This is a genomic window from Paenibacillus typhae (assembly GCF_900099765.1).
Taxonomy (GTDB): Bacteria; Bacillota; Bacilli; order Paenibacillales; family Paenibacillaceae; genus Paenibacillus_AQ; species Paenibacillus_AQ typhae.
On sequence record NZ_FNDX01000003.1, the window covers coordinates 288,357 to 330,740 of the forward strand.

Annotated in this window: 26 protein-coding genes, 6 tRNA genes and 2 rRNA genes (1 of these 34 cut by a window edge); 6 read left to right on the forward strand and 28 right to left on the reverse strand. The window is 53.1% G+C overall.

The features are described from left to right. The 6 genes from BLR64_RS04545 to BLR64_RS04570 form a co-directional block, all read right to left on the reverse strand. Nucleotides 1–3,052: the 5' portion of an Ig-like domain-containing protein gene (locus tag BLR64_RS04545; RefSeq protein ID WP_090712597.1), read on the reverse strand. The gene continues 728 nt to the left of window position 1, outside the view; 3,052 of the gene's 3,780 nt are visible here — the first part of the coding sequence; its start codon is at nucleotides 3,050–3,052; its stop codon lies beyond the left edge, outside the window. A 212-nt stretch (nucleotides 3,053–3,264) separates the two neighbouring features. Beyond that, complete coding sequence (locus BLR64_RS04550; RefSeq protein WP_090712599.1) at nucleotides 3,265–4,812, reverse strand: ABC transporter substrate-binding protein; 1,548 nt, start codon at nucleotides 4,810–4,812, stop codon at nucleotides 3,265–3,267. A 36-nt stretch (nucleotides 4,813–4,848) separates the two neighbouring features. Next, complete coding sequence (locus BLR64_RS04555; protein WP_090712601.1) at nucleotides 4,849–5,733, reverse strand: carbohydrate ABC transporter permease; 885 nt, start codon at nucleotides 5,731–5,733, stop codon at nucleotides 4,849–4,851. A gap of 14 nt (nucleotides 5,734–5,747) precedes the next feature. Next, nucleotides 5,748–6,734 (reverse strand): ABC transporter permease, encoded by a 987-nt coding sequence (locus BLR64_RS04560; protein WP_090712603.1) that lies wholly within the window; start codon nucleotides 6,732–6,734, stop codon nucleotides 5,748–5,750. A 238-nt stretch (nucleotides 6,735–6,972) separates the two neighbouring features. Then, nucleotides 6,973–9,309: an AraC family transcriptional regulator gene (locus BLR64_RS04565; protein WP_090712606.1), complete on the reverse strand. Its 2,337-nt coding sequence runs from the start codon at nucleotides 9,307–9,309 to the stop codon at nucleotides 6,973–6,975. Between the two features lie 108 nt (nucleotides 9,310–9,417). After that, nucleotides 9,418–10,137: a GDSL-type esterase/lipase family protein gene (locus BLR64_RS04570; protein ID WP_090712608.1), complete on the reverse strand. Its 720-nt coding sequence runs from the start codon at nucleotides 10,135–10,137 to the stop codon at nucleotides 9,418–9,420. Between the two features lie 130 nt (nucleotides 10,138–10,267). On the opposite strand from BLR64_RS04570, the gene BLR64_RS04575 reads away from it, so the two are divergent. Beyond that, nucleotides 10,268–11,146 (forward strand): helix-turn-helix domain-containing protein, encoded by an 879-nt coding sequence (locus tag BLR64_RS04575; protein WP_090712610.1) that lies wholly within the window; start codon nucleotides 10,268–10,270, stop codon nucleotides 11,144–11,146. Here BLR64_RS04575 and BLR64_RS04580 read toward each other — a convergent pair whose 3' ends face one another. Next, the gene (locus BLR64_RS04580) at nucleotides 11,147–12,052 is read right to left on the reverse strand and encodes a helix-turn-helix transcriptional regulator (protein ID WP_090712612.1); all 906 of its coding nucleotides are present in this window, start codon (nucleotides 12,050–12,052) and stop codon (nucleotides 11,147–11,149) included. 133 nt (nucleotides 12,053–12,185) lie between these two features. On the opposite strand from BLR64_RS04580, the gene BLR64_RS04585 reads away from it, so the two are divergent. Further along, the gene (locus BLR64_RS04585; RefSeq protein ID WP_090712615.1) at nucleotides 12,186–14,171 is read left to right on the forward strand and encodes an alpha-amylase family protein; all 1,986 of its coding nucleotides are present in this window, start codon (nucleotides 12,186–12,188) and stop codon (nucleotides 14,169–14,171) included. 489 nt (nucleotides 14,172–14,660) lie between these two features. Here the strand turns inward: BLR64_RS04585 and BLR64_RS04590 are convergent, their stop codons facing one another. The 6 genes from BLR64_RS04590 to BLR64_RS04615 form a co-directional block, all read right to left on the reverse strand. Then, nucleotides 14,661–15,455, reverse strand: coding sequence for an SDR family NAD(P)-dependent oxidoreductase (locus tag BLR64_RS04590; RefSeq protein ID WP_090712617.1), 795 nt, complete (start codon nucleotides 15,453–15,455; stop codon nucleotides 14,661–14,663). A 111-nt stretch (nucleotides 15,456–15,566) separates the two neighbouring features. Continuing rightward, nucleotides 15,567–16,598, reverse strand: coding sequence for a helix-turn-helix transcriptional regulator (locus BLR64_RS04595; RefSeq protein WP_415840958.1), 1,032 nt, complete (start codon nucleotides 16,596–16,598; stop codon nucleotides 15,567–15,569). Between the two features lie 224 nt (nucleotides 16,599–16,822). Continuing rightward, nucleotides 16,823–17,260, reverse strand: a complete 438-nt coding sequence (locus tag BLR64_RS04600; protein ID WP_090712619.1) for an RbsD/FucU family protein — start codon at nucleotides 17,258–17,260, stop codon at nucleotides 16,823–16,825. Nucleotides 17,261–17,281: 21 nt separating this feature from the next. Beyond that, nucleotides 17,282–17,932, reverse strand: coding sequence for a class II aldolase/adducin family protein (locus BLR64_RS04605; protein WP_090712621.1), 651 nt, complete (start codon nucleotides 17,930–17,932; stop codon nucleotides 17,282–17,284). A 12-nt stretch (nucleotides 17,933–17,944) separates the two neighbouring features. Beyond that, nucleotides 17,945–19,384 (reverse strand): rhamnulokinase, encoded by a 1,440-nt coding sequence (locus BLR64_RS04610; protein WP_090712623.1) that lies wholly within the window; start codon nucleotides 19,382–19,384, stop codon nucleotides 17,945–17,947. Between the two features lie 25 nt (nucleotides 19,385–19,409). Continuing rightward, a complete protein-coding gene (locus tag BLR64_RS04615) occupies nucleotides 19,410–21,176 on the reverse strand; it encodes an L-fucose isomerase (RefSeq protein WP_090712625.1) in 1,767 nt (588 codons plus the stop codon). A 336-nt stretch (nucleotides 21,177–21,512) separates the two neighbouring features. Between BLR64_RS04615 and BLR64_RS04620 the strand changes: the two genes are divergently transcribed. Next, a complete protein-coding gene (locus BLR64_RS04620) occupies nucleotides 21,513–22,283 on the forward strand; it encodes a DeoR/GlpR family DNA-binding transcription regulator (RefSeq protein WP_090712628.1) in 771 nt (256 codons plus the stop codon). 20 nt (nucleotides 22,284–22,303) lie between these two features. Here the strand turns inward: BLR64_RS04620 and BLR64_RS04625 are convergent, their stop codons facing one another. Next, nucleotides 22,304–22,720, reverse strand: coding sequence for a hypothetical protein (locus BLR64_RS04625; protein WP_090712630.1), 417 nt, complete (start codon nucleotides 22,718–22,720; stop codon nucleotides 22,304–22,306). Between the two features lie 534 nt (nucleotides 22,721–23,254). On the opposite strand from BLR64_RS04625, the gene BLR64_RS04630 reads away from it, so the two are divergent. Then, nucleotides 23,255–28,636 (forward strand): CBM35 domain-containing protein, encoded by a 5,382-nt coding sequence (locus BLR64_RS04630; RefSeq protein WP_090712632.1) that lies wholly within the window; start codon nucleotides 23,255–23,257, stop codon nucleotides 28,634–28,636. Nucleotides 28,637–29,026: 390 nt separating this feature from the next. On the opposite strand, the gene BLR64_RS04635 is transcribed toward BLR64_RS04630, so the two are convergent. Genes BLR64_RS04635 through BLR64_RS04660 form a run of 6 tightly spaced genes read right to left on the reverse strand, consistent with a single transcriptional unit; the run spans nucleotide 29,027 to nucleotide 36,243 of the window. Continuing rightward, nucleotides 29,027–30,151 (reverse strand): DUF4432 family protein, encoded by a 1,125-nt coding sequence (locus BLR64_RS04635; RefSeq protein ID WP_090712634.1) that lies wholly within the window; start codon nucleotides 30,149–30,151, stop codon nucleotides 29,027–29,029. Then, nucleotides 30,141–30,848 carry a beta-phosphoglucomutase gene (pgmB, locus tag BLR64_RS04640; RefSeq protein ID WP_244157612.1) on the reverse strand — a complete coding sequence of 236 codons (708 nt, stop codon included), beginning with the start codon at nucleotides 30,846–30,848 and terminating at the stop codon, nucleotides 30,141–30,143. The genes BLR64_RS04635 and pgmB overlap by 11 nt, the downstream gene beginning before the upstream one ends. Next, nucleotides 30,829–33,147 (reverse strand): glycoside hydrolase family 65 protein, encoded by a 2,319-nt coding sequence (locus BLR64_RS04645; protein ID WP_208607130.1) that lies wholly within the window; start codon nucleotides 33,145–33,147, stop codon nucleotides 30,829–30,831. Before BLR64_RS04645 ends, pgmB begins: the two co-directional genes overlap by 20 nt. Further along, nucleotides 33,144–33,968, reverse strand: a complete 825-nt coding sequence (locus tag BLR64_RS04650; protein ID WP_082707840.1) for a carbohydrate ABC transporter permease — start codon at nucleotides 33,966–33,968, stop codon at nucleotides 33,144–33,146. The genes BLR64_RS04645 and BLR64_RS04650 overlap by 4 nt, the downstream gene beginning before the upstream one ends. Before the next feature lie 20 nt (nucleotides 33,969–33,988). Then, nucleotides 33,989–34,864, reverse strand: coding sequence for a carbohydrate ABC transporter permease (locus tag BLR64_RS04655; protein ID WP_090712639.1), 876 nt, complete (start codon nucleotides 34,862–34,864; stop codon nucleotides 33,989–33,991). Between the two features lie 32 nt (nucleotides 34,865–34,896). Continuing rightward, complete coding sequence (locus BLR64_RS04660; RefSeq protein WP_090712641.1) at nucleotides 34,897–36,243, reverse strand: ABC transporter substrate-binding protein; 1,347 nt, start codon at nucleotides 36,241–36,243, stop codon at nucleotides 34,897–34,899. A gap of 318 nt (nucleotides 36,244–36,561) precedes the next feature. On the opposite strand from BLR64_RS04660, the gene BLR64_RS04665 reads away from it, so the two are divergent. Both BLR64_RS04665 and BLR64_RS04670 read left to right on the forward strand, forming a co-directional pair. Then, nucleotides 36,562–38,394 carry a sensor histidine kinase gene (locus BLR64_RS04665; protein WP_208607131.1) on the forward strand — a complete coding sequence of 611 codons (1,833 nt, stop codon included), beginning with the start codon at nucleotides 36,562–36,564 and terminating at the stop codon, nucleotides 38,392–38,394. Beyond that, the gene (locus tag BLR64_RS04670; RefSeq protein WP_090712646.1) at nucleotides 38,387–40,009 is read left to right on the forward strand and encodes a response regulator; all 1,623 of its coding nucleotides are present in this window, start codon (nucleotides 38,387–38,389) and stop codon (nucleotides 40,007–40,009) included. Before BLR64_RS04665 ends, BLR64_RS04670 begins: the two co-directional genes overlap by 8 nt. Before the next feature lie 529 nt (nucleotides 40,010–40,538). Here BLR64_RS04670 and BLR64_RS04680 read toward each other — a convergent pair. The 8 genes from BLR64_RS04680 to BLR64_RS04715 form a co-directional block, all read right to left on the reverse strand. Further along, a tRNA-Arg gene (locus BLR64_RS04680) sits at nucleotides 40,539–40,615 on the reverse strand. A 6-nt stretch (nucleotides 40,616–40,621) separates the two neighbouring features. Continuing rightward, nucleotides 40,622–40,696, reverse strand: a tRNA-Gly gene (locus BLR64_RS04685). A gap of 59 nt (nucleotides 40,697–40,755) precedes the next feature. Beyond that, nucleotides 40,756–40,833, reverse strand: a tRNA-Asp gene (locus tag BLR64_RS04690). Nucleotides 40,834–40,843: 10 nt separating this feature from the next. After that, a tRNA-Met gene (locus BLR64_RS04695) sits at nucleotides 40,844–40,917 on the reverse strand. Between the two features lie 17 nt (nucleotides 40,918–40,934). Further along, nucleotides 40,935–41,010, reverse strand: a tRNA-Val gene (locus tag BLR64_RS04700). Between the two features lie 66 nt (nucleotides 41,011–41,076). Next, a tRNA-Glu gene (locus tag BLR64_RS04705) sits at nucleotides 41,077–41,151 on the reverse strand. Between the two features lie 718 nt (nucleotides 41,152–41,869). Further along, nucleotides 41,870–41,986: ribosomal RNA gene (gene rrf, locus BLR64_RS04710) — 5S ribosomal RNA — on the reverse strand. Between the two features lie 146 nt (nucleotides 41,987–42,132). After that, nucleotides 42,133–42,384, reverse strand: a 23S ribosomal RNA gene (locus BLR64_RS04715); the annotation flags it as partial.

Genomic DNA, 42,384 nt, shown 5'->3' on the forward strand with positions numbered 1-42,384 from the left:
CTGCGGCAAGCCGTACCTGGCTTGATGCCGGAATGATTCCGGCCAGCTCCGTGGTCGGTGCCTTGAACTGGATGTCATCGAACAGCATGTGGCTGACATTATTGACATAGAAGCCGACCTTCCCCGCCGCATTATGTCCGGGGTCATTGCCTTTCAGGCGGAAGGCGCCGTCCAGATAGAGGCTGATGTCTCCGCCTTTTACGAGCATTTTGACGTTGTATTCCGTATTGGGCTGCAGGTCATGCTCCGGCAGCTTCACTTCCTTCAGCACCGTCCAGGCGGAATTGTACAGCAGCCAGGCGGAGCTTCCATCGGCCCGTGTTTTATAACCGATCCGACTGGAGCCGCTGCCGGCCTGCCGGTCAAACACATACAGGGTCACATTATCCCCCATCACCGCCGGCGTTTTGAGCCGGAAGCTCAGCTCATATTCGGAGAAGCTTTTGGCACTGAGTGAGGAAGCCCCGTTCAGCACCTTGTACCAGCGGTTCCCGTCCATTTTCTCGATGCTGCGGTAGGCATCCTGGCTCCAGCCGTTCGCCCCCGATTCGAAATTGGTGAAGTCCATTACACCGTCGCCCGCCTCAACGGTCACGTTAACCTGGGCTGTAAGCAGCGGATTCTCCGCTGAAGCCACCGTAATCACCGTGCTGCCTACAACCGTCCCTCCGCTAACAACACCGGCACTGTCCACAGATGCGACAGCAGGATCTGCCGAGGTGAAGGTCAGCGCAGGCTGATCCGCATTCCACGGCAGGACAGCCGTGCGCAGCTTGACTGTTTTCCAGCGGTCTACCGTAATGGCCTGGTCATAAACCACTACCTCCTGTACCGGATAGCTGTCCGGTCCTGCCGTTGTCCCTGCTTTGCCGTTGATGCCGATGTCGGCGAACGGAATGTCCGGGAAACCCGGAATCGCACTGAATACCTCTGCATCCGGAAGCAGGGACAGATCTCCGCCGGCCAGATCGGTGAAGCCCGGGTCTGCTGTGGTCACCCAGTTATCCGCATATTGCACCAGCCCGAATTTGTCATACGCCCCGTACACATTGGTTGTTACACTGCGCGCTACCACCGGATTGTAAATGACATTACCCTGGAACGTGTTGGTGTCGGGATAATAACGGTTTTCCGTGAAAAAGTCCGCCAGCTCGGGATACTTCGTCATATAAGGCGTACCCGTAAAATTGTTATTCGCAGCGAACAGCGCCTGCCACTTCGGCATGTAATTTAAAGGCACCTGGTCATCCGGCTCATCGCCGAGGTACAGATCGGCATAATCGTACGGAATTTTGCTGTCTATAAAAATATTGTTACGGGTCTGGATGTGCGCGCCGCCGTTGTTTTTAATGGCCGAATTGCCCATTTTATAAAAAATATTCTCGTCAATGGTCAGCCCCATCGTGAAGTTGTCGGGATAGACGCCCTCTACCCCCGCCTTGCTCTCCCCGATGTTATGGAAATAGTTCCGCTTAATGACGGTGCCCCGCTCATGGGGCTGCTCGCCCGCATTCATGTAAATCGCGCCGAGGTCGGAAAAGGTAGTACATACATCATAGATCTCGTTGTAGTCCACGATATGGTCATTGCCGAAGATCAGCACGCCGGGATGGGGCGCGTCATGCAGCTCATTATGCGACATCCGGTTGCCGACGCCGGACAGCAGAACCCCCGGATTATAGGCTTTGTGATAATAGGCAAAATCATGGATATGCGAGTTCTCCACGGCGTTGTTTCCCGGCTGCAGCGTTGTTTTGTTGCCGCCTGTCAATGTAACGGCCGTGCCGCCGATATGATGGATATGGGTGCTGATAATGTCGTGATCCGTCCCGGGTGCGCCTTCAAAGTTGTTATAGTAGAACCGGCTTTGCGTATTGATCAGCACGCCGCTGTTGGTGAAATTGCGGATTTCGCTGTTCAGGATACGCATGTGGCTGCCGCCCATAATTACCGCAGCCGAATCGCGGCCGTTCTCCAGCACCAGCTCCGAGAAGTCGATGTAAGAGGCGTTAAGCGCGTTGATCATCGGTGTTTTGAGCATCGTAACTTCTATATCCGGGTCTGCTGAAGCCGCGAAGCCGGCATTGGGCAGGAAATACAGCTTGCCTGCGCTGCGGTCGATATAATACTCGCCGGGCATATCGATCTCTTCAAGCAGATTTTGCGCAAAATGAAAATCCGGATACCAGTTCTTGAACAGCCCGCTCATCTCCCCGTAACGGAGGGTGATCGTTTTGGCGGCCGTGTCGATTGAGGCGATTTTGTTGTACGACCATTCCCAGCTGTAGCCGAAAATCCCGTCCAGCCAAATATCATCCGCCTGTGTCCAGTACTGGGGCCTGTCATACGTGTAGGTAAAGGTGCCGCCGCGCGTGTGGACCTCCCCGTTCGGATCTCGCCGCGTCGGGCCCGGATCAACAATTTCATCCATCTGGACGGTGGATTCGTTCGGCCAGCGGGCCAGCGTCATCCCTTCCCCGGCCACATACAGCTCCATCGGCGGCACTTCGCTCAGATCATTCGCCAGATAATAGCCGTGGCGGCTGAGCTGGCCGTAATCGGTAATGCCCAGTGCTGCCAGATCGGCAGCCAGCACCTTGGTTCTTGCCTCCGGACTGATAATGCGGCTGAGTATAGAGGAATCAGTAACTGGAACGAACGCCGACTTTGCCAGCTGTTTAGAGCCGGATAACGTTACGGACTCTCCCGGATAAGCCGTGTAAATGATGGGCTTGTCTGCTTCACCTGAATCCTGCTGGCGCAGCTCAAAGCTTGCGGTCCGCTCATACCGGCCTTCACGCAGCATGACCGTAATACCGCCCTCCGGCAGCCCGTCCTCCGCTTTCAGGGCACGGATGGCATCGCGCGCTTTTTCCAGCGTCAGAAACGGGGCATTCAGCGTCCCACTATTGGAATCGCTTCCATTTGTAGCTACATAAAATATCTTTCCAGGGTTTGTTCCTTCCGCCAGCACAGTAGAAGTAAAAGCCGGAACGGGAGTCGTCATGAACAGCAGACCAGCCATAAGCGCTGCAAGCAACCTTTTTTTCACCAAAGCTCCTCTTCCTTTCGTATCAAGTGGAAACGGCTACGCCGTCCTTATGAGGACGGTATCCGTTTCAGCGAGAAAGATAAGTAACATTTATTGCGCGAAGCATATCAATTCTTATCTTTTGAAATGAGACGGCCTTGCCGGCATATTTGAATGGGCAAAGCCGTCATTGAGCAGCAGGTTTCTCCGGTATTGCAGTGTCTCTCTAGAGTTTACTTCTTAAGGCCCTTATCCTTCAGGAACTGTTCGAATTGCTTCGTTACTTCCGCTACATATTTCTCTTCGCCGGCTTCCTTCAGCTTGCCGTACAGCACAGGCCAGGTTTCTTCAAAATCCAGTGTGCCGGTAACCAGCCCGCGTTTGTATTCGCCCCATACGGCGTTCAGGTTGGCGATCTCGGTATTGACCGGCTCGGAGTTGAACTTGAAGGCGCCGACAGGGTTAACCTCGGAATCAGAGTTGATCTTCTTGGTCTCTTCCCAGACATTCTCCGGCTGGCCTTCCTTCAGATAGGAGTTGAAGACGCTGCCAAAAACCCAGTCCATATTCGGCACATAACGCGAATCCGGCAATGCTTTGATGTAGTCGCCCGTTGTCTTCTCATAGTGGACACCTTCTACGCCGTTGCAGAGCAGATTGTACAGCTCCTTGTCGGTATTCACCAGATTCAGCAGCATCATGGCCCGTTCCGGATTAGCAGATGTACGGCTGATCGACTGGTTAGTCGTTGCCGAATAGCCGTTGGAGAACCAGTCGCTCAGCGGAACGGTAATGACCTCGTTGCCGCCGTTTTTGGCTTTTACCTCCGCTTCAACACCCGGCTTGAGCGTCACGTTGAAGTCAACGGCAATCTGGCCTTTGGTGAGATAATCGTTCATTTTCTCGGTAGCGGCATCTTTGTAGATATACCCTTCCTTATACCATTTGCTGGCCAGCCGGAAATTGTCGAGCTCCTCTTCCGGATAACGGTGCAGCGTATAAGTTGGATCGTCGGTTTTGATATAGAAATGGTCATCCAGGCCCGGAACTACCCAGTACTGGTCGTCATGCGACTGCGGATTAATAAAGGAGGTGCCGAATACGCCGAATGGAATAATGTCCGGCTCGTTCTGCTTGATCTGGGCCAGGAACGGCTCAATATCGGCGATTTTTTTGATGGAAGCGGTGTCAAGATTGTACTTGTCGGCAAAACGCTTCTGGATAATGAACCCGTAACGCGAGCCGTTGATCTGCTGATTCGGAATCCCGTAGATTTCCCCGTCCACCGAGAGACCGTCCCACATCACCTGCGGCACATCGGCCTTCAGCTCAGGGGCATATTGCTCCAGCAGCGCATCCATCGGCTGAATGGCGCCTTTGCGGACCAGCTCCTCCGGCTTCAGCATGTAACCGGTCCAGAGAATGTCGAACTTCTCGCCTGCAGCCAGCACCGTGTTCATCTTCTGCACATAGTCACCGACAGCGACCGGCATCAGCTTGACTGTGGCATTGATTTTTTCCTTCACAATCTTGTTGACTTCCTCCTGCACCTTGGCCTGGTCGGCCTGCAGCTGTGACAGCGGATAATACCAGGTCAGCTCGACCGGCTTCAGCTCCTCTGTGCCCGAATCCGTAGCCGGAGCCGCCGTCTGTGCGCCTTCCGTGGCAGTGCCCCCTGCACTGTTCCCGTTGTTTCCGTTGTTGCCGTTGCCGCCGCAGGCACTAAGCACCGATGCTGCCAGCAATACGAGCGCCAGAACTCCAAACAGCCTTTTTTTCATGTGTGTGACCTCCTGTACTTTGTACATGATTGTATGTTAACCCTTTAGGGAGCCAACCGTAAGCCCTTTGACAAAAAACCGCTGGAAAAACGGGAAGATCACCAGCATCGGTCCGCCGGCCAGCACCGCAATCGCCATCCGCGCCGAGCTGTTCGGGAAGCTGGACAAATCAATGCCGAGCTGTCCGGTAAACTCCGAATTGGTTGTGAGAAACTCGATACTGTTGAGCGTCCGCACCAGCAGCAGCTGCAGCGGCACCTTATTCGGATCATCGATGTAGAGCATCGCGTTAAACCATTCGTTCCAGTAGGTGAAGGAAATCAGCAGCCCGAGTGTCGCCAGCGCCGGAGTGGAGAGCGGCAGGATGATCCGGAAAAAGATGCGGAACTCCCGCGCCCCGTCGATTTTGGCCGATTCAATGATCTCGAGCGGAATCTTGGACATGAACCCTTTCATAACCATAATGTTGAACGGTGAGAGGAGAATCGGCAGAATCAGCGCCCACAGACTGTCCTTCAGATGCAGGTATTGCGTAATGAGGATGTAGGAGGGAACGAGCCCGCCGCTGAACAGCATCGTAAAGAACACATAAAAGGTAGTCACCCGGTTATACCGGTAATCCTGCCGGGAAATCACGTACGCGGTCATCGCGGTCAGCAGCAGGCCTAACAGCGCTCCGACTACAGTTATGGTGATGGTCACCCCGTAAGCACGGAACAGGATATCCGGGGCGTCCAGCAGATAACGGTAGGCGTCCAGACTAAATTTTTCCGGGATGAACTGGTATCCGTTGGCGGTCAACGACTTTTCGTCCGTCAGCGACACGGCAACGACCAGCAGAAACGGCAGAATGACTACAAGGGAAAGCACCGTAAACAGCAGATTAATGAACAGCTTGGAGAATTCAAATTTTCGGGCCACTGTCTGGCACCTCCTTACCATAGAGAGTTATCAGGATCGACTTTGCGCACAATTCCGTTGGCCGTCAGCACCAGCACCAGACCGACAACCGACTGGTAAAAGCCTGTAGCCGCAGACATGCTCACATTGCCGACTTCACGCAGCGCACGGTACACATAAGTATCAATAATATCTGTAGAGCCGTAGAGAAAGCCTGAATTGTTCGGGATAAAATAGTGCAGGCCGAAGTCCCCGCGGAACATATTGCCGATAGACAGGATCAACATGATGATGATGATTGGAGCCATAAGCGGGATGGTGATTTTGAACGCCATCTGCCGTTTGGTCGCCCCGTCGATCCGCGCCGCCTCGTAATATTCACTGTTGATTCCAATAATGCCGGCAAAATAAATCAGCGTGTTGAAGCCCACTACCTTCCATAATTGCACCAGGATGAGGATAACCGGCCATGGCGCGGCATCCTGGTACCAGCTGACCGGATTAAGGCCGAACGATTCCAGCGTGCGGTTGATGAAGCCGTCGGAATGGTTCAGAAAGGCGTATGCGACATACCCTACAAGTACCCATGACAGGAAATGGGGCAAAAACAGCGCAGTCTGGTAGAACTTGCTTACCTTGGCCTTGATTTCGTTCATCAGGATCGCCAGCAGCAGCGCCGCCGAGGTCCCCACCAGAATATAAGCGGTATTATAAAGAACGGTGTTGCGGGTAATCCGCCATGCTGTATCGGTGGTGAACAAATAACGGAAATTATCCAGCCCCACCCACTCGCTGCCGAAGATGCCCAGATCATAACGGTAGTTTTTGAAGGCGATAATCAGGCCGATCATTGGAATATAGGCAAAAATCAATTTGTACAAAATCCCCGGCAGGGAGAGCAGAAACAGCTCGCGGTTGTTCTTAAAATGATGCAGCTCTCTTCCCGCCCATGACTTCCTGCGTTTTCCCGGCGGTGCACCCGCATGTGCCCTCTGCCCGGTAAGTGTGACGTTCTTCTGCATAACCAAAGCCCCTTCCTTTCTTCGTTAACGGCTGCCTGTGTGTCAGGCTTTGCATGGCCTAAGAATAGCGCAGCAGCAAGCATTTACGGTACTGTACAATCGCAAGAATGCTGTAAATCCGGACTGTACAGTTCCCTGATTTCTGCTTCCGGACAGAGGCGTGCTGCGGCTGTGCGGCAAAAGGCCAAAAAGGCCCGCTGAATGAAAAAATCTCACTCGCGGGCCCGGCATTCCGTTATTATTTGCTGCGGTCAATCGCTGATTTCAGGCGGTATTCCTTCGGGGTCGTCCCGTAGCGGCGTTTGAACAGCCGGTAAAAATAGCTTTCGTTGCCGAAGCCGACCTTTTCCATTATCTCTGTCACGGTCAAATCCTTCTGCTCGAGGTATTCCCTGGCATAGGCCAGGCGCGCCGCATTGATCTGGTCAACAACCGTTATGCCCTCCTGCGCCTTGAACACCTGGCCCAGATAAACGGAGCTCATCTTCAGCATGTCGGCGATCCGCTGCACATTCAGGTCAGGGTCGGCATAATGCCGGTCGATAATCTCCTTCACGGTCTCCGCCAGCAGGCGGCTCTTGTCCTCGCGGCCGCTCCGGCGCTGCTCGGCAACCTCGCGCACGACCTCCAGCAGCACGGCTTCGATTTCATCAAGCGTCTCTTTCTCCAGAATCCGCCGGTTAATGGCCTGCAGGTTGACGGATACGGGATTGACGTTATGGCTGTTCATCTCACCGAGTGTATTGCTCAGGGTAACTGCCAGATGCAGCACCGCCGAGAACATATTCTCGTAGCTGAAGCTGCCGAGCAGCTCCCGCCAGCTGCGGATCGCCTGCTCCGTCTCCTGCAGATCGCCGCCCTTCAGCCCTTCCATCAGCTGCCGCTCCAGCTCCTGCGGGATGCGCAGTGTCTCATTCTGCTCATTTTCAAGCAGATTCTCCGGCTCAAGCACCGCCCCTTTGCCGTAGATCATCCGGTAATGGGAATGGCGGACGGCCAGATTATAATGCCGGGTAATGCTGCGGTAGTCCGTGAACATCTCGCTGAGCGTAACCGTAAATGTAATCCGGTAATACGCCTGAACGGTTTGCTGAAGCTCTCTGAACCGTCCGCCCAGCTGCTCCAGCCCAACGGCTGCGGCTGTTTGGTCTGCTGCTCCTGCTCCGCTGCCGCATATAAAGACGAGGTGCCCGCTTTTCATATCTACAGCTTCGCACGAGCCGTCCTGGCTGAGCAGCTCCTGGCCGATGTTAGCAATGGCAAAGTACAGCAGGGACTCCATCGCAGCGCCCTGGCCGGCGGCAAGCCCCTGAAGATCGTCAATCTGCACCAGGGCGAGCCGCAGCGGCGCCGGATAAGCAATATCTATGCCATATTGCTCCCTGATCTGCAGGAACGCATTCTCGTCTACACTTCCGCTTGCCCCGACCAGGCTGCGCAGCTGATACACCTTGGCAATATTCGACTGCGAGGCCCGTTCCTGCTCCAGCCCCTTCAGCTTGCCGATCATCTCCGTTACATTGGCTGCAATTAGCGACAGTTCATCCTGGCCCTGCGGGGTGCCGCGTTCAATCTGCGGCACCAGCGTCAGCAGCTGGCCGACCGGCTTATACAGCCGCAGCGAAAAGAACACGGACAGCATGACCGCAAGCAGAACCACGGACAGCGTTACCGCCACCTCTGTCCATTTCATCTGCCGCACGCTGCCCAGCACCACATCATAATCCTGCAGGCTGACAATCTGCCAGTTATTCAGCGCCTTGCTTAAATAAGTGACCTTGTATTTCCGGTCTTCATGATTGTAGATAAAGGAATCCACCGGCTTCTCCGATGGCGTAAGCCGCGGCAGCAGGTCCTGCTTAATATTAAGTCCTGCAGGCAGCAGCCCGTCGGTCGAGATCAGCACCTCGCCTTCGCTGTCAGTAATGAAAAGCACATCGTTTTGCCGCTCCGCCACCAGATTAAGCGCTTTCACATTATCAAGCATCCAGTCCGGCTTCACCGTCAGAATCAGCACATTGTCATTAATGGAGCCCAGCGCATCCCCGTCATAAAGAAAGAAGGCAAACACGTCGATCCCGTCGTTGTTGCCGTCCAGATCCAGGGGAATCAGCTGCAGCTTCGGCAGACCGGACCTTGAAGCCATATAGCTCTCTAATGCCCCATACAGGACACTGTTGTTGATGTCATGGTTAAGTGACGAAAAGAACCGCTGCTGCGCACCGTTATAGAATACTGCGGCGTGCAGATACGGCGATGAGGCGACGGTATGATTCAGGCGTTCTATTTTGAGAATGCTCTGCTTGTAATCTGCCCCTGACTTCAGCGCGAGCAGCTCTTCGTCGTTATACAGTGATACGGCCAGATCCCTCACGATGCCATTCATATTCTCAACGTTATAGTTGATCTGGGTCAGCAGCTTCCGGTCAGCTTCATTCTGCAGGCTGAGCACCCGGCTGCGGGCACTGGCATTCAAAAAAAGCGAGGCAACAGCAAGTGTGGCAACCACCAGCATAAAGCTGAGCAAAATCCGCTGCAGATATTTGCGTGAACGGATCGTCTGGAGTACATTCATGGGTTCACTCCCCCTGCGCTTAGGTGACCTAACTATAATCCCGGCTGATTTTGCCTGTCAATCCGCCCTTTGGGGCACCTTTTGTTATTCCCGGCGCACATCCGGCCATCATTCCGGCTCTGCACCAAAAAGCTCCTGTAAAAGCGTATGCGCCATCACCCGGTGGCCGGAGGCATCCGGATGAATCCCGTCACCGTAACGGTAAGCGGAATTTAGCGACCGTTCCTGCCTGATGTGCTTCACCAGCGGCGTGCGCAGATCGATGATCTGATCAGCCGGACAGCCGCCGGCTAACAGCCAGTCCGCGTAAAGCTCCAGCACCCGGTCGTAATCCCTGTAGGGGGTCAGATAACTGAAATCATCCGCATCCGCCGGCAGCAGCGGGCCGTTCATGGACCCGGCATCGAACGGCGGCGGAGTCAGCAGGACCAGCTTGGCCCCGGCTTCATGAATCTGTGCACTCAGCCGCCGCATTCCGTCCTGATAGGCCGCAAACCTTTCAGCGGAGAAGGGATGGTAGATTCCGTCATTCATCCCGTAGCAGGCTACGGCTACATCCGGGCAGGCTTCGGCGAGCTCCCTTGTGAGCCGTCCATGGATACACGGACGCGGAAACGGATGTGCCGCTTCGCTGAGTCCCGAGGCCGTCTCGCTTGGCACTCCCCGTGCCGTCAGCCGGACTCCCGGGTGCGGCCGGTGCTCCTTCAGCCATTCTCCGGCCAGCCGGATATATTGACCGTCAGCCGTGATGCTGTCTCCAAGAAACAGGACGTGCGGCTGTACGGAATTCTGGTTTTCCGTTTCTTTATCAGTAAATAAATGCAGCATGCTTTTCCCTCCTGACAATTACGCGAAGGCGTGTGGCTTCCTTTAACGGCGGTATGCCCGCAACCTAATGGTAGCGCCGCCTGCCCTTTTCCGCCTTGACGATATCGCCCTTCCTTAGCATAATATTGCCATGACAACCAAATTATTAGCGCGGGACATCGGACTTGAGCCCGGATTTACCTTCCGGATCCAGAAATGTCCGCTGACGCATGATTACTATGTACACAGCCATGATTTCTCTGAGCTTGTCGTCATTCTGTCGGGAAGCGCCGTGCATATCATCGAGGGGAGAGAGTATCCGGTTACGGCCGGCCAGGTTTTTCTGATCCACAGCGGTGTTTCCCATGGTTACAAGAATGTCGAGGATATTGAGTATGTGAATGTGATGTTCCAGCCCGAGGAGCTGCTGCAGCAGCCTGAGCTCAGGCTACTTCCGGGTTTCCAGGCGCTGTTCTACATCGAGCCCTTTTACCGCCAGGAGATGTATTTCAAGGGCATGCTTTCGCTGGATGCCGGACAGCTGCTGGAGGCTACACGGCTGCTTGATCTGATTCTCAGTGAGCATGAGCGCCGGGAGAACGGCTACCGCCTGATGGTCCGCACCTATTTTACCGCCCTGGTGGGCATGCTCTCCCGTTATTATCAGAACAGCAGCGGAGGCGAGGACAACAAGGCGCTGCGCATCGGTGAGGCGGTCACCTATATCGAGGAGCATTTCCTCCAGCCGGTCACCCTGCAGTCCATGGCGGATATGGCGTATATGTCGACCCGCCAGTTTCTGAGGGTCTTCACCCGGAATTATAAAACTACTCCCATGGACTATGTCATCCGCAAACGGCTGGACTATTCCTGTACACTGCTCCAAAATCCCGAGCTTCCGGTTCTGCAGGTTGCTATGGACAGCGGCTTCCACGACCAGAACTATTACGCCCGCCAGTTCCGCAAACATTTCAACTGCACGCCTACCGAATACCGCGGGCGGATCAACGGCTCCGGGGAGCGCGGGTAATCACTCCCTGCCCTCTCCTGCTGCCGCGGCTTCATCCCGCTGGCGCAGCCGTCTCCGGTAAGCTACCGGGGTCATGCCGAATCTTGCGCTGAACAGCCGGGTCAGGTAGTTGGCATCCCGGATGCCGATCCGTTCGGCAATATCGGAGACGCTGAGCACCGTGCCGCCGAGCAGCTTCTTGGCTTCCTCCAGCCGCCGCTGCAGCACATACTGCAGCGGCGTTGTCCCGATATGCTGCTTCATGCATCTCGTAATATAATCCGCCTGGAAATGCAGCTCCTCCTGCAGCCCTGTCACCTGAAACGGCTCCTTCCAATGCCTGTCGAGATAAGCCGCCGCTGCCCGGGCCAGCCGGACCGCCGGCTCCGGCAGCGCCGTGCGGGCGCATTCCGCCTGAAGGGCTGCCATCAGCTCGGCCAGCAGAACATGCAGCCGCAGGGCATTCTCGGCGTTCAGCCGGCTGTGAATCTCGTTCATCTCATCCAGAATCGGCTCCAGCGCCTCTACGTCTACGGCAGCAAACTTCGGCATGTACAGCCGCTGCTGTGCAGAGGGCTCCTCATCCTCTACCGTTCCTTTGGCCAGCAGTGCAGACCAGGGAATCTCCTCCTGCAGGATATAAGCCGGCTTCCCCTCATGGATGAAATGCACCCAGTAAATCTCCGTATCCTCTTCACAGACCTTGTAGCCCTCGTGCGGCAGCCCTGCCTCAAGCACCAGCAGCCTGCCCGGGCCGATCGCGTATTCCTTCCCCTGTTCAGCCATGTAGAGCGTTCCCCGCTTGACCAGCAGCAGATCATATACCCCGAAGGTACGGGCAAAATGCCGGTCACCCGGCGACCAGACGGCCAGTCCCACCGTGACAAACTTCGGCAGCGGCGGAATCGTAAATTCCAGACAGTGCACCGTATCCCCTCCTTATCCCAAAGTCGGTTTTGTGCTATTTCAAGTCTATATTATCACTGGTAGCGCTTGCAGAAAAGAGGTACATTGACTGGGAATCGCTTTACATCCAATTTCTATAAGGGGCTGTTCATCCATGCGTTTCCGTCAGGTTCATCTCGACTTCCATACCTCCGAGGCCATTCCCGGCATCGGAAAAGATTTCAGCAAAGCCCAGTTTCAGTCCATGCTGCGCGCGGGTCATGTCGATTCCATCACTGTGTTCTCCAAATGCCATCACGGCTGGGCCTACCATCCCAGCGAAGCCAATGAGACCCATCCGCATCTCGGCTTCGATCTGCTGGGGGAAATGATAGAAGCTGCCCATGAAATCGGGGTCCGCACACCGGTCTATTTATCTGCCGGCCTGGATGAAAAGCTGGCCCGCCGCCATCCCGAATGGCTGATCCGCGACGCGGAGGACCGTACGCGCTGGGTGAAGGATTTCATGACACCGGGCTACCACGAGTTCTGCCTGGGCACGCCTTATCTGGATATTCTCCTGGCCCAGATTCATGAGGTAGTCACCCGTTACGATGCAGACGGCATCTTCCTCGATATCGTCGGCGCGCGCAAGTGCCGCTGCCAGTACTGCGTAGCCGCCCTGCGGGCTGACGGCAAAGACCCGCGCGACGAAGAGGCAGTCGTCCGCCTGGGCGAGCAAACCTACCTCAACTATGCGCGCCGCGTCCGCGAGACCATCGACGCCGTGAAGCCCGGCCTGCCTGTCTATCACAACAACGGCCATCAGCAGCGGGGCCGGCGTGACCTCGTCCATGTCAACACCCATCTTGAGCTGGAATCGCTCCCGACGGGTGGCTGGGGGTACGACCATTTCCCGCTGTCCGCCCGATACGCCCAGCCGCTCGGCCTGGAATTTCTCGGCATGACCGGCAAATTCCATACCTCCTGGGGCGAATTCGGCGGCTACAAGCATCCGAACGCGCTGCGCTATGAAGCCGCGCTCAGCCTCGCCCACGGTGCCAAATGCTCCATTGGCGACCAGCTTCACCCCTCCGGCCTGATGGATGAAGCCACCTATGCCCTGATCGGCGCCGCCTATGCCGAGGTCGAGTCGAAGGAGCCATGGTGCAGCGGCGTTACCTCCGTTGCCGACATCGCCGTCCTGTCCCTGGAGGCGGCGCGCGAAGCCTGCCCGGGCGGCCAGGCGCTGAAGGGAGCGCGCAATCTGGCCGATGCCGGAGCGGTACGCATCCTTACCGAAGGCCACTATCTGTATGACATCGTAGATACAGATAGTGACTGGTCGGCCTACAAGGTGCTGGTGCTGCCGGATGAGGTACCGGTCTGGCCGGAGCTGGCGGCAGCCATCACCGCCTTTACCGCCGCAGGCGGCAAGGTGCTGGCTACCGGACGGTCCGGCCTGAACCCGGCCGGGGATGCCTTTGCGCTGGACCTGGGAGTGAACTGGCTGGGAACGAATACGTTCCGCCCGTCCTATTTCCGTCCGCACTTTACACCCGCTGCGCTGCAGCAAGCTTCCTTTGTCATGTACGGCGAGGGCCAGTTGGTGGAGCTGAGCGGCGGGAACGCCCTGGGCCATCTGGAGAACCCGTATTTCAACCGCGATGTCTTCACCTTCTGCTCACACCAGCACACGCCGGGTGCCCGGGAGGACAACGGGCCGGCCATGGTCGAAAGCGGCAGCGGAATCTACATCGCCTGGGATGTATTCAGCGAATATGCGGACGGCGGCCATCTCATCCTCAAGGAGATGGTGCTCCATGCGCTGTCCCGCCTGGTGCCGCAGCCTGTCCTCCGCACCAGCCTCCCGGCGCGGGGCATCACCACCCTGCAGTATCAGCAGGCTGAGCGCCGCTACGTGAACCATCTGCTCTATGCGGCTCCGGCGCTGAAGGGCCGCATCGAGGTGATCGAGGACATCGTGCCGCTGCAGGGTGTCTCCGTCAGTCTGCGGCTCCCGTCCCCTGCAGCCGTCAAGCGGGTCTACCTGGCTCCGGCGATGACCGGTCTGCCGTTTACGGCAGAGCAAAACGGCGGGATCACTTACACTGTCCCGCATCTTGAGAATCACCAGATGGCTGTGATCGAGCTGGCTTAGGGGCCGCACAGAGGACGCGCCACTGGCTATCCTTAATACAAATAGCAGCAGCCTCAGGCTAACAAATAGTCCGGGGCTGCTGCTGTCACTTACTATGTTTTGCAAAATTCCATCCGGAGGATGGGGAATGGACGCTCATCCACATTTAGTTGGATTTTTGCTACTTAAATCCGGCTTTCTCCTGAACTCTCGAACATTAGGTGGAAAAACGCCACCTAATTTAGCCTTTTTCTCGCTTCAGTTGCATTCTCGGCGATATTAAGTGGTGTTTATCCATCTAGTTTTCCGATAGCGGCGCTCACTGTAAAATTAGATGGCAAATTTCCACTTAGCTTGATGAGCAGTCCCTGCAGTGCTATACCTGCAGCGCAATACATGCAGTGCAATACATGCAGTGCCATACTTGCAGATTTATTGCCGGGAAACCGGCAGTTGATCTGCCTATTTTACCGCACATTCACTCTACAAGAACTGTCTATCCTGATCGCCTCAATAAATCGTCGGCACCATTCCCCCGTCCATCCGGACAGCCGAGCCTCTGAACGCCGCTCCATAAGGGCTGCAGATAAAAGCCGCCAGCTTCCCGATCTCAGCCGGTCTGATAAAGCGCTGGAGCTCCGATTGCGGCAGGTTCCCCGCCATGAATTTCTTTTCTTTTTCCGCAAAGGGGATGTTGTCAGCGGCGTAGATTCCCTCAATGATCTGCTGCACCTTTTCAGACAGTGTCGGTCCGGGCATGATCGTATTGACTGTCACTTCGGTCCCGGCGGTCAATCTGGACAAGCTTCTGGAAAGGGAGAGCAGCGCTGATTTGGTCACTGCATACTGCGGCATCTGGCCTGAAGGCATGACCGCCTCCTCGCTCGCAATAAAAATTACGCGGCCCTTGTTATTTTCCAGCATTCTTGGCAGATAGAATCTGCATAATGCGTTGGCGGCGAGCACATTCGTACGGAAATACTTTTCCCAGATCTCATCGGTTGCGTCGGCATAGCCCATGATTTCATAGATGCCCATATTATTCACCAGAATATCCACCTGCGGGTATTTCTCAAATAAAGCTTCCCTCTGTGTAATATCGGTAAGGTCTGCTGCAGCAGCCTGCGGAGAAGTCTCCGGAAATGCCTTGCGGATCTCGTCCACAGTCCGTTCTGCTTCCTCCCGGCTTCTGCCGTTAATCAGTACATTCACGCCTTCTCCAGCCAGCTCCATGGCCACCGCTTTGCCGATTCCCTTGGTTGATCCTGTTACTAAGGCCGTTTTTCCCAGCAAATTCATATCCATAGCGCATGTCTCCCCAATGCTGTAATTCAGAACCTCAAACATAACCTTGCGTTCCGTCAGGGATTATCATACTTTACCGGGAATGCCGGGTAACTAGCCTGCCCTGCCAATCTACTTGCCGTACACGCCATCTTCCTGCTGAACCGTATGCTCCAGACGCCAGCGGGCCGGTGTAGCCCCTTCCCATACCCTGAATGCGCGGTAAAAGGAGTTCTGATCCTCATACCCGACCAGACAAGCGACTTCTTTAATTTCGAGCGAAGGGTCTGCCAGATATTCCCTGGCCTGCTCATGCCTGGCCTGCGTCAGCAGCGCCTTGAAGCTTGTCCCTTCCTCCCTCAGCCGCCGCTGCAGCGTCCGGTCACTCAGATTAAGCTCCCTGGCCACAGCCTGGATATCATACTGTCCGCCCATGAGGCTCCGCCTGATAATCCACTTAACGGTCTCGGCAACAGTGGGGCTGGCCTGCTGCTCATTCAATGTCCGGTCCAGAGCGGGTGTCAGTATAGCCAGCAGCTCTTCATTATAGGTGGTAAAAGGAAGGTCCAGGTCGCTGCGCCGCAGAATGAGCCGGTTCCTCCCCGTTCCGGTCTGGACAGGACACCCGAAATACGCCTCCAGCGCTGTTACATCAGCAGCCGGATGTGAGAACTCCACTGCTCGGGCTTTTATAGCCTGTCCCGTTCCCCTCCGGCCCAGCTCCAAAAGGTACGCCAGCGTAACTCCGATCAGAATCTGCGGGATAGATGACTCTGAATGCTGCCATTGCAGCTCAACCCTGCATTCCTCATCCGCCTCCGTAATAACCAGCTGCTCGGGCGGGCACATTTGTTTATATCTGGCCATGCGGTGAAGCGCATCGCGGTAATCACGGGCATGATACGTAGCCAGCACATCCGGCGGATAGTGTACCGTTTCAAAAGACGTTACAAGTCCGGTGATGCCCTCCGCAATATCCGGAGACAGCTCTCCAAAAGCCTGCCAGACCGCAAAATACTCTGCAGCACTAACCTTGGGCTCTTTAGTGACTGCAAGCGGAAGCCGGGCCTGCCGGGCTATCTCTGCGGGGGCAATTCCTAATTGCTGTACCCCGGACCAGAAGCCAAACGGAAATTTGATATATTTTTCAGAATGCAGCATCATACAGGATTCTCCTTATACAGCATGGCAATGCGTGTTTTATATAAAAGCATACGCTCTAACCTATTCAAAAGTCTAACTTTTGCCGGGAGTGTGCATACATTTGACTTCTTTTCTGCTGCCGGCTCTGCACAATCAAAAAAGGCCACAGCACATGGACATGGTGGCTGTGGCCTCACTATTTTCATCAAAAGTTCAGTTTTCATAGCCGCATTTCGGATGAGCTCTCAGCGGTCCTCTGCTGTTACGACACCTTTTTTAATAATGATATTTCCGTAAAGGGCCTCTTCCCCCGTAACCACAACGGCATAGCTCTGCCTGGAGCGGTTGTAAAAGTCAAAGCGTTCCTCATACTCAACCGTCGCCCTGCTGTCATGCTTCCCAAGAATAGCTTCATACACGGACCAGATTTCCGGCACAGACGGATCGCCCTCCACTACAGTCATAAAAGCCGCCTGATGCGGCACATAATGATCCAGCGGCAGCAGCTCAAGGATCGCATCAAGCAGTGCAGGGATTCCTGTCCCGTCATATCTCAGCACTCTGTTATGCAGGGCATGACCAGGAAAATGGGCATCCGCCAGCACCAGCTCATCCCCGTGGCCCATCTCCATCAGCACGCGGACCAGTTCGGGGGACAGCAGCTTGGGAATTTTCTTCAGCATGCTGTACCTCCTTGGACAGCCTTACATCCCATAAAAAGACCTCAGGGCAACCAGCTCATCAATCCGGTGCTGCGGCAGCTCACGTTCCCCGCCGATCATCCGGGTAATATACGTCAGCTTCGCTGTGTATTCCAGCCGCTCCATGTTCATGTAGGCGCTCATAACATCCTTGCCCCAGGTCAGGGCGCCGTGGCTTTCCAGCAGGACGGCCGTTTTCTTGCCCAGGAACGGGATCAGCGAATCCGGGATTTCTTCCGTTGAAGGTGTCCCGTAAGCCGCCAGTGGAATATCTCCCATTGCTATGACCGACTCCGGCATCATCATTTTATCCAGCGGCTCGCCCTTGATCGCAAAAGCTGTCGCATAAGGCGGATGGGCGTGCACCACCCCGTTCATTTCGGGCAGCTCATTATAGATCCGCAGGTGCATCTTCACTTCAGTGGAAGGACGGTACCCTTCTGCCGCTTCAAGGATTTCCCCCTGCAGATTAACCTTAACGAGCATATGCGGCTGCAAATAACCCTTGCTGACCCCGGTCGGTGAAGCAAGAATCTCGGTTTCGGACAGACGGGCCGAAATATTCCCGTCATTGGCGGCAATAAAATCCTTGTTAAACAGATTTCTGCCGATGTCACAGATCAGCAGGCGCAGCTCTTGTTCTTTCTGATTCATGGTAACTCTCCTTTATCTCGATGGATAATAACGGACAAGCGTATAAGATTGTGCTACAAGCTCTCTTAGCGCAGAAGCCTTGACTGCTCCCAGAGCGGCTAACTGGACAGCTATATTACCGGTTGCGCTGGCCTCGGCAGGCCCCGCGATAATCTCTTTTCCGGTGGCATCAGCCGTAAGCTGGCACAGCAGCTCATTGCGGATGCCTCCGCCCACCATGTGGATTGCGCGGATGCCCTGTCCGGTCAGCGTCTCCAGCTCACTTATTGTTTGGGCATAAGCCGAGGCAAGGCTCTGCAGAATGGTCAGAATCACCTCGCCCTTACTTACCGGCGGCTGCTGCCCGGTCCGGCCACAATAGGCTGCAATCCGGCCTGGCATATCCCCGGGTGTGCTGAACAGGACATCATCCGGGTCAATGACAGCTGCAGCATAACCTTCGCTTCGGGCTTCTGCGGCAAGCCGGACCGCCTCCTGATGAGACACCGGCTCACCCGCCTGCGCCCAGCCTCTTTGCGTCTCCTGCAAAATCCACAGTCCCGTAATATTCTTCAGTAGCCGGTTTCCGCCGCCGAAGCAGCCCTCATTCGTAAAGCCGTAGTCACGGGCCTGATCCGTCAGCACCGGCTGCTCAGTCTCCATGCCTGCCAGGGACCAGGTTCCGCAGCTGATAAAAGCGGCCGTCTCTGCTCCCGGTCCATATGGAATGGAAGCCACCGCAGATGCCGTGTCATGGGCGGCCCCGGCAATGACCTGCAGCGGGCCTGTGCCAAGCTCTTCCTGCAGCGCTGGCAGCAGCTGGCCGGTCACGCTTCCGGCCGGCACCAGCTCCGGAATCAGGCTAAGCGGAAGCCGCAGCCTGTTCATCACCTTGGCGGATGGAGCGGCTGATCCGGCGGCCAGCAGACCGCTGGTGCTCCAGATCGTCTGCTCCCCGGCGGCGGTGCCGGAGAGCAGATAATGGAACAGGTCCGGCATCAGCAGCATCCGGTCTGCGGTCTCCCTGAGCCAGGGACTCTCCTCCAGATCCGCGTACAGCTGATACACCGTATTAATTCTCGCTGATTGATTGCCCGTCAATCTAAACTGCTCATCCGGCGGCAGCAGCTCCTCAAGAATAGGAGCGCATGCAGCTGTCCGCTGGTCCCGGTAATGATGCGGGGCGTACAGCAGCTGCCCCTTCCGGTCAATGAAGCCGTAGTCGACGCCCCAGGTATCCACGCTCACGGACGTCAAAGTCCCGTGCTCCCTGGCCGCTTTGCGTATTCCCTGCTTCATTTCATGAAACAGCTGCAGTACATCCCAGTACAAATGCCCATGCAGTTCAACCGGCTGATTGGCGAACCGGTGAACCTCCTCCATCTCTATACGTTTGCCGTCATACAGGCCCAGCATGACTCTGCCGGAGCTGGCCCCCAGGTCCACTGCCAGCAGCTTGATCACTTCATCCATATCCCGCACCTGCTTCGCTTGAGTTTTAGTACAGCGGCCCGAAGTTGCGGCAGGCTCTGTAATCTGCGCTCTCCAGATCCTCTGTACCGAACAGGGACCACACCCGCGGTCTAAAAATCCGGGATTCCTCCACATTGTGCATGCTGACCGGAATGCGCAGGATGGAGGCCAGCGTAATCAGATCCGCACCGATATGCCCGTAGCTGATTGCGCCGTGATTGGCTCCCCAGTTATTCATGACATCATAGACGGTTTTGAACGAGCCCTGATTCGTCAGCTTGGGAGCAAACCAGGTTGTCGGCCAGGTCGGGTCGGTCCGCTCATCCAGCGTCTTGTGCACTTCTTCAGGGAGCTCAACAGTATAACCCTCCACAAGCTGAAGCACGGGACCAAGCCCCTTAACCAGATTGAGCCGGGCCATCGTTACAGGCATTCCGCCCTTAGTTAAATAATCAGTGGAGAAGCCGCCCCCGCGGAAATATTCCTGTGAAGCCGGACGGAACTGGGTCTCAGCTATACAGCACTCCGCCTCCTCATCCGTAATCTCCCAGAACGGCTTAATCGCAGGCTTCCCGTCCACACTCTGCTCTCCCGTTCCATCCAGTGCTGCAGAGCCTGAGTTGATCAGATGCAGCAGCCCGTGCGCCGCCTCGCCTTCCAGTTCATATCCGGTCACCCGTTTAACCGCGGCAGGACTCCAGAAGGTCCGGACATCGGCAAAAATCTGTGCCGTATTCGTAAGCAGATAATTGAACAGCATCGTTACACCATTCAGGCTGTCATTCTCGGTAGCCACGATATACGGCGCCCGCCGGCCGTTCCAGTCAAAGGAAGAGTTCAGGATCGTCTCCATGAAATCCCCGTTTGGAAAATGATCCGTCCACTGCCGCTGGCCCTGGAAGCCGCCGACTATCGCGTTATGCCCGTTAGCCTCCTCCTCAAAACCGAGCTCAGCCAGCCGCGGGTTACCAACCATGAGGTCACGCGCGATGAGCGTCATTTTGACACAGGTCTCCCACTGCTGCTCCTTCAATTCATCACTGATCTGCAGGTGCTGCGGATTATTGTCCGCTCCGATGCGGCATTTTTCCTTAACCCAGGCCAGGGCCTGTGTAAATTCCTCTTTATCATAAATTTCTTCCTCGAACCGGCGCACGTATTCGGACATATCGATGTATTCATTCCGCATGCCCAGATAGTCCTGAAAGAACTGTTCGTTCACAATCGAGCCGGCAATCCCCATCGAGACAGAGCCCATCGACAGATATGATTTACCTTTCATAAGTGCTACTGCCATAGCGGATTTGGCGAACTGCAGCAGCTTTGTCTGCACATCAGCCGGGATCTCTTCACTGCTGGATTCCTGCACATCCTCACCGTATATTCCGAACGCCGGAATTCCCTTTTGCGCATAAGCAGACAGAACAGCCGCCAGATAAACCGCCCCCGGGCGCTCCGTTCCGTTAAAACCCCACACTGCATGCGGAATCGTTGCATCCATATCCATCGTTTCCGAGCCATAACACCAGCATGGGGTTACGGTAATCGATACGCCGACATTCTGTCCGGCAAATTTCTGTGCGGCAGCCGCTGCTTCCTTCACACCGCCGATCGTTGAATCAGCGATAACGCACTCTACAGGAGTCCCGTCCGGGTAATAAAGGCTTTCCGTAAGAAACTTAGCCACCCGCTCCGCCATCCCCATGGTCTGGGCCTCCAGCGATTCACGGACACCGCGTCTTCTTCCATCAATCGTAGGCCGGATTCCAATCTTCGGATAATTTGTTGCCACTGCTGTTCCTCCTCAAATGAATTGGTTGGATATTGCGGCAGATCCTTTCAGACGTGAACCCAGTCCCCTTTTAAAGCGCTATCATGAAGGTGTTGTGAGACTGCCCCATCCATTGCCGCCTGATCCCGTACTCGATATTATAGTTGAGTTCATGTTTATCATAGAGTCGGAGTGGTTCAAAGTCAACAATATTCCACAACTTTTTATTATATTTATGTGGTTTTATGTGATATTGTAATAAAGTGATGTGGTTTTACGTGTGGGTTCTGACTATCTTGCAGTCAAATGTAGTACACTATGAATAATATTTGATTTTGTAGACAAGGGTGGGTAAGCATGAAGGCATTTGAACGGAGAGATCTGATCATTAACGAGCTGTACCGGCATAAAAAAGTGCATGTCGCTGACCTTGCGCAGAAATTCCAGGTGTCCGAGGAGACCATCCGCCGCGATCTGGACAAGCTGGACAAGGAAGGCCTGGCCAAAAAAAACTACGGAGGCGCCATACTAAACGCCCATACCAACGAAGACCCTTCATACGCGAGCAGACATCAGGTCAACCTTGAGGCTAAAGGCATTATTGCTTCCAATGTGCTGGATCTGATTAATGACGGGGACAGCCTGATGACGGATACGAGCACAACGGCTTTTGAAGCCCTGCGCAAAATCACCGAATCCAAGCACAACCTGACCATCATCACCAATTCACTCGCGGTTTTATCCGAATTCCAGCATTCCGGCCATAAGCTGATTTCCACCGGCGGCACACTCGGACCCGAGACCAGCTCCTTCGTCGGCCCCACCGCCTCGCAGACCATCCAGAAGTACAATGTGGACGTCGCCCTGTTCAGCTGTAAAGCACTGTCGATGACCGGCGGGCTTAGTGATTCCAATGAGGAAGAGAGCGAGCTGAAGATTCTGATGCAAAAGCAGGCCAGCAAAGTTGTGCTGCTCGTCGACCATTCCAAGTTTGACCGGATTGCCTTCATCAAGCTGTTCAGCTTCGATAAAGTGGATTACATTGTCACTGACGAGAAGCCTTCGGAGGAATGGATCAGCTTTCTGAACAGCTATCAGGTGTCGGTACTGTATAATTCCGGGGAGTAGACAGCCAGTATCACTTGTGCCTATCGATGAAACACAACCATCAAAACAATAAAGACGATGCTCAGCAGGCCGAACAGCTCCAGTACATCTTCCCTTGGCCATCTCCTCCGGACGAAGACGATCGAGGGATGAGCAAGACCAGCTATCAGATACAGCAGGGACAGCAGCAAGCCAAAGCTCATCAGGGAAAATAAAGGATTGTCTGCGCGGGGTACGCCGAGGAAGATTACAAGTAATATTAAGACAGTCACAAGTCGCAGTGCCCAACGGAAAAACAGGATCACCGGTCCGGGTTGGGAAGGCAGAACGTTTTCGTTCACTTCCTCAACTCTGGATTGCTCCTCCTTTAATGCCCGCTCCCATGCCTCCGGGTTTTCTTTGCGTATTTTATGCATTTGATTAGCATTATCGATACGCTGTCTGATGAACTTAAACATGTGTTGGCCTCCTTAGGGTACCGTCAAGAACATTGTATATCCAGGTAAAATAATTCTTTCTAGTGAAACGGGATAGGGTTCTTCATACATTCCATTACGGCTGTTATGGTTTCCTGTCTCTTCACTGGTCATGAATTGCTGGATTTCAGCTTTCATGATGATTCTAAGTGTCTTTCACAAACGGAGTGGCGGATCCAGCGGAATTTCACCTCACATTTCTCTTATTTACCCCAATCCACTCCGGGCTAGCCTCTGACCCAAAGTAAAAATAATATAAGAAAGCTAGATAAATAGTAAGAACAGCCGAATCTCCCTCCAACTTGCTGCTCAGGCAAAGTTAATTCCTCAAAATATCGCAAAACATCATGCCGAAAAACAGTTCCCCTTCTATTTTATAATCAATGTGCAGCGCTGCAGGTTTTTTTGCAAACGGTTCCAAATCAATATTACCTATTATGGAGGAGGTGTACCGTAGCGTCTGATCTACAGCAACACAGAATTCCCCGATTATAATTTTTATTGAAGGAGATTATTATGAGGAAAAAAAGCTTAATCATGTTACCCTTTGCGATCCTGCTTTCATTATTGCTGGCAGGTATCTCCAGTGCTGATGTTACCTCAAGCTATGTGAACCCGCTTATGGGAGGCGCTGACCCTACCATTGCCAGAGCGGCAGACGGCTATTACTATTCAGCTGCTTCAGGCGATAACAATATCACCCTGAAACGGCATGAGACCCTTCTCGGAGTATCCACTGCCAAGAGCAAAATTGTCTGGAAGAAGCCGGATAACTTCGGGTACGTATGGGGTCCGTATATATATAGGCTGGACAGCAAATGGTATCTGTATTTCTCATCTGGTCCCGAGACCAGCTTCGGTTATGGACATCCAAGCTCCTACGTTCTGGAGAATGCTTCTCCCGATCCGTTTGAAGGAACCTGGGTTCTCAAGGGTCAGTCCGCCAATAAGGACGAGAACGGCCAGGCTACGGTTAAGCAGGGGCTGCTGAACACAGAGGGCTTTGGTTTAGCCTGCGGGATTGTAACTATTAAAGGGGAACCCTATTTCACCTATACTAAATATTACTATTTCCCGGACCCGCAGAATCCGCAAAATGAGAAGTTCGATGAGAGTCCGACCATTGTCAAAATGAAGAACCCTTGGACACTCGAAGGTCCCGAAGGTACGGTAGCCATGCCGACATACGACTGGGAAAAACATGGCGACAATATCAATGAAGGTGCTGCACTGGTCGAGCGGAACGGTAAAATCTATTTTGCCTATTCTGCCAGCAGCTTCATGAATGATAATTATTCAGTGGGCTTATCGGTAGCGGATGCGTCCTCTGATGTGATGAAGGCCGAATCATGGGTCAAGCAGCCTGAGCCTGCCATGAAGCGCTCGGATGAGAACAGCTCCTACGGGCCGGGATCGCCCCTGTTCCTGAAGTCGGAAGATAATACCGAAGACTGGATTCTGTATCACGGTATACCGACCCACGGGCAAGGCGGCAGCAACAGAGGAATCAGAGCGCAGCGTATCCACTGGGATGATAATGATTTCATCAATCTGGGCATTCCTTCTAACCCGGGTACTGTCCTGAACAGACCTTCTGGAGAGGAAAAAAGCGAAATTTACGAAGCCGAGGAGGCAAAGCTGTCCGGTGTTGCCAGAGTCGTCGGAACAAGTGCTTTTGCTTCAGGCGGCGTATATGAAAAATTCAGTAACAGCAGCGAAAATGACTATATAGAGTTTACTGTAAACACAAAGACCGCAGGAACCTACGCTATGGACTTCAGATATAACAACAACACGGCGGATGCTGTATCCATGAACCTCAGCGTGAACGGGCAGACAGCCGGAAAGGTTTCTTTTGCCTCTAACGCAGGCTTTGCTGCCAACTTTGATCTTCAATCCGTCTATAATGTTAATCTGCACGCCGGAGTGAACACAATCCGCCTCTCCGGAATGAGCAACTTGGCCTTGGATGCCATGATCATCAAAAGAAGTACCTTATATGAAGCAGAAAATGCGGAGCTGTCCGGCAACGCCAGGGTAGACGCAGACCATCCGGGTCATAGCGGAACCGGGTTTGTCGGCGGGCTCTGGATGTCAAATTCCGCAGTCAACTTCAAGGTCAGCGCCGCTGCCGCCGGCAACTATTCCATAAATCTGGGCTACAGCTTAGGATTTCCGGATGACAGAACCTTGACTATGTATGTGAACGGGCAAAAAATCAAGAAAGTGGATTTCTTTAGTCAGGCCAACTGGGACAGCTGGGCCGACCGGTATGACAATGTTTTCCTCAAAGAAGGGGAGAATACCATCACCTATAAATATGACGAAGGCGACACCGGCAACGTCAATCTGGACTATATCACCGTTACCGAAGCCACCACCTGGCACTATGGTGCGGAAGATGCAGTCCTTGCAGGCTCAGCTGACGCTACGGTCGTTTACGCCAAAGACACTAATATGGGAACCGGGTATGTAACCGGACTATCCAAAGCCGGTTCCTCCGTAGAGTTTGCTGTAAACATTGAGGATGCGGCATCTTACGATGTGAAGCTGAGATATGCCCGGGAAGCTGAAGGCAAGACCTTAGGCTTATATTTGAACGGCACATATGTTAAAAGCATTACCCTCCCTGCCACCGGCGGACTTACCATCTGGAAAGAGCAGCTTGAGACGTTAAGTCTTAAAGAGGGAAAGAACTTAATCACTTACAAAAATGAAACCGGTAACTCTGGCATCATCAATCTGGATAGCATTCATCTGAACAAACGGACACCTTGGAGATATCAGGCAGAGGATGCAGCCCGGACAGGAAGCCTGCAGATCGGCAAGGATCATTTGTGGTATGAAGGCAATGGTTTTGTCGGCGGATTCGAGCAAGTAGAAGATTCGCTCAAGTTCGAAGTGAACGTGCCTAATACAGCTGCTTATACGTCTACGTTGCGCTATTCCGGCTACCATCAGACTGATATAACGATGACGCTGGTTGTTAACGGACAGAAGGTCAAACAACTCTCCTTGCTTCCGACAACAAGCTGGGATGCCTGGACCAACAGTACGGAAACCCTAAATCTCAAAGCCGGTAAAAATATTATTGAATTCGTCCGTGAACCGAGCGATTCCGGAAGATTCAATATCGACAGCCTTACCATTGATAAGGCCAGCGGCGGTTCAATGCCTTCGATTGCCGGAAAGATCATTCCTGAGAAAATGGTCAAAATTCAGCCTAAACACAGCGGAAAATCCTTGGACGTGGATAGAGTATCCAGCAGTCCGCTAGCGGTCATTAACCAGTGGTCCAATGGTGACGGAAACAATCAGCTGTGGAGATTTCTGGATCTCGGCACAGGATATTACCAGATCATGTCGGTGCACAGCGGTCATGTGCTCGATGTTCTTCCCGGTTCTGGCATGGAGCAGCTATGTCAGAACACCAAAGCCACTGGCTCTATCCCGGATACACAGCAGTGGAAGCTGGAAAAGGACGGCGATTACTATAAAATTGTGAACAAAAGCAACAACAAGGTCATTACTGTGGAAGGAAGCTCCAAAAATGACGGTGCAAGAGTGCAGTTAGCTGAGGATCAGGGGCTGGATAGTCAGCGCATGCAAATTGAAATCCGCAATCTCAGCCATAGTGAAATCAACGCATTCACGGAGCGGAATGAGCACTATAATATCAGCTTTAATGCAGATGGCGGAAGTCCGGCACAGACGGTTGTTCAGGCTGTCTACGGTCAGCTGTTGACTGCTCCGGAAGTAACGAAGCAGGGCTATATACTGGAAGGCTGGTACAACGGTGCAGTGAAATGGGATTTCGGCGCCCAGACCGTGCCTGGTATATTGACGCTGAATGCCAAATGGACTCCCAAGAAGCTTGAGGTGCAGATTGTCAGCGAAGGCTCGCTGCGCGCAGGAACAGACGGAGTGCTGCATGCTGCGGGTAAAGGAACAGGAACCCTCTCTTACCTTTGGTATGTTGACCAGGGAGAAGGCTACGGCGAACCGGTCGGTTCGGGCCATACCCTAACGCTTACAGCATTAACAGCAGAAATGAGCGGCTACCGTTATAAGGCAGTCGTGACCGATGAAAGCGGCGTAACCGGAGAGCAGGAATATATCCTGCAGGTGCTGCCGGCTGAGGTAGAATGGATTACTCCTGCCTTTGTATTGGATCTTCCGCTGACACTAGAAGCTGTGGCGGGTGAACCCTTAACACTTCTGGTAGATACGACAGGAGATATTGCCTCTATTGAATGGGAAGTGAAGCAGGCGGGAGGAGATGACTGGCAGCCGGTTACAACCGTTACCAGTGCGGTCTACCGCTTCACACCGGAGCTTGCAGCAGACGGGACACAGTTCCGTGTGGTCCTGACCGGCAAAGCAGAAGAGAATCCGGAACGCATCACCGGAACGGAACTGACTCTCAAGGTCTATCCGGCACATGAACTCCCGTCGGTAGATTCCTTTACGGCGACCGTTAACCCGGTAATCGAAGGGAATTCAGTGACCTTCACTGTTGTCGCCCATTCGGTATATGGGGATTTGAGCTACCGCTGGTTTAAGGATGACCTCATCGTGAATGGCGCCACCGGCAACAGCCTGACTCTTGATAAGGCTGCGGTATCGGACGCCGGTGCTTATAAAGTTGAAGTAACCAATACCCGTGTCATTGGTAGCCGCCCATATACGGATGCGGTCCATACAGAGAGTATTAATCTGAAGGTGAACCGTCAACAGGTAGTGCCAACCGATCCTCCGGTGACGCCGGCAACACCTCAGCCAACCTTAACACCGGCTCCAACCGCTACGCCGAAACCTTTGACTGCAGTGGTATCAGCCGCCCAGCTAAGCAGTCCTGCGATGAACGGTGTGGTTACCGTGCAGGTAGGGCAAGCAGCCGCAATTGAGCTTCCGATCAATGCCGGCGAACTGTTGGGAACAAGCTCCCTGCATCTACAAGGAGATGGAGTTGAGCTTACGCTGGCTCCGGAGCTGCTGAAGCAGTTGGCTGAAGCTGTGCCTGCTGCCCAGCGCAGCGGTGCGAAGATCGTCCTGACCGCGGAGCTCAAGGCGCTGGCACAAGCTGCGCTGAAGGCAGAAACAGGTGTAACCCTGCAGGGGCAACTGCTGAACTATGATCTGAGTCTGTCTTTAGCCGATGGCACCATCAAGCGCACCGGAAAATATGCTGCGCCTGTAAGCCTAAGCTGGCCAGCCGGTAATGGCCTCGATCCGAAGCTGCTGGGCCTGTATCTGGTCGGAAGTGATGGTACACTCACTTACCTTGGCGGTGCAGCTGAAGGCAACAAGCTAATTGCAAAGCTTGACGGCAACGGAACGTACGCACTCCTTGAGTACTCCAAGCAATTCAGTGATGTTCCGGTCACGCACTGGGCCTTTGATGCCTTGCGTGAGCTGTCTGCGAAACATCTGATCAAGGGCATCTCGGAGCAGGCTTATCAGCCTGGCCGGAATATTACCCGAGCTGAATTCGTACAGCTGCTGGCCAATGCATTACAGCTCAGCGGCAGCGGCACCACCTCCTTCGCCGATGTTCCGGCAGGCGCCTGGTACGGGGACGCGCTTTCGGGCATGGTGCAGGCCGGTCTGATTACCGGCCGGACGGCGGATTCCTTCCAGCCGAATGCTGAAATCAGCCGTGAAGAGATGACCGTCATCCTGATGCGGGCGTACCGCTTTCAGCAGGGTGCCATCCCGACTGGTACGGACAGCCTGTCTATGACAGATGCTGCCAGTATCTCTGACTGGGCAGCAAAAGCAGTGGCTGAAGCAGCTGCCCTTGGCTTTGTGAAAGGACGCGCGGATGGTACCTTCGCTCCGAAGGCCTCCGCCACCCGTGCCGAAGCTGCGCAGATCCTGATGAACTATTTACGGTAAGATATTAAGAAGATGCCCCCCATGCAATACTGCTGGGGGGCGTCTCTTTTGTATATCCTATGAGTATTTAGAACGGTGGTCAATCCGGCCTGTTTCTCTAACTTCATTTAAGAAAATGAACGCTTTGTCGTGAGTGATCTGACCTATGTAAAGGTTCAGAACAAATGGCACTATATTATTTACACAACACAGGGCCACACAAGGAACCTTTGACAATAGGACGCTCCCTCGCAAGAAATGGAATTTCATAGTCTTCGCCACTTGCAAATCGGGAAGCCCCCGCCTGCGCCCGAATACCAAAAAACCAGCCGCTGGCAATCCGCCATTGACTGGTCAATTAAATGTCAGTTTTTAAACCTTAAAGATTTCTACACTGCTGCCGTCAATCAATCATTCCGCCGCACTCCGGATCATCTGCGTAAGGGTGGCAATTTCCTGCGGGTCATGGGTTGCCCCCAGGATGATCCACCCTTTGCACTCACCATGCGGTCCGACATAGACAATTTCGCCGTCGATCGTTTTTTGCTTCAGGGAATTGGGTCTCGTCTTGCATGGCTCCAGCGCATACATCCAGTCCCTGGTGGCCCGTTTGGCAATCAGGGAGCGGGGATAGCATCGCAGAGAACGGATGACATAAGCCGCGGTATCCTGGCCTGCATTCACCAGCATTTCTGCCGTGAGCGCTGAATCACCTTCTATGTCATTCCAATAATCACGGACCAGCGGCAGAGCAGCGAGCCCTTCTACAGGCTCCGGAACATATTGATAACAGCGGATCGGGTCCAGACGGGTCATGGTGTCGTAGACAGCACAAGGATTCTCTTCCGGCGGAGCAGCATCGCGGAGCAGCATTTTGCCGGGCGGGACCGGCAGGATATAGCTTCCGCCTTCTGACATGTAAGGCCCAGCCAGCTGGATATGGTATCCGTCATCCACGGGCCGGGCAATATCTGTCAGATTCCGCACCGTATCCTCCCGGAGCAGCGTTGCTGCCCCGTAACAGGTTATGATCCGGATAACTTTGTCATACACAGGTACGGCTTCATACCCTCGTAAGGGAACCTTCCCCTCCAGGGTGATCTGCCGCTCATCCCAGCTCAGCAGGACCGATTCCGGCAACGCCGGAGAGTAGGACCCCGTCCCGTGGACGGTTCTTACCTCATCCGGCGTGCCGAATATTTCCGGCCCTATGGCAGCAACCGCTGCATAGAAGCCTGAATCCCAGCCTGAATGCTCATTGTCTGTCAAATCCACATGCACCGGATGCAGCAGGTACCGCATATCGCGCTCCCAGCTGATCTTCCCTGCATCCAGCCTGAGCTCTCCGATATCCATTCCCCGCTCCAGGATCACAGTATAGATAAGTCTGCCATTAGATACGGTCAACTGGTGCATCCGCGAACTGAAGCGGTCTGTCAAAACCTCCAAGGCAACATAGCCGCCTCCAGGCAATGCATGCGGTATACCCGGCTCCAGCTGTCCCAGCGTCAACTTGGAAAGCTGCTCATTGTTCATCCGTGTACTCTTCCCGTCCGATATGACCGTTCACGCCGATATGGCTCAGCAGAAACACCGGCTCCAGCTGCTCCAGGCTGTTAACCGTAAGATGCGCGCGGGCAAGCATCTGCCCGTCACCGATGCCGATCACGCGCATCCCTGCGCGGATCGCACCTTCTACACCGGCGGCAGCATCCTCGAAGACATAGCAGCCGTCCGGAGATGCGCCGAGCTGCCGGGCGGCTTCCAGGAACACCTCGGGGTCCGGCTTCGCCCTCACAATGCTGTTCCCGTCTACCACCACGTCAAACAGTGGCCTGATTCTTACCTTCTCCAGAATCAGCGGAGCATTCTTGCTGGCCGAGGCAATGGCTGTTCTGACTCCCCGTGAATGCAGCAGCCCAAGAAAGCTGCACACACCTGGCAATACATCGTACGGTGTAAGCGTCTCGAGCAGCCCTTTATACCACTCGTTCTTCCGGGAGGCCAGCGTCTCCTTCTGCTCCGGCATCAGATCCGTGATCCCGCCGGCACGCAGCAGAAGCTCAAGCGACTCCATGCGGCTGACACCCTTCAGCTGCTCATTCTGCTCTTCGCTGAACGCGAACCCAAGCTCTCCGGCAAGACGCCTCCAGGCCTGGTAATGAAATTTAGCAGTATCGACGATGACCCCATCCAGATCAAAAATGGCCGCTTCAAATGGTTGCGCCTGCAACAGAATCCCCTCCATTCAGCTTGTGAACTTCATAACCATCCTGAATAACCGTTACCCGGTAGCGTTCGCCCCGCCAGGCCAGCGGGAAGCTTAGCTCCTCCCAGCCCTCAGGCAACCGGGGCTGCAGCTCAATGCTCTCACTCCACATCGCACTCTTCAGACCGGCAAAGCCGTACACGATCAGCTGCCACAATCCGCCGCAGTTAGCGATATGAATCCCTTCAGCGGCGCCTTTCTTCTCTGCGGAGAGATCAATAGCCATCACCCGCTGCAGGAAATTGGCTGCAGTTTCCTTCTGGTTCAGCCAGGAAGCAACAATACCGTGCACCGCCACCGACAAGGAGGAATCATGGGTTGTGATTGGCTCATAATAATTATAGGCAGCCTTCAGCTGCTCCTCCGTGAATTCCTGCGGGAACAGCAGCATAAGTTCCAGTACATCCGCCTGCTTCAGCGCCTTGGAGCGGTAATTGCGCTCCTGGGAGATGAAATGGCCGAAGGGTCTGGACCTGTCGGTCCAGATGCTGTCAAAATCTAAATCTGCATAAGAAGCGAAATCATCTGATTGCGGTACAATCTCCGTCTTGCTGTCATATGGCAGTCTCAGCTTCTCCGCCGTATTCCGGAAGAGCTCACGCTCCTCCGGATCGAGACACAGCCGTTCTGCCGCAGCCGCATAGCTCTCCGGCCTAATGCCCTGCAGGCTGTCCAGACAGGCAACGGTCTGCTCCAGGCTGAATTTGACCATGCGGTTGGTGAAGGCATTGTTACGGGTTAAAGGCAAATATTCGTCCGGGCCCATAACGCCGAGCAGCTCGCAGGTTCCCTCCCGGTTCCAGTCCACCCGGCCGCACCAATAGCGAGCCGTCTCTACCAGCATGTCAATGCCGTACTGCTCCAAAAATGCTTCATCCCCGGTAGCCCTGACATAATGATACATAGCATATACTATGTCCGCTGTTATATGAATTTCATGGTCTGCATACTGCCAGTTCGCACATTGCTCTTCCCCGCTTATCGAGGACTCCCAGGCATAACGTGCTCCCCGGTATCCGTATTTCTGTGCGTTCCGCTTAGCGCCTTCCAGTGTATTGTATCGGAACAGCAGCAGATTACGGGCGGCCTGCGGATTGGTGTGCAGGAAGAAAGGCAGCAGGTTGATCTCTGTATCCCAGAAATATCTGCCGAAATATGCCTCACCGGCATAGCCCTTGGCACAGATCGCCACCCGGGCATCCCGGGCCGCATTCGAGCGGATCAGATGATAGAGCGATGCGCGGACACTTAATTGCGCGTGATCATCGCCTTTGATGGCGACATCGGCTTCCTGCCACTTACGCTTCCAGCTCTCTGCATGCCGGTGATACAGCTGTTCCCAGCCCAGACTCCGTGCACGGCTCAGCTCTGTAAGCGCCCTGCTGCGCACCGCCCCTTCCTCCGGATCACGGTCCGTTGTTACCGCAATCAGCTTGCTCAGCGTGAACCGGTTCCCGGCCTGCAGCTTGCATTCCCCGCGCAGCGCAGCCATCAGCGGAGTATGTTCTGCTTGCCAGCTTAACGGTTCTGAGGTTTCCAGGACAGCATGCATGAAGATCTGATTGCCTTCCTCCGTCAGCGTCTCCAGGGACATGCTGCCTTCATTGAAGTCAGCCGACGGGATGACTCGTGCAAAATGATTCATGCCATTGGTCCGCACATCTGCCCGGAGGGTTGCTTTCACCTCCAGTTGGACTTCACCCGTTAAGACTTCGAGCTGAACCTGCTGGATGCTTAGATGTGTATCCGCCATGCTTAGGTACCGGCTGTAGGTACATTGAAGTTTCATACCCTCTTCCGTCTCCCACAGGAAGGAACGGTGAAGTCTTCCGTCACGCAGATCAAGCCTGCGGCTGTAGCCGCTGATCCGTGAGCGGTCCATATCCAGACGCTCGCCCGCAGAGCGGAATTCAAGTCCCAGGAAATACGGAAGATTCACAATCTCCTCCTTCAGTAAGGGATGCTGCCCGACAATGCCCGGGATATAGGTTCCTTGCTTGGACTTCGGGTGCCGCGGCTTCTCCAGCGTGACGTTATCCGGAAAGCGCAGATACTCTTCATCCTGAGGGGCATCGCTGCATCCCTCCTCAAAGCTTGCGCGGACATGCATATAGCCGTTCCCCTGGGTAAACAGCCCTTCATAATGCTTGTGCAGTCCGGCGTGATACCCATTTTCCTGCAGGCACCACAGGTTATCCTCATTCATCTGCCATCCTCCGATTTCTCCGGCATATTCCCTTTCAGTCATCCTCCGCTTCATCATCCCTTAACCGCTCCCGCAGCAAGACCCGATACCACCTGCTCCTGCAACAGGATATAGACCACTATACTCGGGATGATGACGACCATCGTGGCCGCGAACATGACCCCGTAATCACTGGCAAACTGGCTTTTGAAATAATAGAGCGCAAGCGGCAGTGTCCGGCTTTGATTGCCTGTCGTCAGAATGATCGCGAATTGGAATTCATTCCAGCAGAGCAGGAACTGCATAACACCCGCCGTGCCAAAGCCCGGTTTCGAGATTGGCAGAATAATCCGGAAGAAGGTCTGGATGAAGCTGGCTCCATCCAGATAGGCTGATTCTTCCATCTCCTTCGGGATGGTCAGGAAATAGCTGGATAGAATATACAGTGAGACCGGCAGCCCAAAACCGGTATACACGATAATCAAACCGATCAGCTTGTCATACAGCCCAAGCGTGTTAACTGTCAGATACAGCGGCTGCAGCATGGCTGCGCCAGGTATTAATAGAGACAGGGAGAACGCGGCCATCAGCAGCTTCTTGCCGCGGAACTGGAAACGCGCCAGTACATAAGCAGCCATTCCGAGGAGCAGCAGATTGAGTAATGTCCCGAAGATCGCAACGATCACGCTGTTAATGTAGAACCGGGAAATCGGCGCTATTTTGAAGGCCATTGTATAATTCGAAAAGCGAAAGCTGCTAGGCCAGCCAAGCGAATTCGTCAGAATCTCGGCATTTGTCTTAAAGGAAGCCAGCAGCACCCACAGGAACGGGCCCAGCGACAACAGGACGATCAGCAGCACAAAACCATATTTGAGTACAGACAAACCTTTTTTCAACATTCTCACCCCATCCGCTCCATTCAGTTTTGGGAGCTGCCTATTCTGAACAGATTTCGGCACAGCAGTACAAAGATCAAGCCAAAGCCGATTAGGAAGACACCAACTGAATTGGAATAACCAAAGTTGTTATCCATCAGAGCGGTCTTGTAGATATAAATGGGCAGGTTCATGGTTTCATTACCAGGCCCGCCGCCTGTCGTCATCAAAATAATATCCATCTTCTGCAGCATGCTTGTGCCGGACAGAATAACGCAGGTGCCGATAATGTTGCGCAGCATCGGAAGGATGATGTACAGATTGATCTTGAAACTGCTGGCCCCGTCGATGCGTGCGGACTCATACAGGCTTTCGGGAATCGCCGCGATTTCGGCCAGGATCAGAATGGTAACCACTGCTGCATAGGGCAGCCAGGTCATGGTGACAGAGAGAAAGGCGGTGGAATAATCCATGAACCAGTTCTGGGAGTAATCGGCATTGCCAAACATACGGACAATGCTGTTCACCGCTCCGAAATCAGGATTAAGCATACACAGGAATAGCATACCTACAGCTGCCCCTGAGATGATGTTGGGAAACATGTACACCGTTCGTGCAAACTTCCAGTAGAACTGCTTCATACTGAGAATGATAGCGAATAGGGTACCGATGGCGACGTGAACCGTGGACTGGAGTGCAACCCAGATCACCGTATTCAGTGCGCTTTTGCGAAAATCGGAATCGTCCGTAAACAGCTGGATGTAATTGGCCAGACCATTAAATACAGGACTCCGTCCCGCTGACCATTCTGTAAAGGACGTACCGAACAGTATGACAAGGGATACGGCATAAACAATGATAAACAGTGCCACGGTGGGCAACAGGAAAAGCGCGATATACCCTTTATTTTTCCTAACCATCCATATGGTCCTCCCCAATCTTAAGCTTCTATTTATTTATTTTTGGCAGCAATCTCCGTCAGTTCCTTAGCAATCTCTTCTGCAGTCGCCCGGCCGGCTGCCAGCTTCGGATACAGGTTCTTCCAGGCATCGGTTACGTTCGGGTAGACAATGGAGTCCAGTGTCCGGTAATGGAGCTGTGTTTTTTGAGCGACTGTGATCGATTCGACCATGATCGGATATTTCTCTTTAAGGGCATCTGATGGCTGAACTTCACTCGATACCGGCATTACGTTGCCGTATTCAAGCGCAATGGTCTGTCCTTCAAGCCCGGTTTTAAACTTGATGAATTTCTCAGCGGCATCGCGGGTTTCCGGCGTCTGGGCTCCAATCATATAGCCAACCTCATAAGTGGAGATCAGGCTGTTGTTCGGATATGCGGCAACACCGACTTTTTTATCAAAACCTTCACTGGATTTAGCCGGATCGCTGAAGTCTCCAATCATCCAAGGACCGTTGGCAATCATCGCCGCCTTGCCCTGGCTGAAAGCATTCGCTGCATTGGCATAGCCCGCACCAAGCGCATCCTTGGTCGTATACTTCGCCAGCAGATCCTTCATCATGTTAAGCGCCTGAATCATTTCCGGTGTATTGAAGTCAGTTGGGTGCAGGGTGTTCATGAATGCTTTGCCGTTCTCCCCGTTTGTACCGATCATCGCGGCAAGCAGCAGATTGGACGTCCAGGCGTTCTCCCCGGTCATCAGCGCAAGCGGCACGAAGCCTGCAGCCTTCAGCTTCTCGTTGTTGCTCATGAATTCATCCCAGGTCTCAGCCGGCTTGATGCCCGCCTTCTCAAACATTTCTTTATTGTAGAAGTAGCCGATATTCTGCTTCTGGTCACTGATGGACCAGACCTTGCCGTCCCGGGTATTGGAAGCAATAGCATCATCACCGATCGCCGCTTTCCATTCCGGGTCCTTGTCCAAATAGTCATTGAAAGGGGTTGCAAGATTTCCTTTGATCAGCACATCATTAATGCCGTCCTTACCCATAACGACATCCGGCACATCACCTGAGGCTGCCAGAATCTTGATCTTGTCGACGTATGCGGCATCACTTGGAATTTCTTCAACTACAACTTCTACTTCATCACCGTATTTTTCATTAAACTGCTTAATCTGTTCTTCTTCCATCTTGGCAGACGCATGGGTGCCGACCCGGAACGTAAGATACGATATTTTCACCGGTGCCTTGGCCGCAGGTGTAGCATTTCCTGAGCCGGAATTTGCCGCTTCTTCGCTGCTTTTAGGTGAATTGTCTGGACCGCAGGCTGATATAGACACCGCCAAAAGCAGAGCGCTGGCCAGAGTAAGGCCCGTTTTGTACAATGGTTTTTTCAACTTAAATCCCCCTTAAATAATTATGGCCTGATTCAGGTGCGTAACCCGGATGGCCAATTACAGTTGTTTACAGCTCTCATTGTAGAACAAAGATAAATCCGATAGAATTCGTTTTTCAGCATTATCTTTTATAATATCTTGAGCAAATGAGGCAGCGCGGCAGAATCATTGAAAGGGTTTTCAGTTTTTTTTAACTCTTTGTCGTTATCTTTACCACATGACCGAAAATGACCCGATTTCGCACTCTCCGGGTATTCGCCGTCAATAAATGATTATATAATGGCCTTACTAAAGTATCCCTACCAAGGAGCAAACAGCATGTTCAATCCACAGATTCTGCGCCGCCTCACCCTTCGTCCGGTTTCCGGTTTCATCTCCCGCATTCCGGTTAGAAACAAAATTGTAATGATCATCTTTCTTCTGATTCTGCTGCCGATGACGTTTGCAGGCTGCTATTTCTACTGGAGTATCTCCCAGATTCTGACTCGCAATGCCAATGACAATCTGTCCCTTCTGATCCGCCAGACCAACGATAATATTACGAAATCCTTTGAGATAATTGATAATACCTCCCTGCATTTCCTCTCCAATAAAATGGTAAGAACCTGGTTGATTGACGATGTACCGCTGGGCGATGACTTTTACAAAGACTTCACCAATAAGACCGGACTGGAAGAGGATCTTAAATATAGCCTGATGTTCAACAATGCCTGGAATTTCAGCCTGCTCTCTACCGCTTATGTATTTTTTGATTCCAGTAACTATGTATCTGTGCTAAAGTCCCAACCTAATATTGAACAGGTGAACAAGAACAATCTTGCAGTTTACCGGTCAGTGAATGAACGGACGTTACGGGGAAAGGAGATTATTACCCCAAGCCTTGCAGATCCTACATTATACTTCATACGGATTGTATCTAATATCAACCTTCCCAAGCAGCGCCTGACGCTGATCTTCGGTACGAATGAAGCAGACTTAGCTCAGGAATACTCCGGGCTGCTCACCTTCACGGGTGCCAAGGCCTACATTATTGATGCTCAGGGAATGATCTATTCCAGCGCCGATAAGCAGGAGTTAGGCTCTATTATCTCTTCCGATATGCTGGCTCTGGAGGACAACACCGAGGTAAGAGAAATCAGGCTCAATCAGGAGACCTATCTGGCGGCTTCCCGCAGCATCGGCAACACCGGCCTTACCTTTATCGCAGGCATACCCAAGAAGCAGGTACTCTCCAAATTATCCGGGAGCATGCATAATTACATCTGGATCATCACTCTGATTGCTGTTGTATCGCTTGCCGCCGGAGTCCTGCTGTCCCTCCGGTTTACCCGGATCATCCGTGATCTGCTGCGGAGTATCCGTAAGGTCAAGAATGGGGATTACAATTCAAGAATGCCGGTCTTCAAGGATGTAGAGCTCAATCAGCTCAGCAGCACCTTCAACAATATGACTGACGAGATCAATTATCTCATTAAGGAAGTGTATGAGAAGCACCTGCTGATTAAGGATTCGGAAATCAAGTTTCTGCAAGCCCAGATGAATCCTCACTTTCTGTTTAATACGCTGATCACCATCGGCTATAAAGCCAGGCTGTCAAGAGATGAGACCGTTTACAAGATGGTAACCTCCCTTACAGAACTCCTGCAGGCGAGCATTTATTCCAACAGCCTGGCCAAAATCCCGATCCGGCAGGAGCTGGATTTCATCAGCTTCTATTTGTATCTGCAGAAGGAGAGGTTTGAAGATAAGCTGGAGTATACGATTGAGATCGAGGATGAAGCCATACTGGATCTCCTGCTGCCCAAACTGAGCGTCGAGCCTTTGGTGGAGAATGCTGTGGTGCACGGTGTCGAGAAAATGCTCGGCAAAGGGCGAATCCACATCCGCATTTACCGCAAAAACGAATCGGTTTATTTCGAAATCACGGATAACGGCACAGGCTTTGAGCATGTGCCGCGAGACTGGAATAATTTCGAGAACCTGACGATACGCAAACAAGGCCATAACAACATTGGTCTGATCAACACGCATAAACGGGTCAAGCTGATCTACGGCGAGCCCTACGGCATTGAGATCGAGAGCGACTTTGGGGCCGGCTCCAGAGTAACTCTACACATACCTGCAGATCGGGGGGAGCAACCGTATGTATAAGGTGATGATTGTTGATGATGAGCCTGTGATCAAAAAGGGGCTGCAGTGTTTCATTGATTGGAGTGTCCTGGAGTGCGAAGTCGTCTGTGAGGCCTCCAACGGGATCGAAGCCGTCGAGCTGCTGGACTATTATGAGATCGATATTATAGTAACCGATATCCGGATGCCGGGAATGGATGGTCTTGCATTGTCAGATTATGTACACCGGAATTCTCCGCAGATCAAGGTGATCATTCTTACAGCCTTCGCGGATTTCTCCTACGCGCAGACCGCCATTCAATATGAAGTCGTCGATTTCGTGGTCAAGACCAATCCAACAGAGCAGATTCCGCGGGCCATTGAAAAGGCAACCCGGCTGCTGGAAAAAGAGCGGGAGCAGATGCAGAAGGTGCGGCAACTGGAGAGCAAGCTCAACGATAATCTGTCCGAAATTAGTGAGAAATTCCTGAAGGAAGTGTTAGGGGGCCTGATTAGCGATGAATTAAGTTTACTCAGCCGCTCCAGAGAGCTGGGACTAGAGCTCAAGAACTATTTTGGAGTCTATATGGAGGTTAAAGAAATACCAGGGCCCCAGGCTAACAGCAGCGCAAAGACAAATGAATATCACCGGTTCCTGGCCTCCATCCGTCACTTCCTTGTACTAGCTTTCGGGGAACGCCCTTCTTATATTATGCCCATGGAAAAAAACACCCTGCTGGCGCTTGTCTCCATGGACGGCAGCAATGCATCCGTCTCCACCCAGACGCTGCTTACAATCAGTAATGAAATCCTCGCCATGGCTGAGAACTTCAGGCAATATCATGTCAATGTCGGCATCAGCCTGTTCCATCGGGATGTCCTGTCACTAAGGGAGGCCTATCTTGAAGCAAGAGAGGCGCTGCAGGGCAGCTTTTATAATGATAATTATGTGGCTGTATATATGCCTTATACGGGCAAGGCACTGACTCCCGGAGCTCCGCCCCATCACGCCGCCGAGCAGATCGCCGGACATCTTCAGCAAGGCCATAGCGAGCTTGCTATTCAGCAGCTGGACCAGTTACTTGAGAATTACCGGAGCACCAAAGAGCCAATTGAGAATGTAAAAGTAGCTTGTCTGCTTATCGGTTCCTACTGCTTCCGTCTGCTGAGCACAAGTACGCCATTCGCACCGGAAATCGAGGAGAGCCAGTCTGCGGTGTACAAGCAAATCCAGGAAAGCACGAGCATTCAGCTTTTAACAGACATCCTTAAGCGTTTAATCCAGAGCTGTTCCAGGGCAATGGCTCAGAATGACATACAGCCCAATTACATTGTTATCGAATGCCAGAAGTATATACGGGAGAATTACAACCAGAACCTGAATCTGCAGATCATTGCCGATCATATCCACATCAACAGCAGCTATCTGAGCCGGCTTTACAAAAAGGTAACCGGTGAATCCATCATCGATGTGATCAACAAATACCGGATTGAAATGGCCAAGAAGCTGCTCCGGAATCCGGCGAGCAAAGTCTTTGAAGTCGCAGAAGCCGTTGGAATTGAGACTCCGGCCTATTTCACCCACGTGTTCTCCAAATATACAGGCATGAGTCCCAAGGAATACAAGCTGAATTATTCACAGACTGAATTGGGATAAAAAAACACCTGGAACGCAAGGCAACAAACGCAAACCAGCGATCCTTCCTGACATCGGAGGACCGCTGCTTTGTTGATGATTACAGGTGCTTCTACGCTAGTCCGATCAGCCGTTGATCAGGGGAACGGCCTCGGCACGGGTAGCTTGGGTCTGCGGCCTATTGCTGCCGTCGTCCGACATGCGGCGATGAGGCCTGCAACAGAGCTTCTACCACCGCATCAATGGCCCACCCTCAATGCGCACGGCGTTGGCGACCCACCGGCCGCATCAGGTCCGGAAGCTGCTTACGCCGGGACTCCGGCCAGACTGTTAATATTCTCGTACGCCCAGCGGCCCGCAGTACCCGTGAAGGCATTCAAATGTCTTCCGAGCCCCAGGAGAAAATAAGAGGATTCGGCGTTAATTCTATGGATCATCAGGTTCAGAATAATTAGGTGCTTTTTCCACTGAATTCTGAGGAACAAGATTTCCCGAATAATAAAAAAGTTCATTAGATATAAAATCTAATGAACTGTTGATGTTATAATAATGGCGCGCCCTGAGAGATTCGAACTCCCGACCTTTTGATTCGTAGTCAAACGCTCTATCCAGCTGAGCTAAGGGCGCAAATATTGGAGCGGACGACGGGAATCGAACCCGCGACCCTCGCCTTGGCAAGGCGATGCTCTACCGCTGAGCCACGTCCGCACACGGTATGTATTTCTGCATTTCTATGGGCTTGTCAGACCCTATAAACAAAATACTAATGGCGGAACCGACGGGATTCGAACCCGCGATCTCCTGCGTGACAGGCAGGCATGTTAGGCCAACTACACCACGGTTCCAAGAAAACAATTGCGGGGGCAGGATTTGAACCTGCGGCCTTCGGGTTATGAGCCCGACGAGCTACCGGGCTGCTCCACCCCGCGTCAGTAAAAAGTATATATGGTGGAGGCTGAGGGGATCGAACCCCCGACCCTCTGCTTGTAAGGCAGATGCTCTCCCAGCTGAGCTAAGCCTCCCTGTAAGAAGCAACTTAATGATCTTACCATGGATCCATTATAAAAGCAAGCTTTATTTAAAAGTAATGGTGACCCGTAGGGGATTCGAACCCCTGTTACCTCCGTGAAAGGGAGGTGTCTTAACCCCTTGACCAACGGGCCTAATCAACAATCTTGTTTGTGACAACAAAAAATATTATATCATAAATAAATATGAATAGCAATAGGTTAATCAATATTTTTGAGAGCTTACGAAACATCATGTACGCTTAAGGGGGCGTTTGCTGCTTGGTATGTAGAAAACCTCCATGCCCCCGCCTATGTCATGTTTAAGTCTATGGCTATGCTCAGGTCTCTGTCTCTGTCTATGTCTATGTCTATGTCTATGTCTCTGTCTCTGTCTCCGTCTATGCTCACCTCTCTCTCTATATCCATATCTATTACCTACATCTGTAGGGCCACTAGTCGATCTGCGGATCTACGTAGTCCAGAAGCCTCTCCTACTCTTCCATATGCATCTAGCGGACTCCAGAGCCCTTATTTCCCCAGGAACAGGCTCATGACCGGGCTAACGGACCGTACCGCTCTTATCATCACTGCAGCAGCCTACTTTTGGGGATTTTTCCGTAAATAAGAGCATTGGTGTCCGTTAGAATATAGAAACATCACTTTGGCTGGAAATAAAGGCTGCTCAGTCCGTTAGAAATAAGAGAGCAGTTTCAGAATCTTTCTAACAATAATTATGTTAGTCACGTAATACCTGCTTAGACACTTATTTTCACTAAGACAGTATATATGTGACCATTTCCCGATCATAATATTTGGTTAATTTGTAACGCAAACAAAAAACCACAGCTGATAATCAGCTGTGGTCTTAAGTGCTTGGCGGCGTCCTACTCTCCCGGGACCCTTCGGTCCAAGTACCATCGGCGCTGGAAGGCTTAACGGTCGTGTTCGGGATGGGTACGCGTGGAACCCTTCCGCTATCGCCACCAAACGGGCATTTGCAATACAAATGCATAATACAGGAATCAGCATCGCCAAATGCTGAATAATCAATCTTTATCATCAGGCCGCTTGTGCCTTCTGAATCAGAGCTTGATTCCTGAAAACTGAATCCGAAACGAATCTGCGATTTAAAGATTGGATAAGCCCTCGACCGATTAGTATTGGTCAGCTCCATGCATTGCTGCACTTCCACCTCCAACCTATCTACCTCGTCGTCTTCAAGGGGTCTTACTAATTGGGAAATCTCATCTTGAGGGGGGCTTCACGCTTAGATGCTTTCAGCGCTTATCCCGTCCGTACGTAGCTACCCAGCCATGCTCCTGGCGGAACAACTGGTGCACCAGCGGTACGTCCATCCCGGTCCTCTCGTACTAAGGACAGCTCCTC

Coding starts and splice junctions, on each gene's coding strand:
- BLR64_RS04550 (WP_090712599.1), bottom strand. CDS start 4,812: ATGAAAAAAAGGCTGTTTGGAGTTCTGGCGCTCGTATTGCTGGCAGCA.
- BLR64_RS04665 (WP_208607131.1), top strand. CDS start 36,562: ATGTTCAATCCACAGATTCTGCGCCGCCTCACCCTTCGTCCGGTTTCC.
- BLR64_RS04625 (WP_090712630.1), bottom strand. CDS start 22,720: ATGTTTAAGTTCATCAGACAGCGTATCGATAATGCTAATCAAATGCAT.
- BLR64_RS04575 (WP_090712610.1), top strand. CDS start 10,268: ATGACAACCAAATTATTAGCGCGGGACATCGGACTTGAGCCCGGATTT.
- BLR64_RS04590 (WP_090712617.1), bottom strand. CDS start 15,455: ATGGATATGAATTTGCTGGGAAAAACGGCCTTAGTAACAGGATCAACC.
- BLR64_RS04650 (WP_082707840.1), bottom strand. CDS start 33,968: ATGTTGAAAAAAGGTTTGTCTGTACTCAAATATGGTTTTGTGCTGCTG.
- BLR64_RS04645 (WP_208607130.1), bottom strand. CDS start 33,147: ATGATGAAGCGGAGGATGACTGAAAGGGAATATGCCGGAGAAATCGGA.
- BLR64_RS04600 (WP_090712619.1), bottom strand. CDS start 17,260: ATGCTGAAGAAAATTCCCAAGCTGCTGTCCCCCGAACTGGTCCGCGTG.
- BLR64_RS04655 (WP_090712639.1), bottom strand. CDS start 34,864: ATGGTTAGGAAAAATAAAGGGTATATCGCGCTTTTCCTGTTGCCCACC.
- BLR64_RS04630 (WP_090712632.1), top strand. CDS start 23,255: ATGAGGAAAAAAAGCTTAATCATGTTACCCTTTGCGATCCTGCTTTCA.
- BLR64_RS04585 (WP_090712615.1), top strand. CDS start 12,186: ATGCGTTTCCGTCAGGTTCATCTCGACTTCCATACCTCCGAGGCCATT.
- BLR64_RS04570 (WP_090712608.1), bottom strand. CDS start 10,137: ATGCTGCATTTATTTACTGATAAAGAAACGGAAAACCAGAATTCCGTA.
- BLR64_RS04565 (WP_090712606.1), bottom strand. CDS start 9,309: ATGAATGTACTCCAGACGATCCGTTCACGCAAATATCTGCAGCGGATT.
- BLR64_RS04605 (WP_090712621.1), bottom strand. CDS start 17,932: ATGAATCAGAAAGAACAAGAGCTGCGCCTGCTGATCTGTGACATCGGC.
- BLR64_RS04560 (WP_090712603.1), bottom strand. CDS start 6,734: ATGCAGAAGAACGTCACACTTACCGGGCAGAGGGCACATGCGGGTGCA.
- BLR64_RS04635 (WP_090712634.1), bottom strand. CDS start 30,151: ATGAACAATGAGCAGCTTTCCAAGTTGACGCTGGGACAGCTGGAGCCG.
- BLR64_RS04610 (WP_090712623.1), bottom strand. CDS start 19,384: ATGGATGAAGTGATCAAGCTGCTGGCAGTGGACCTGGGGGCCAGCTCC.
- BLR64_RS04670 (WP_090712646.1), top strand. CDS start 38,387: ATGTATAAGGTGATGATTGTTGATGATGAGCCTGTGATCAAAAAGGGG.
- BLR64_RS04620 (WP_090712628.1), top strand. CDS start 21,513: ATGAAGGCATTTGAACGGAGAGATCTGATCATTAACGAGCTGTACCGG.
- BLR64_RS04595 (WP_415840958.1), bottom strand. CDS start 16,598: ATGATGCTGCATTCTGAAAAATATATCAAATTTCCGTTTGGCTTCTGG.